We start from the raw sequence: 53,124 nt of genomic DNA, 5'->3' as shown, positions 1-53,124 counted from the left end.
CCGCCGAGGCGGACAAGGTTCTCGCCGACCACTTCGCCCCCTGGGTGCAGGCCCTGGGCCTGTCGACCGCCGAGACCGGCGAGCGCCACGCCGTCCTGCGCCTGCCCTGGTCCGACCGGCTCGCCCGCGAGGGCGGCGCCCTGTCCGGCCAGGCGCTGATGGCCGCCGCCGACACGGCCTGCGTGATCGCCGTCGCCTCCGCCCGCGGCGGGTTCGGCCCGATGACCACCGTCCAGCAGTCCACCAGCTTCCAGCGCGCGGTCCTCGACCGGGACGTCCTGGTGCACGCCCGGATCACCAAGCTCGGCCGCCGGATCGCCTTCCTCGACGTCGTCCTCGCCCCCGAGGGCGCCGAGGACCCCGCCGCCCACGCCACCGCCGTCTACGCGCTGGGGTGACCCGGCCGGCCCCCGGCCTCCCCGTCCCGCCCCGGCCGACCGGCGCGGCCGCGGCCCCCGCCCGGTGCGGTGCCGGGGGCGGGGGCCGCGTGGGCACGGCGGGTTCAGCCCTGGGCCGCCCCCGCGGGCGCCTCCTCCGCACAGACCGCCGAGACGAACTCGGCCACCCGCGCCTGCGGCAGGCCGCGCGCGATGTCCGCCTCGCTGATCATGCCGACCAGCTTGTGCTCCGGGTGGTTGATCACCGGCAGCCGGCGCACCTGGTACTGCTCCATCACCCGCAGCACCTGCTCGCAGTCCTCGTCCGCCTCCACCGTCATCGGCCGCCCCTGCGCCAGGTCGCCCGCCGTCACCGACGCCGGGTCACGGCCCTCGGCGACGCAGCGCAGCACGATGTCGCGGTCGGTCACGATGCCCACCAGCTTGTCGCCCGGCCCGCAGATGGGCAGCGCGCCCACATGCCGTTCCCGCATGATCCGGGCTGCGGCCGCGAGCGTCTCGTGCTCGCGGACGCACTCCGCGCCCGGGTGCATGATGTCGCTGGCTCTGGTCATGGTCCGCCTCCTGACCTGGCTTCCCTTCCCCTCGTCCATCCTGGTCCGGGCGGGTGGCCGACGCCACCGGGGCCCGGTCCGCTCACTCCTCCCCGACCGGTCCGGTCCGGCCGTCGCGCTCGGGCCGGCCGTCCGGCGACTCCGGACGGTCCACCGGCAAGTGCTCCAACACCTCCTCCAGGGCTGGCAGTTCGTGCTTGGTATGGTCCGGTTCGAGCTCCTCCTCCGGGACCTCGCCGCTCTCCACCGCCTCCTCCGCGGCCTTCGCCCCGGCCGCGGCCGCCGCGGCCGTCAGCAGGTTCCGCTGCTGGACCTCCGTCGCGCTGTCCAGGAAGCGCAGCAGCTCCACCGGGAAGGGCAGCACCAGCGTCGAGTTCTTCTCCGCGGCCACCTCCACCACGGTCTGCAGCAGCCGCAGTTGGAGCGCGGCCGGGGTCGCGCTCATCACCGCCGCGGCCTCCGACAGCCGCTCCGATGCCTGGTACTCGCCGTCCGCCGTGATGATCCGGGCCCGCCGCTCCCGCTCGGCCTCCGCCTGCCGGGCGATCGAGCGCTTCATCGACTCCGGCAGTGCGACGTCCTTGATCTCCACCCGGTCGATCTCGATGCCCCAGCCCAGCGCCGGGCTGTCGATCATCAACTCCAGCCCCTGGTTGATCGGTTCCCGGTTGGCCAGCAGGTCGTCCAGCTCGCTCTTGCCGATGATCGAGCGCAGCGAGGTCTGCGCGACCTGGGAGATCGCGAAATTGTAGTCCTGCACGTTGACGGTGGCCTTCACCGGGTCCAGCACCCGGAAGTAGACCACCGCGTCCACCCGCACGGTCACGTTGTCCCGGGTGATGCCCTCCTGCGCCGGGATCGGCATCGTCACGATCTGCACGTTCACCTTGCGCAGCCGGTCCGCGATCGGCAGCAGCGCCACCAGCCCGGGATCGCGCACCTCGTCGCGCACCTTCCCGAAGCGGAACACCACGCCCTTCTGGAACTGCTGGACGACCCTGATGCTCAAGCCCGCCCAGATCGCCCCCAGGCCGACGAGCCCTCCGACGGCACCCAGCACCGCATCGACGATCATCGCGGCCTCCTCGCGGCCTGCGCGCACACCGGCGCGTCCGGCCGCCGCCGACCCGGACCGGCCGGGGACCGCCGGAGCAACTGGTTCCACGCTACGCCTGCCCGGCCCGCCCCGGAACGACCCCCGGCCCCCCGGGGCCCCGGCTGGTTAGGATCGTGGCCATGCCGACCGTGGCCGTGCCCTCCCCTTCCGACGAGCCCGCCGACGAACCCGCGGACGCACCCGCGGACACAGCCGCTTACGGGCCCGCTTACGATCCCGCCGACGACCCCGAGGACCCCCGCCACCCCGCCGAGGCCGCCGCCCGGGCCGGCGGAATCACCGCGCTGGACCGCGTGGTCACCGGCTGCCGCGCCTGCCCCCGCCTGGTCGAGTGGCGCGAGGAGACCGCCCGGACCAAGCGCCGCGCCTACCTGGACTGGGACTACTGGGCCCGCCCCATCCCCGGCTTCGGCCCGCCGGACGCCCCGCTCGTCCTGGTCGGCCTCGCCCCCGCCGCCCACGGCGCCAACCGCACCGGCCGGATCTTCACCGGCGACCCCTCCGGCGACCTGCTCTACGCCTCCCTGTACGAGCTCGGGCTCGCCAACCGCCCCGAGTCCGTCCGCCACGGCGACGGCCTGGAGCTGTTCGGCGTGCGGATCACCGACCCGGTCCGCTGCGCCCCGCCCGACAACCGGCCCAGCACCGCCGAGCGCGACACCTGCCGGCCCTGGATCACCCGCGAGCTGGAGCTGATGCGCCCCACGGTCCGCACCGTCGTCGCCCTCGGCGGCTTCGCCTGGCAGGCGATGCTGCCGGTGATCGCGGACGCCGGCTGGCAGGTCCCCCGCCCCCGCCCCGCCTTCGGCCACGCCGCCCTGGCCGCCTTCCCGGCCCGCGACGGCGGCCCGGAGCTGCGGATGTACGGCTGCTACCACGTGAGCCCGCGCAACACGAACACCGGCCGGCTGACCACCGCGATGCTCCGGGAGCTGCTGCGCGAGGCGGCCCGCTCGGCGGGGCTCGACCCCCGCTGAGGCCCCGGTCAGTCGAACCGGGCCAGCTTCCGTCCCGCCGCCCGCCGCCAGACGTCCGGCAGCCGTCGCCGGGTGGCCTCCGCGACGGCCAGCCGGCCGCCGTACAGGACGCCGTAGCCGAACGGCTCGCCGCCGTCGGCCGCGTGGGCGGCGAGGGTGCCCGCGGCGACCACGGCGTCCTGGTGCTCGCCCAGCACCTCCTGGACGGCCTTCATCCGCCGGACGTAGCGCTCGGCCCGGGCGCCGACCGCCGGGACGGCGGTCTCACCGGCGTAGCGGGCGCGCTTGGCCGCCTTGCGTGCCCGGTGGAGGGCGTGGTCCCGCTGCTCGGGGCCGGCGGCGAGGGCGGTGCGGACGCGTTCGGCGGTGCGGCGCTGCTCGCGGGCGGCGATCCGGGAGAGCTCCGGGCCGGCGGCGCGGGCGGCGCGCGGGCGCAGCGGCGGGTCGGCGAGCAGGACGGCGAGGGCCTCGCCGAGCGCCCGGCGGCGGGGGCTGTCGACGGCGGCGACCACCTCGGACCGGACCTCCCGGTACTCGGCCCCGCCCCACCGCTCCAGCGCGGCGGCGACCCGCCCCGGCTCGCACGCGGCGGGCAGCCGGCGGGCCTCGGCGGCCAGCCGTTCGGCCAGCACCTCGTGGTCGCGGGCCCTGCCGAGCGCGCCGGCGAGCCAGCGCAGCTCGACGACCAGGTCCTCGGTGGCGCCGGGCACGAACAGCCGCCGGAAGGACCGCAGGGCGCTGCGCAGCCGCCGGCAGGCGACCCGCATCCGGTGCACGGCGTCCGGCTCGTCCGCCCGGACGGCGTCGTCCAGGCCGGCCAGCAGCGCGGCCTGCGCCTCGATGCGGGCCATCAGCACCTGCCCGACCGTGGTCCCGGGTTTCGCCATCGGCGCCCGCTCCCCTCGTCGCGTCAGCGGGAACGCCTTCCAGGCTAGTCCGCGCACCGCCGCTGCCGCCCCCGCAGCGCTCGTCGGAAGCGGCCGGGCCTGCGGGCTCGCGGGCGGCCCCGCAGGCTACTGAACGCGCGTCAGCCGGGCCAGGGGCCTACGGGCCCTCGTGCCGGACGCGGGCGCCATGGCATACTCCGGAGCGTGACGACCTCCTCCCGTGCGACCAGGGCCCTGCGGGCCGCGGTGTTCACCGCGCTCGCCGTGCCGATGGCCGCGTTGGGCCAGGTGGTCATCACCGGCCGCCCGCTGCCGCTGTCGCTGGTGGCCACGGCCGGTGCCGTCGTCTTCCTGGTCGCGGCCGTGCTGGCCGGCGGGGAGCGGCGGCTGCTGCACATCTCCGGCGTGATGGTGCCGGTCGAGCTGCTGCTCAACACCACCTTCAACCTGGGCCAGGCCGGCTGTTCGCCGGTGCTGGCCGGTCAGGTGCCCGCCCGCGGCGTGAACCTGCTGGTCTGTGGCGGCGGTTCGGTGGACGGCTCGCTGCTGAGCGGCCCGCTGGGCCACGCCGGGCAGTTGGCCCCCGCCGCGACCCAGCTGCTGCTCCTGCTGGTGCACCTGGTGATCGCCCTGGCCGCCTCGGCCTGGCTGCGGATGGGCGACGCCGCCCTGTCCTCCCTGGCCCGGGCGCTGCGCGCGCTGCGCGAGTCGCTGGCCGGCCCGCTGCGCGCCCTGGTCGTCCTGCTGGTCCCGGCTCCGGTGCGCCCGGTGCTGCGGGTGCCGCTGCCGGTGTCGGACCGTCCGCGGCCGCGCCGCGAGGACGTGGCGCTGAGCCCGGCGCCCCGGCGCGGCCCGCCCGCCCTCGCGCCTGCCTGCTGATCGTCCTTCCCGCTCGATCCTCCCCCGTGCCCGGCCGGACGGCCCGGTGCGCCCGCAGGCAGTGCGCACGACTCCCGCGTTCCCCGAACCCGCCGCACCAGCGGCTTCCCGCGCGCACCCGCGCGCCGCGTACAGGAGTTGACTTCCCCATGGCTCAGGCCCCCAGCAAGCAGCAGGCCAAGCGCATCAGTGCCCGTGAGCGGATCCAGGAGGCGCAGCGCCGCGAACAGCAGGCCGCCAAGCGCCGGCAGCGGATCGTGGTGACGGTCTCGGCCGTCGTCGTCCTGGCCCTCGCGGGCGGCGTCGCCCTCGCGGTCAACTCGGCCTCGGACAAGGACGACAAGGCCTCCGCCGCCGCCTCGGCGCCGCTGGTCGTGCCGGCCAACGCCTCCGGCCCGGACGGCACGGTGGTCACCTACGGCAAGGCCGACGCGCCGCACACCATGGCGATCTACGAGGACTTCCGCTGCCCGGTCTGCAAGCACTTCGAGGCGGCGAACGGCGAGACCGTCAAGAAGCTCACCGAGGACGGCCGGATCAAGGTGGAGTTCCACCTGGCGGCGTTCCTGGACAAGAACCTCGGCGGCAAGGGCTCGCGCACCGCGCTGGCCGCCGCCGGCGCCGCGCTGAACGAGGGCGTGGACAAGTTCAAGGCCTTCCACGACGTGCTGTACGCCAACCAGCCGGACGAGCGCGAGGACGGCTTCGGCGACGTCGACCACCTCCTGGACCTGGCGGGCCAGGTGCCCGGTCTGAAGACGGACGCCTTCGTGAAGGCGGTGACCGACCGGACCTACGCCCCGTGGGCGGCCAAGGTCTCCGACGCGTTCAACGACAGCGGGGTGACCGGCACCCCGACCGTCAAGGTGGACGGCAAGCAGATCACCCTGTTCGCCGGCAACGCCGTGGTCCCGCCGGAGCAGTTCACCGCGCAGGTGAAGCAGGCGGCCGGCCTCCAGTAGGCCGCGTCCCCGCACCCGTACCGGCACCACCCGGCCCGGCCGATTCCCGGCCGGGCCGGCTCCTCCAAGCCAGCCACCGGAGTGTGCTGCCATGACCGCCGCTACCCCCGTGCACCTGTCCCGCTCCGCCCCCGACGACGCCCCCGACGACGGCACCGGCCGGGCCCCGGTCGGCGCGAGCCGCGCCCTCGCCCTCCTGCTGTTCCTCGGCGGGCTGGTCGGGCTGGCCGCCTCGGCCGTCCTGACCTTCGACAAGCTCCGCATCCTGGAGAACCCCTCCTACGTCCCCAGCTGCAACATCAACCCGGTGATCAGCTGCGGCTCGGTGATGCGCACCGAGCAGGCGGAGGTCTTCGGCTTCCCGAACCCGCTGCTCGGGCTGGCCGCCTTCGGCGCGCTGACGGCGATCGGCGCGGGGCTGCTCGCCGGGGCCGCCTACCGGCGCTGGTTCTGGCTGGGGCTGAACGCGGGCACCGCGCTGGGCGTGGTGTTCGCGCACTGGCTGGTCTACCAGGCGCTGTACGACATCGGCGCGCTCTGCCCGTACTGCATGGTGGTGTGGGCGACGGTGGTGGCGCTGTTCTGGTACACCACGCTGCACAACCTGCGCTCGGGCGTCGTGCCGGTGGGCCCGCGGCTGCGGGTGGTCGTCCGGGAGGCGGCGCGGTACCACTGGGCGCTGCCGGTGCTGTGGGCCGCGGTGATCGCGCTGATGGTCCTCAACCGGTTCTGGTACTACTGGAGCACCCTCCTCTGACCTCCCGTCATCCGACGTACCCGGGCGAGTGCAGCAGTGCGGCGGCGCCGGTCCGCCGGGCCTCCAGGGCCCCGGTGAGCCGGCGCGCCGCACCGGGCTGCAGCAGGGCGGCCGCCTGGGCCGGGGTGAAGTACCCGTGGTCGGCGACCTCCTCGGCCTGCGCCCGGACCACCGCCCCGGCCGCGACCGTCCCGCCGTCGAACATGAACTGCACGGCGGGGTGGGCGTGTTCGCCCTGATCGGGGATCGCGTCGCGCCACTCCACCACCAGCAGCCGCAGCGGCCCGGCCGACAGGCCGGTCTCCTCGTACAGTTCGCGGGCCGCGCACTCGGCGGGCCCCTCCCCCGGGTCCATCCCGCCGCCGGGGAACTGCCACTGGTCGCGGTAACTGGCCTTCAGCAGCAGGATCCTGCCCGCCTCGTCGGTCAGCAGCACGCTGCACCCGACGTAGGCGCGCACCATGCCGGCGAGCCACTCCTCCTCCGAGAGTGCCCAGGTGTCCGTCATCGCGCCTCCTCCGCCGACCGCCGCCTCGGGGACAATCTGCCGCGGTCGCGGCCCGGGAAACGGCGGTTCGCGCCGAATCCACCCGAAGGAGTGCCGGGGCCCTATCCGAAGACGGCCCGCCGGAAGGCGTTGCGCAGCTCGGTCAGCTGCTGGACGCCCCGGTCGTAGTGCACCGCGTTGGTGAGCAGCAGCGCCCAGCGGCCGAGCCGCCGGGAGACCCAGAAGCCGGTGCCGGTGAAGCCGTAGTGGACGAAGGTGCCCTCGGCCGGGTCGGTGCCGGGGGCGCACAGCCAGGACAGGCCGCGGGCGGGGGTGAGGCCGCCGGTCTGCTCGCGCAGCGACTCCCCGATCCACGTGCCGCCCCAGGGCAGTCCGGGCGGCGGGGCGAGCAGCGCGGTGAGGAAGCGGGCGAGGTCGCGGGCGGTGGAGAAGGCCCCGGCGTTGCCGGAGACGCCGCCGAGCAGCCGGGCGGACGGGTCGTGGACGACGCCGCGCAGGTGGCCGCCGGCACCCTCGTCGTACTCGGTGGGCGCGGCCCGGCCGGCGGACGCGGCGTCGAGCGGGCCGTACCGGGTGTCGGCCATGCCGAGCGGCCGCCAGGCCCAGCGCGCGGCGAGCTCGTCCAGCGGGGCGCCGCCGAGGTCCTCGACCAGGTGGGTGAGCAGCACGGCGGCCCGGTCGGTGTACTCGACGGCCGTGCCCGGCGGGCGGTGCAGCGGGGCGGCGAGGACCCCGGCCCGGATCGCCGCGGGGTCGCGCCCGTAGAGCTCCTCGAAGCGGGTGTAGGGGAGCATCCCGGCGGTGTGGGCGAGGAGTTGACGGGCCGTCACCACTGCGGCCGGGCGGTCGGCGGCCGGTCCCCACCAGTGGCCGAGCGGCTCGTCCAGGGGCAGCCGGCCGGTCTGCCGCAGCACCCCGGCGCAGGGCCAGAGCGCGACGACCTTGGTGAGGCTGGCGAGGTCGTACGGGGTGTCCGGCCCGGGCCGCAGCCGCGCGTACGGCCCCTGCCCGAGCACGCCGTGGCTGCCGCCGCCGAGCGTGCCGCCGGCCTCGCCGACGGCCCAGACGGCGCCCGCCCCGAGGGTGCGCGCGCCGTCCCCGACCAGCCGGTCCAGCTCCCCGCCGGGCGCGGCCAGGCCGGGGAGCCGGTCGGCTCCGGGTGCGCCGGGTCCGGCTTGCCGGTGACTCATCCGTCTCCCCCTTCGGGCCGACGGGAGCCTTCCCCGCGCGAGCGCGGGTCAGACCGCCGGAGCCAGTTCCTTGCCGAGGCAGATGCTCTGCGGGTGGTCCTTGTAGATGCCGAACTTCCGGATCGCGGCGTAGCCCTCGGACCGGTACAGCGCGACGGCCTCGGGCTGCTCGGTGCCGGTCTCCAGGACGACGCGGGTGCGCCCGGCCTCGGCCGCGGTCCGCTCCAGGCGGCCCAGCACCGCCCGGGCCAGGCCGCGGCCGCGGGCCTCGGGGACCACGAACATCCGCTTCAGCTCGACGTCACCGTCGCGCAGGCCGTCCGGGTCGGCCTGCTTGGCCCGCCAGCCGCCGCAGGCGACCGGTCGGCCGTCCAGGTAGGCGATCATGAACAGGCCGGCCGGCGCCTCGAAGTCCTCCGGGTGCATGACGGTCTCGTCCGGGTCGCCGTAGCGGCGCACGTACTCCTGCTGCACCTCCGCCGAGAGCGCCTGGGCGTCGGGGTGGGCGTAGCCGGTGATGCGGAACTCGACGGTGCCGGTGTCCTGGGCGGTGCTGGTGCTCATGTCGGAAGAGCCTACGGTCCCCGCTCAGCGGGCCTCGAACCGGGCGACCAGGTCGTCCTTGCCGAACATCCGGGCGGTGTCCACGGCGCTCGGGGCGCCGGCCCGCGGGTCGGCGCCGCCGGCCAGCAGCACGTCGAGCACGTCCGTGGCGCCCTTGAAGACGGCGCCGGCCAGCGGGGTCTGGCCGTGGTCGTTGACGAGGTTCGGGTCGGCACCGTGCCGGAGCAGCTCCGCCACGGTGGCAGCGTGGCCGTGGTAGGCGGCGAGCATGATCAGGGTGTCGCCGCGGCCGTTGGTGAGGTCGGCCGGGGCGCCGGCGTCCAGGTAGCCGGACAGGGTGTCGGTCTCCCCGGCCCGGGCGGCGTCGAAGAGCTTCCCGGCGAGCGCGACCACCTCGGCGTCGGGGGCGTCGGCGGGCTGCTGGCTGGCGGCGTCGGTCATGGTGGGCGGCCTTTCCGGTCGGTCGTCGGGCGGTCTCGGGGCTGCGCCCAGGGCACGGTAGCGGCCGGTGCCGGAACGGGCCAGCGGGCCTCCGGAATCCGGATGACGGCCCGCGCCCGCGACGACACGCGGCCGCGCACGTCGCGCAGCCATTCGAGGGAACTTCCCGGACCCCCCGGAAACTTCCCACCCGCCGAGCGGGAATGCCTCGGCACACCGGATCCCCGCGACGCCAGGCCCCCACCCCCGGCCGGCTCGCCGACGCCACCCGGCCGACGGAACGGTCCCGAACGGCAGAACCACCCATTTGCGCCGTTCCATCATCTATTACTTTTTGTCACGATTAATGCGCTTACCGTAACACCCCTGCTTGTCCCCACCTTCCTGAGGAGCGGAACATGATCCTCTCGATTTCCGGCATCGTCCTGTTCGGCACCATCGCCTTTCTCTTCTTCCGCCGGGACGGACTAAAGGTCTCCCACGCCATCGTCTGCGCCCTGCTGGGCTTCTACATCGCCGGCTCCTCGATCGCACCGAGCATCACCGCGGGCGGCGCCAGCCTCGCCAGCCTGCTCAGCGGCATCAGGTTCTAGGTCCTGACTCCCACCCCCACCCCTCCCCGTACCGGCCCGGGCGCGGATCCCACCGCCCCCGGGCCCCGTCGTACCCCACCACCACCCCCCTCCCGTCCCACCGCCCGGGGAGTCAAGGAATGCCGCTCCACCGCCACCTCAGCAAGGGCCGCGCGATCGCCCGGACCGCCGGGGACCACGCCTCCGACATGTTCGCCCCGCTCTCCGTCATCGGCCGCGGCCTGCGCCACCACGTCGACTGGGCCAGGTCCCGCTGGCAGGACACCCCGAAGGAGCGCCGCGGCCCGACACTGTTCCTCACCGCCGCCCTGCTGATCGGCGTCTACCTGCTGCCGCACGGGCTGCTGTTCGCGCTGATCACCCTGATGGCCAGCGCCGCCTGGGCCGGCCGGGCCCCCAGGGCGGCGCCCGCGCAGCCCGCCCCGGACGTCGCCGACGTCAAGCTCGGCGCCCTCTACGCGGCACTCACCCCCTACCTGTGCGGGCCCGAGGACGCCAACCCGCTGTACCACTTCGAGGGCAGCTACAGGAACGCCTTCAGCGACTGGGAGTTCGACGGCGAGGGCCGGCTGTCCCGGCTGGAACTGACCTACCCCGCCTACTTCACCGACACCGAGCCGGCCGCCCGGGCCCGGATCGAGCAGGTGGTGCAGGGCAAGGCCGGCCGGGCCCGCGAGTACCGCTTCGACTGGGACGAGGAGTCCAACCGGCTGCGGATCGCCGCGCTCGCCCCGCTGCCCACCGACATCGCCGCCCAGCGCTTCGTGGCGGCCCCCGGCGAGGTCGTGCTGGGCTTCACCGACGAGGGCGGCACCGCCCGGACCATCCCGGTCACCCGGGGCGGCACGACCGTCCAGCAGCCGCCGGTGGTCTGGCGCACCGGCCCGCGCTCCGCCGAGCCGCACCTGCTGGTGCTCGGCGTCACCGGCTACGGCACCTCCAGCCTGCTGCGCTCGATCGCGCTCCAGGCCCTGCCGTACGGCGACCTGGTGGTGGTCGACGGCGCGGGCACCGGGGAGCACGCCTGCCTGGTCAACCGGCCCGGTGTGCACACCGTGGAGACCAGCCTGCACGGCGCGCTGGACGCGCTGGAGTGGGCCGTCGGCGAGACCGAGCGCCGGCTCGCCGCGCTCAACGCCGCCCGGCACGCGGGCAGCGCCCCGCCGGAGGACGTCACCCGGCCGCTGTGGCTGCTGCTGGACCACCCGACCGAGCTGAGCGAGCTCGCCCAGGCCGAGGGCCGCCCGGACCCGCAGGACCTGCTGGAGCTCCCGCTGCGGCACGGCCGGGCCGCCCGCGTCACCGTGGTGGTCGCCGACGACCTGCAGGCCCGGCACCGGCTCACCGCCACCGTCCGCGCCACCACCCGGGCCCGCGTGGTGCTCGGCCCGGCCGGCTTGGACGAGGGGCACGACGCGCTCGGCGCACCGCTGGACATCGTGCCCGCCGTCCACGCCCCGGTCGGCCGCGGCTACGCCCGGATCGGCAACGGCACCCCGGTGCGGCTCCAGGTGCCCACCACCGTCGACCCGCTGGACGACGAGGCCCCGGCCCCGCTGCGGGACGCGGTGATCGCCCTGCTGCCGCACCGGGACACCCGCACCGAGGCGGCCGCCCCCGCCGTGCCGCCCCGACCGGACTGCCCGCCGGCCGTGCCCGCTGCCGATCCGGCCGTGCCGGCCCGCCCGGTCGACCTGGCCAAGGGCGAGCCGATGATCCGCTCACGTCCGATCTCCTGACGGCCGGACCGGCCCCGGCCGGGGGCCGGTTCCGCCGCCCTCGGCCGGGGTCGGCCCCCGCTTCGGAATCCCCTCCCGGTACGCTCGTCACAGAAAGCCCGCGCGATCACCAGATGTGAAATAGGTGACACCTGGGGTGATATCACCGGCCAGATGTGACAAATCGGGCGCAGGTGGGTACAAACAGGGGCGGCACTACAGACGACGCATGTCCCGGGACGGGAATCTTCGTCGGAAGCCGAGCGTTGACCGAACGACGAAGAACAGCGACCACTAGTCCTGTGGGCCATAAGCCCGGGAGGCACGATTCATGAGCGAGCGAGCTCTCCGCGGCACGCGACTCGGGGCCACTAGCTACGAGACCGACCGTGGTATCGATCTGGCTCCCCGCCAGACCGTCGAGTACGCATGTCAGAACGGACACCGTTTCGAGGTTCCTTTCTCGGTCGAGGCGGAGATCCCCGCGACCTGGGAATGCCGCTTCTGCGGCCAGGAGGCGGCACTTCTCGACGGCGACGAGCCGGAGGAGAAGAAGATCAAGCCGACGCGCACCCATTGGGACATGCTGATGGAGCGCCGGACGCGCGAGGAGCTGGAGGAGGTGCTGGCCGAGCGGCTGGCCGTGCTCCGCTCCGGTGGGATGAACCTCGCGGTGCACCCGCGGGACACCCGTAAGAGCGCCTGACACCTCGCTCCCGCCACGAGCGGGAGGACGCGAAAAGGGACCCTGGTCACCAGGGTCCCTTTCGCGTTCTCCGAGCTGTCCGTCGAAACCGCCCCGGTACGCCGGAGCGGACGCGCCGCCGACATGCCGGACCGCCCGGGACGGATGCGCCCCGGGCGGCCGGTGGAACGGTCGGGTCAGCCCCCGATCGGCGGCCGGTGGGTGGTGTCCGGCCCCTGCGGGCCGCGCGGGCCGGACTCCGGGTCCAGGACCTCGCCCTGGATCACCTTGCCGTCCGGGCGGTGGATGCGCAGCTGCTCCTGGAGCCGCATCGCGTCCGCGAGCGGATCGGTGCCGGCCACGGTGGCGCTGCGCAGCGCCTTGTCCGCGACCCGGCGCCCGACCGCCCGCCACAGCGCCCGGGTGGGCGGGAAGAGCAGGGTCAGGGCGACCAGGTCCGACAGGAAGCCGGGGACGATCAGCAGCAGGCCGGCCAGCACCGTCATGCTGGTGCCGGTCTGGGGCTGCTCGGACTGCGGGTTCCTGCTCTGCTCGATCGCCGCCGACAGGGCCTTCGCCCCGGCCCGCTTGATCAGCGAGCCGCCGATCAGGCCGCCCGCGACGAGCAGCAGCACGACGGTGAGACCGCCCAGCCACGAGCCGACCTGGACCAGCAGCCAGATCTCCAGCACCAGCCAGGCGGTCATCAGCAGCGGCAGCACCCGGCGGAGCCTGCTACGCGGGGCCGGACGGGTGGGGGTAGCTTGCTGGGTCACGGTACGAATCCACTCCATGCGGTGCTCTGCGCGCCGCACGGGAGGTCCGGGCCGGCTACGGCACCACCTGGTCCAACGATTCCGGCCCGGCCGGTGTTCCGGCCGGTGCCTTCCGGCGGCGTCCGACCAGCACCGCCGCGCCGCAGGCCAGCAGGCCGCCGACGGCCAGCGTCCACTCCGGGGCGGCGCCGACCCGGTCGGCCACCGTGGTGCCGTCGCGCAGCGGGACGGTGGCCGACAGCTCGGCCGCGGTCAGCTCCTCGGTGCGCTGCTGGACGCCGCCGTCCGGGCCGATCACCGCGCTGATGCCGCTGGTGGCGGCGATCAGCACCGCCCGGCCGTGCTCGACGGCCCGCAGCCGGCTCATCGCCAGCTGCTGCTCGGGCTGGCCGGTCCGGGCGTAGGTCGCGTTGTTGGTCTGGACGACCAGGACCCTCGCGCCGCTGTCCACGGTGTCGCGGACGATCTCGTCGTACGCGACCTCGAAGCAGATCACGTCGCCGATCCTGGCCGGGCCGAGCTGCATCACGCCGTTGTGGTCGCCGGGGTAGAAGTCCCGGGCGACCCGCTGCAGGCGGGTGATCACCTTCATCAGCTGGGCGCGGAAGGGGACGTACTCGCCGAACGGGACGGGGTGCTGCTTGGTGTAGGAGGCGCCGGGGCCGGTGGCCGGGTCCCAGACGATGCCCTCGTTCTGGACGTGCTGCGCGTCCGGGCCGTCCACCAGGGTGCCGACCAGGGTGGGCACGCCGATCGCCTTGACCGCCTGGTCGATCCGCCGGCGGGCCAGTGGGTCGCTGAACGGGTCCAGGTCGGAGGAGTTCTCCGGCCAGATCACGATGTCGGGGCGCTCGGCCCTGCCCGCCCTGATGTCGGCGGCGAGCCGCTCGGTGGCCGAGGCGTGGTTGTTGAGGACCATCATCGGACGGCCCAGGAAGTCCATGCCCGGGTTGGGCACGTTGCCCTGGACGATGGCGACCTTGACGGTGTCGGCGGCGGCCGTGGGCACCGGGACGAGGTAGCCCGCCAGCAGGGCGGCCACCGCGCCGAGCGCCGCCAGCGCGGCCGCGACCGGGGCCCTGCCGGGCCCGCGCAGCCGCAGCGCGGCCCAGGCCAGCAGGGTGCCGGAGAGGGCGACCGCGAAGGTCACCAGCGGCGCGCCGCCGAGCGCGGCCAGCGGGGTGTACGGGGTGGCGGTGTTGGCGAAGGCGAGCCGGCCCCAGGGGAAGCCGCCGAGCGGCAGCCGGTCGCGGGCCCACTCCTGGGTGATCCACAGGCAGGCCGCCCAGAGCGGCCAGCCGGGCAGCCGGGAGGTGACGGCCAGGGCGCCGCCGAGCACGGCCAGGAACAGCGCCTCCACGACGGACAGGCCGATCGTGGCGTCCCAGCCGACCACCCGCAGCCAGCTGAGCAGCATCAGGAAGAACGGCAGGCCGAAGGCGAAGCCCGTCCACAGGCCCTGGCGGAAGGTGCGGCCCCGGGTGAGCAGCGAGAGCGCGGCGACGCCGAGCAGCGACAGCGGCCACAGGTCGTACGGCGGGAAGGCGAGGGCGAGCAGCAGGCCGGCCAGGGCGGCGAGGCCGGTGCGGGGAAGCCCGGCGCGGACCTTGGCGAGCGCCCGGGCTCCGCGGCTCGGTCGGGGCGCCGGGTCCGGCGGCTCGGGGACGGCCTCGGACCGTTCCTGGGTGACGGGAGTGGCCACCGGCGCACCATCTTCCTGGGGCTTGCTGTTCGGACGCTGTGCGAAGAAGGTACCCCGGAACGTCGGCGGCCCGTGAGGTCAGGGTGGTAGCGGGTCAGCGCGGGGCGTAGCGGACCTCCCGCAGCGGCCAGTGCCGGGCGAGCCAGTCGGAGACGGCGCGGTGCAGCGGGGCGTCCAGGTGGGCGCGGTCGGCCCGGACCCAGGAGCTGACCGAGACCGCGGACGGGTCCTCGCGGTCCGGATAGATGTAGACGCAGCCGATCACCTCGTCGCGGTCCGGCTCCAGGACGGTGTAGGTGAAGCCGGTACGGGCCTCGAAGTCGGCGGCGTGGCGGCGCAGGTCGTCGCGGTTGCGCTCCAGGGGCATCCCGTCGAGGGGCGGCCAGTGGCGGCCGGCCCAGCCGGGGGTGGAGCGGATGTGGGCGATGCTGTTGGACCAAGCGGTGTGGTCGGACGTGTTGTGCTGCTCGCCCAGGGGTTCCAGGCGGAACTCCGGGGCGAGCAGCTCGCGCGGGACGGTGAAGTCGGCGGGCACCAGTTCGGTCATGGTGGAGACCCTAGGGCCCGGCGGCCCGCCGTTCCACGGGGTTTCAGCGCTGGTAGACGGTGCGGCCGCGGACCACGGTGCGCAGGCAGGTCGGCAGCGGGTGGCCGGGGGTGAGGTCGGGCAGCCCGGGGGTGCCGGAGCGCGGGTCGGTGGACCAGCCGGCCACCCGGGAGTCGGGGGCCTGGACGACCAGGTCGCCGGCCGCCCAGATCGCGTAGCTGGCGACCGCGCCGGGGACCAGCACGCCGTCCTGGTCCCGGCCGACGGCCCGCCAGCCGCCGCGGGTGTGGGCGGTGAAGGCGGCCCGCACCGAGATCCGGTGGTCCAGGGTCCGGTGGAAGGCGGCCGCGCGGACGGTGCCCCAGGGGTCGAGCGGGGTGACCGGGGCGTCCGAGCCGAAGGCCAGCGGGACGCCGGCCCGCAGCAGCGCGGCGAAGGGGTTGAGGGCGGCCGCCCGCTCGGCGCCCAGGCGCTGGACGTACATGCCGTCCGGGCCGCCCCAGGCGGCGTCGAAGGCGGGCTGGACGGAGGCGGTCAGGCCGAGTTCGGCGAAGGCGGCGACGGCCTTGTCGTCCAGGGCCTCGGCGTGTTCGACGCGGTGGCGCAGGGCCTTGACCCGGCCGGCGCCGACCCGGGCGCCGGCCGCCCGGACACCGTCGAGGACCGCGGCGACGGCCGCGTCGCCGATGGCGTGGAACCCCGCCTGGAGCCCGGCCTCGGTGCAGGCGGCGACGTGGTCGGCGACCTGCTCGGCGGTCAGGTAGGCGGTGCCGGTGTGCTCGGCGTCGTCGTACGGGGCGTGCAGGCAGGCGGTGCGCGAGCCGAGCGCGCCGTCCACGAAGAGGTCCCCGCCGGCGCCCACCGCACCGAGCCTGCGGGCGGTCTCGACACCGCCCAACTCGCCCCAGTAGCCGAAGACTTCGGGCCCCTCGCCGTCAGCGGCCAGGGCCAGCAGGGCGGCCAGGTCGGCCTCCGAGGAGATCTCCGGGCCGGCGCACTCGTGCAGGGCGCCGATGCCGAGCTCGGCGGCGCGGGCGAGGGTGGCGCGCTGGGCGCGGCGGCGCTGCTCGGGGGTGAGCCGGGCCAGCGCGGTCTGCCGGACGGCGTGGTGGGCGTCCTTGGTGAGCGGGCCCTCGGGGTCGAAGCCGGGCGCCTCGGCCAGGCCCTCGGTGAGGGCGCGCAGCGCGGTGGTGGCGAGCGCGGAGTGCACGTCGGTGCGGGAGAGGTAGAGCGCGGCGCCGCGGGCGGCGGCGTCGAGTTCGGCGAGCGTGGGCGGGCGGCCCTCGGGCCAGCCGGTCTCGTCCCAGCCGTGGCCGATCAGCACCCCGCCGGGCTCGGGCCGGGCGTCGACGAAGGCGGTGACGGCGGCCAGGGCGGCGGCCAGCGAGGGGCTGCCGGTGAGGTCGAGGCCGGTGAGCGCCAGGCCGGTGGCGGTGGCGTGCACGTGGGCGTCCACGAAGGCGGGGGTGACCAGGGCGCCGTCCAGCTCGACGACCTCGTCGGCGGTCGCGGCGTACGCCTCGGCGGCGCCGTCGCTGCCGACCCAGGCGACGTGGCCGCCTTCCACGAGCATCGCGGTGGCGAAGGGGTCGGCGGGGCTGTAGACGGCGCCGCCGCGCAGCAGGACGGTCCGTGGGGTGCGTTCGGTCATGCCGCCAAGTCTGCACGTCACCGGTCGCCCCGCGGCGACCGGCCCGCGGTTCAGAGCTTCGGCGGACGCGCCTCGTAGGGGGTGGACAGGACGACGGTGGTGCGGGTGGAGACGCCGGCGGCGCTGCGGATGCGGGCGAGCAGGTCCTCCAGGTCGCCGGGGGCGCCGACCCGGACCTTGAGTATGTAGTTCTCGTCTCCGGCGACGCTGTGGCAGGCCTCGATCTCGGGCAGGCCGGCCAGCCGCTCCGGGGTGTCGTCCGGGGCGCTCGGGTCGAAGGGTTTGACCGAGATGAACGCGGTCAGCGCCAGGTCGACGGCGTCGGGGTCGATGATCGCGGTGTAGCCGCGGATCACCCCGCGCTGTTCGAGGCGGCGCACCCGCTGGTGCACCGCCGAGGTGGACAGGCCGGTGGCCTTGCCCAGGTCCGTGTAGCTCATCCGGCCGTCCTCGAGGAGCAGCTGGACGATGCGTTGGTCGAGATCCTCCACAGTGCGCAAACCTACCCGGTCGGGAGCACGGGGGGCGCACGCGGTGTCACGGTGAGGGTCCGCAGGTGCCGGGCGGGCACATGCCGGGTGAATGTGGCATCCGGTGTGGCCAAGGACACACCCGGTGCATCACGGTGCACGTGACCGCAGGATTATGAGTCCGGATCGCAGGGAAGTGCTGGTTGTGGCCCTGGACGACCACGCCGGGCCCGATCCTAGGGGGATCCTCATGCCTGCTACTGACCAGCGCGTGCTGGGCGCCGACGAGACCGACGATCCGACCGGCCGCGAGGGCCTCGCGGTCGACCTCGTGCCGGGCACCGATCCCGGCGAGGCGGAGAACTGGGACGTCTTCCGGGTCAACTGCCCCGAGTGCCGCCGTCCGATCGCCCTGGTGGCGGACGAGGAGCGGCTGCCGCAGCACGCACTGCTGCCGACCGCCTGGAACCCCTTCGCCCCCGCGGTCTGCCCGGGTTCGGGCGCGCCGACGGACGACCTGGCCGAGGTCGAGGCCCCGGAGGACGCCGAACCGGCCGGGTTCGCCGCGCTGTTCAAGCTCCCGAGCGGGCTGGACTGGCGCACCCAGCCGTTCTCGCACGCCGTCGCGCACCGGCCGGTGCGGCTCGCCGCGGTCGCCGGGGCCGCCCCGGTGGCGCCCGCCGTGCCGACGGTCACCGCGCTGCGGGGCGCCATCCCGGAGCAGCGCCGCCGTCGTGCGGCGCTGGCCACGCGTACCGCCAAGGCGAGCTGACAGCCCGCCGGGAACGCCTCCGGCCGTCACTCCGCACCCTGGAGTGACGGCCGGAGGCCGTGTGGGAGGAAGGCGTCAGGCCTTCGTGAGGTGGCGGCCGATCACCAGCCGCTGGATCTGGTTGGTGCCCTCGACGATCTGCAGGACCTTGGCCTCGCGCATGAAGCGCTCGGCCGGGAAGTCCTGGGTGTAGCCGTAGCCGCCGAGCACCTGGACGGCGTCGGTGGCCACCCGCATCACCGTGTCGGTGCAGAACAGCTTGGCCATCGCCGCCTCCTTGGAGAACGGCCGGCCGGCGTCCTTCAGGCGCGCGGCGGACAGGTAGAGCGCGCGGCCGGCCTCGATCTGGGTGGCCATGTCGGCGAGCATGAAGGACAGGCCCTGGAACTCGGCGATCGGGCGGCCGAACTGGCGCCGGGTGCGCGCGTAGTCGACCGCGAGGTCGAGCGCGGCCTGGGCGACGCCGATCGCGCAGGCGGCGATCCCGAGGCGGCCGGAGTCCAGCGCGGCGAGCGCGATCTGGAAGCCCTGCCCCTCCTCGCCGATCAGCCGCTCGCGGGGCACCCGGGCGCCGTCGAAGTGCAGCTGGGCGGTCGGCGAGGAGCGCATGCCCATCTTGTGCTCCGGCGGGGCCGCGGACAGGCCCTGCTGGGTGCCGGGGACCAGCAGGCAGCTGATGCCCTTGGGGCCGTCGACGCCGGTGCGCACCAGGGCGCTGTAGAAGTCGGCCTGACCGCCGTGGGTGATCCAGGCCTTGGTGCCGTTCACCACGTAGGCCTCGCCGTCGAGGTCGGCGCGGGTGCGCAGCGCGGCCGCGTCGGAGCCGGACTGCGGCTCGGACAGGCAGTAGGCGCCGAGCTGCTCGCCGGAGAGCATGGCGGGCAGCCACTTGGCGCGCTGCTCGTCGGTGCCGAAGGTGGCCAGCGCGTGGCAGGACAGGGTGTGCACGCTGACGCCGAGGCCGACGGCCAGCCAGCCGGCCGCGAGCTCCTCCAGGACCTGGAGGTACACCTCGTAGGGCTGTTCGCCGCCGCCGTACTCCTCGTCGTACGGGAGGGAGAGCAGGCCGGCCTCGCCGAGGGTGCGGAAGACCTCCCGCGGGAAGCGGTCGGCGGCCTCGTCCTCCGCCGCCCTCGGCTGGAGCTCGCGCTGCACCAGGTCGCGGGTGAGGCTCAGCAGCTCGCGGGCCTCCTCGCTGGGCAACTGGCGCTCCACGGCTTTCACAGGGGAGGGGGTCATGGCGGTGGTCGCCTCCTCGATCGGGCGCCGGGCCGAGGTGTCGGCCGGTCCGGCGGGGTGTGGCTGGTCGGACCGACCGGCACCGGGTTGCGGTGAACGGCCGTTCACAGTCGTGGCGAAGGCGAGTATGCCCGAAACCCGGGCTGCCGTCACGACCTGCACAGATGAACTGTCCGCAGTGGCGGGCTACGGCACCGTAGGGTTGACGTTGTGGCTGCATCCGAACCTTTCCCGCCCCCGTTCCGGCCCGTTCCGGACGACCGGTTGACCGCGCTCGCGGCGGAACTGCGCGCGCTGCCGCCGTCCTGCGGGCCGGTGCGGCTGGTCGCGGTGGACGGGCACGCCGGCTCCGGCAAGACCACCTTCGCCGGACGGCTGGCGGCGGCGCTCGGCGGCGCCCCGGTGGTCCACCTCGACGACCTGGCCACCCACCGCGAGCCGTTCGGCTGGACCGGACGGCTGCGCGAGCAGGTGCTGGAGCCGCTGGCGGCCGGCCGGGACGCGGAGTACCGGGTGTACGACTGGACGCTGCGCCGCTTCGCGGGGACGGCCGCGGTGCCGGCCGCCCCGGTGGTGCTGGTGGAGGGGGTCGGCTCCGGTCGGCGGGCGGTGCGGCCGTGGCTGGCCCGGGTGATCTGGATGGAGCTGGACGCCGCCTCGGCCCGGCGGCGCGGGGAGGAGCGGGACGGTCCGGAACTGGCCGAGTTCTGGGCGGGCTGGGCCCGGGCCGAATCGGCGCATTTCGCCGCCGATCCGAGCCGTCCGCACGCCGCGACGCTGGTCGACGGGGTGACCGGACGGATCGCTCCGGGCACCGTGGGTGAACGTTCAACCATCGCCTTGACCTGCGACATCGCCAGGATCTAGGTTCTCCTCAGCCGCCGGAACGAAAGCTTCCGGTCGCCTCGGACCCGGCGCCCCCGGCTTGTTCCCCCGTGAGCCGGGGGCGCCGCCCGGTCCCCTTCCGAAAGTCGCTCCCCGCCGCCCGTTTCGTCCGCCCGGACGCTCAACGGCCGCTCGCGCGATCGCATTTGACCCCGTACGGCACCCTTCCGGATCAGCTCCGCGCCGGTACGATTCCTGGCAGGCGCAGACGCGCCGCAGGGGGTCGACGACCACAGGCCCTAGGCGCAGGCGACTCGCCGGCCGAGTCCCGGGCCGCACCGCGGGGGGCGTGAGTGACGACGGTGGACAGTTCCGACAGCACGGCGGGCGGGCCGGACCGGCACGCCGACCGCGCCTGGCTGCGCGCCATGGACGCCTACACGGCTGGTGCGTACAGCCGGGCCGAGGAGGAGTTCCGGGCCGCCGTCCGGCTGGATCCCGGCATGGCCGACGCCTGGCTCGGACTGCACGCGCTGCGCAGCGACACCTCGGCCGCGCTGCTCGCCATGTACCGCCACCAGAAGCGGTTCGGCGAGCAGCGGCGGCTGCACCGACGTCCGCTCAGTTCCTGGTACTGGCTGGGCTGGTGGGTGCAGCCGGTGCTGGAGGACGCCCGCGACCTCGCGCTGGCGCACGCCTCGCACTGGCTGGACGGCCGGCACCTGGCCGAGCTGGACCGGGCGCTGGAGCAGTGCCCGGCGCCCAGCGAGGACCCGTCCGCCCGCTTCCTGTACGCCTGCCGGTCCTACCTGCTCAAGGACTGGGAGCAGCTGATCCGGGACACCGACCGGCTGCTGGACGACCCGCTGCTCGGCATCGAGGCCGGGCTGTTCGCCGGCATGGCGCGGGTGCGCCTCGACATGTGCGCCCAGGCGCAGGGCCCGCTGGCCGCCTCCCTGGCCCGCTGCCGCTCCGAGCAGCCCCAGCGCAAGGAGCTGCGGTACTGGCTGGCCCGGGCGTACGACGGGGCCGGGCGCAGCGCCGCGGCGCTGCCGCTCTACCGGGCGGTGCACCGGGCGGACCCGGCGTTCATGGACACCGCGGCCCGGCTGGCGGCCATCTCGGCCGAGGACGCGCTCGCGGACGGACTCGCGGACGGCTTCTCGGACGGCCTCGCGGACGGGCTCGCGGACGGGCTGCCGGCGGGCGGGCTCGCGGACGGGCTGCCGGCGGGCGGGCGTCCGGGGGCGGTCGACACCGCCGCACCGGGCGGGCCCGGTGACGACGCCGGGTACCCGGACGAGGCCGGGTTCACCGCAGTTCCCGGGTACGACGAGGAGTTCGGGGACGCGGGCGGGCCCGGCGGCGCGACCGTCGCCGGTGACGGGGTCGCGAGCGGCGGGCTGCTCAACGGCGGGGTGCCCTCGGGCGGCGGGCCCTCGGTGGACGCCGGGCTGGTGGACGGCCCCCCGGTGGACGGGGTCCTGACCGGCGGCTCCCTCCTGGACGGAACCGCGGCCGGCGGCGCCCTGCTGGACGGCGCCCGGCCCGACGGCGCGCCGCAGGCCGCCGGGGAGCGCTCCGGCTCGGGCGCCCCGCCCGGCCCCGCCGTACCGCCGCCGCTGCCCGCCCTCGGCCGGGCCCAGCCCCGGACCGCCGCCGGGCCGGAGCCCCGCTCCGGCGGCGACGAGCGGGAGCTGGACGCGGCCCTGGCCGAACTGTCGCTGATGGTCGGCCTGGAGCCGGTCAAGCGCCAGGTGCGGGCGCTGTCCGCCCAGTTGAGGATGTCACGGCTGCGGGCCGCCCAGGGCCTGCCCGTCCAGCCGCCGAAGCGCCACTTCGTCTTCTCCGGCCCCTCGGGCACCGGCAAGACCACCGTGGCCCGCATCCTCGGCCGGGTCTTCCACGCCCTCGGCCTGCTCTCCGGCGACCACCTGGTGGAGGCCCAACGCGCCGACCTGGTGGGCGAGTTCCTGGGCCAGACCGCCGTGAAGGCGAACGAGCTGATCGACTCCGCGCTGGACGGCGTGCTGTTCATCGACGAGGCGTACAGCCTCTCCAACTCCGGCTACACCAAGGGCGACGCGTACGGCGACGAGGCGCTGCAGGTGCTGCTCAAGCGCGCCGAGGACAACCGGGACCGGCTGGTGGTGATCCTGGCCGGCTACCCCGAGGGCATGAACCGGCTGCTCGCCACCAACCCCGGCCTCAACTCCCGCTTCACCACCAGGGTCGACTTCCCGAGCTACCGCCCCGGCGAGCTGACCGCGATCGGCGCCGCGCTGGCCGGCCGGGACGGCGACGGCTGGGACGAGGACGCCGCCGAGGAGCTGGCCAGCATCTGCACCCACGTGGTGCGCGAGGGCTGGATCGACGAGCTGGGCAACGGCCGGTTCATCCGCACCCTGTACGAGAAGTCCTGCGCCTACCGGGACCTGCGGCTGTCGCTGCTGCGCGAGCCGCCGGGCCGGGAGGACCTGGCCACCCTGCGGCTGCCGGACCTCGTGCAGGCGTACGGGGAGCTGATCGACGGCCGGGGCTGACCCCCGTGCATCCCCGCGACCAGCTCCCCGGGTCCGTTCCGGCCGGTGACCGGGTCAGCCGTTCAGGACCGCGGCCTCCCGCTCCCGGTCCAGCCCGACGGTGACCCGGTCGGCCCGCTGCGGCGCGCTGCCGCCGATCGACCGCAGCCAGGCCCAGGTGTCCTCGACGGTCTCGGCGACCGGGCGGCAGCGCAGCCCGGCGCCGAGCGCGCGCTCGACCAGGCCGGTGTGCAGGAAGTCGTAGAGGTCTCCGGGCGCCAGCCAGATCGGCAGCTCGGTCCACGGCTCGATGCCCGCCGCGAGGACCCGCTCCGGGGCCGTCCAGCGCAGCTCGGCGTCCGAGCCGGTGGCCCGTACGCAGGCCTCCAGCAGCTCGCCCATGGTGGCGTGGCCGGACGGGCTGACCAGGTTGTACGGGCCGCCGAGGCGGGCCACCACGGCGTCCAGGGTCCAGGCCGCGAGGTCGCGCGCGTCGATGTACTGCAGCGGGAGGTCGCGCGGCCCGGGGGCGAGCACCGGGCCGCCCTCGGCGATCCGGTTGAGCCACCAGGGCAGTCGGCCGATGTTCTCGTGCGGGCCGATGATCAGCCCGGCCCGGGCCAGCAGCGCCTGCCCGCCGTACTCGGCCTCCAGCGCCAGTTCCGCACCGCGCTTGGCCTCGGCGTAGGGCACCTCGCCGGTGAGGTCCGGGGAGGAGTCGACCACCGGCGCGCTCTCGCCGGCCCCGGCCTCCAGCGGGTAGTCGTACACCGACCGGCTGGAGACGTACGCGTAGTGGCCGACCCGGCCGTTGAGGAACCGGGCGCTGTCGCGCACCGCCGCGGGGGCCCAGGACCAGGTGTCCACCACCGCGTCCCACTCCCCCGAGCCGAGTGCCGCCAGGCCGCCCTCGGCGGTGCGGTCGCCCTTCAGCACCCGGACGCCCTCGGGCGCGGGCTGCGTGCCGCGGTTGAGGGCGGTCACCTCCCATCCCCTGGCCAGCGCCTCCTCGGCGACGACCCGCCCGACGAACTTGGTTCCACCCAGCACGAGAAGTCTCATGCCGACCACCCTGCTCCCCGGGTGGCCGGCATGGAACAGCAGCATGCTCTGGGCAGAATCGCCGGGAGCGAACACGCCGTCAGCGGAGGCCGGAGCCTCCGGACGGGCCCCGACGAACCCGGCGCCGGCGGACCGGGGTCAGGCCGTGGCCGGGTGGACCGGCGTCAGGCCGTGGCGCGGTGGTCCGGGTCGTGCATCTCGCCGACCAGCTCCTCCAGCACGTCCTCCAGCATGACCACGCCGAGCGTGCGCCCGTCCTGGTCCAGCACGGCGGCCAGGTGGCAGGTCGCCCGGCGCATCGCCCCGAGCGCGTCGTCCAGCGGGAGGCCCCCGCGCAGCACCGTGATCGGCCGCCACAGGCGGGCCGGGACGGGCGCCGACGGGTCCTCCACGTCGAGGACGTCCTTGAGGTGGACGTAGCCGAGGTAGCCGTGGCCGGCCGGGTCTCCGTCGGTGACCGGGAAGCGCGAGAAGCCGGTGCGCAGCGCCAGCTCCTCGACCTCGGCGGCGGTCGCCTTGGTGTCCACGGTGACCAGCTGGTCGGGTTCCAGCAGCACCTCGGTGACCGGCCGGCGGCCGAGCTCCAGGGCGTCCTCCAGACGCTCCTGGCGGCTCTCGTCGAGCAGCCCGGCGTCCCGGGAGTCCGCCAGCAGGTACATCAGCTGCTCGGTGGTGAAGACCGACTCCACCTCGTCCTTGGCGTCCACCCGGAACAGCTTCAGCACGCCGTTGGCGAAGGCGTTCAGCACCCGGATCACCGGGGCGAGCCAGCGGGCCAGCCGGTCCAGCGGCGGGCCGAGCCAGAGCGCGGCCCGCTCCGGGCCAGCCATGGCCATGTTCTTCGGCACCATCTCGCCCATCACCATGTGCAGGAAGACCACGACGGCGAGCGAGATCCCGTACGAGAGCGGGTGCATCAGGCCTGACGGGACGCCGATCGCGTGGAACGGGCCCTCCAGCAGGGAGGCGATGGTCGGCTCGGCGAGGGCACCGAGGCCCAGCGAGCAGACCGTGATGCCGAGCTGGGCGGCGGCGAGCATCGCGGAGACGTTGGACAGCGCGTGCAGCACGGTGCGGGCGCGCTTGTGCCCGGCCTCGGCGAGCGGCTCGATCTGGCTGCGGCGCACCGACACCACGGCGAACTCGGCACCGACGAAGAAGGCGTTGCCGAGCAGGAGCAGCAGCGCGACGGCCAGTTGCAGGGCGGTCATCGGCCGTCCTCCCGGTCCTCGTCGAACTGCGCGGGCGCGGTGGTGCGCTCCACCCGGACCCCGGTGGTGCGGTGGCGGTCGACACCGGTCACGGTGAAGCGCCAGCCGGGCAGCTCGGCCTGCTCCCCCACCTCGGGGAGCTTGCCGAGCAGGTCGGAGACCAGCCCGGCGAGGGTCTCGTACGGGCCGTCCGGGGCGTTCAGGCCGATCCGCTCCAGCTGGTCGATCCGGGCGCGGCCGTCGGCCTCCCAGACCGGCAGGCCGTCGACCGGCGGCAGCGGGAGCAGCTCGGGGTGGTCGTCGGGGTCGTGCTCGTCCTGCACCTCGCCGACGATCTCCTCGACGATGTCCTCGACGGTGACGACGCCGGCGGTGCCGCCGTACTCGTCGACCACGATGGCCATCGGCTGGAGGCGGCGCAGCCGGTCGAGCAGCCGCTCGGCGGGCAGCGTCTCGGGCACCAGCAGCGGCGGCGAGGCCAGCTCGCCCACCCGCACCAGGCCGCGCCGGACGGCCGGGACGGCCAGGGCGTCCTTGAGCGTGACGATGCCGGTGACCTCGTCCAGGCTGTCGGTGTAGACCGGGAAGCGGGACAGGCCGGTGGCCCGGGTCAGGTTGATGACGTCGGTGGCGGTGGCGTCGCGCTGGAGCGCGGCCACGTCTATCCGCGGGGTCATCACGGACTCGGCGGTCAGCTCGCTCAGGCCCAGGGTGCGGACGAACAGGGTCGCCGACTCCTCGTCTATCGCGCCGGCCCGGGCCGAGTGGCGGGCCAGCGAGACCAGCTCGTCCGGGGTGCGGGCGTGGCCCAGCTCCTCCTGCGGCTCGATGCCGAAGGCCCGGACGGTCCGGTCGGCGGCTCCGTTCAGGAAGCTGATCAGCGGGCGGCAGGCGAAGGAGAACGCCATGTGCGGCGCGGCGACCGCGCGGGCCACCTGGAGCGGGCGGGAGATCGCCCAGTTCTTCGGCACCAGCTCGCCGATCACCATCTGGACGACGGTGGCCAGCACCATGCCGACGATCACGGCGACGCCGCGGGCGGCCGAGTCGGGCACGCCGATGCCGGACATGACGGGCGCGAGCAGCGTGGACAGCGCCGGCTCGGCGAGCATGCCGACCACCAGCGAGGTGACGGTGATGCCGAGCTGGGCGCCGGACAGCTCGAAGGAGAGGTGCCGCAGGGCCCCGGCGACGCGGCGGGACTTGGCGTCGCCCGCCTCGGCGGCGCGCTCCACCTCCCCGCGCTCGACGGTCACGAAGGCGAACTCGGCGGCCACGAACAGGCCGTTGGCGAGGATCAGGAGAACGGCCGCGAACAACAGCAGCCAGGCGGTGATCACAGTGCCGCCTGCCTTCCGGGGGTCGGAAGCGAGGCGGCGCAGGTACTACCGGACGGATCGTCCATCGAGGGGGAGTGTCACTCCTCAGGTCGTTCGGGCACTCGATCGGGGGCAGGGCTGACTTTGCCCCGCTTTTACCAGCGTAGACCATACCCGGACGGCGGTACGAGGCCCGGTCGGCCCGCCGGGAGCGGGGAACCCCAGGTGGGAGCGGGTCCGGACTCAGGCCCGGGCGTGCTGCTCGACCAGGTCGCGCAGCGCGCGGGCGTCCGCGATCGCCCGGTCCTTGCCGACGCCGGACTGGATGCCGACCGCGGCGAGCGAGGTGCCGTCGGCGAGGTCGAGGGTGGCCCACGGGTCGCCCTGGCGGAAGTTGACCCGGACGATCTCGGCCCAGGCGAGCCGGCGGCGGCGGACGAAGTTGACCACCGTCACGCCCTCCGCGTCGGCGCTCACCCGGGGGCGGGCCAGCATCAGGCCGACGGCGGCGAACAGGACCCCGCTGGCGACCATCATGATCCGGTCGTTGAGCTGCCAGTTCTCCGGGAGCAGCACCGCCATCGCGGAGAACAGCGCCACCAGCAGCACGCAGACCGGCAGCAGCACGGCGCGGGTGCGGCGCGGCGCCCAGGTGACGGGGAACTGGACGGGCGGCGTGGACACGTGGGGTCTCCGGGGTGGTTCTGGTGGCGGCAGCACGACGGGGCGGGGACGCGGTCGGCGTCCCCGCCCCATTGAACCGTTCCTTACTCGTGGACCGGTGCGCAGGTCACCCGGGCGCGCCGGTCAGTCCGGGCGGCCGGGCCGGCCGGGCGGCCGAGTCGGCCGGCCGGTCGCGCGGGTCAGAGGCGGCAGGCGTGGATGTTGGTGACCAGGATGGCCCGGGCGCCGATGCCCCACAGGTCGTCCATGATCTGCTGGGCCTCCTTGCGGAGCACCATCGAACGCACCGCGACCCAGCCCTCGGTGTGCAGCGGCGAGACGGTCGGCGACTCCAGGCCCGGGGTGAGCGCGACGGCCGCGCCGACCTTCTCGGCGCGGATGTCGTAGTCCATCAGCACGTAGCGGCGGGCCACCAGCACGCCCTGGAGGCGGCGCAGGAACTGCTCCACCCGCGCGTCCTCGCCCGAGCTCTTCGGCCGGATCACCACGGCGTCGGAGACCAGGATCGGCTCGCCGAACACCTCCAGGCCGGCGTTGCGCAGGCTGGTGCCGGTCTCCACCACGTCGGCGATCACGTCGGCGACGCCCAGCTGCACCGCGGTCTCGACCGCGCCGTCCAGCTTGGTGACCGTCGCCTTCACACCGTGGTCGGCCAGGTGCTGCTCGACCAGGCCGGTGTACGAGGTGGCGATCCGCAGGCCCTCCAGGCCCTTGACGTCCTCGACGTCCACGCCCTCGGGGCGGGCGAAGCGGAAGGTCGACCCGGCGAAGCCGAGGGCGAGCACCTCCTCGGCGTTGGAGTGCGAGTCCAGCAGCAGGTCGCGGCCGGTGATGCCGACGTCGAGGCGGCCGGAGCCGACGTACACGGCGATGTCCCGCGGGCGGAGGAAGAAGAACTCCACCTCGTTGTTCGGGTCGACGAGGACGAGCTCCTTGGGGTCCTTCCGCTGGCGGTAGCCGGCCTCATGGAGCATCTCCGCCGCGGGACCCGAGAGAGAACCCTTGTTGGGGACGGCGATGCGCAGCATGGGAGGTTGCTTCCTTACCTGTTGGGAGGATGGGGGTGCTCGGCGGAGCGGGGGTCTAGAGGTACTTGTAGACGTCGTCGAGCGTCAGTCCACGGGCGATCATCATCACCTGGAGGTGGTAGAGGAGCTGCGAGATCTCCTCCGCCGTCTGCTCGTCCGACTGGAACTCGGCGGCCATCCAGACCTCGGCGGCCTCCTCGACGACCTTCTTGCCGATCGCATGGACGCCCTGCTGGACGAGCTGCGCGGTACGGGAGGACGAGGGGTCGCCGGTGGCGGCCTTCTGCTGGAGCTCGGCGTAGAGCTCCTCGAATGTCTTCGAAGCCATGATGGGCCCACCTTACGGCGTACCGGCGGACGGACGGTAAACGGTCCCGGAGCGTGGACAGTCCGGTGGACGTCCGCGCTCCGGGACCGGGCGGGCCGTGCTCAGAGCGCGGCGCGCAGCACCGCGGCGGTGGCGACGGCCGCGGTGACGGCCTCGTGGCCCTTGTCCTCGGCGGAGCCGGGAAGACCCGCGCGGTCGAGCGCCTGCTCCTCGTTGTCGCAGGTCAGCACGCCGAAGCCGACCGGGACGCCGGTGTCGACGCTGACCTGGGTGAGGCCGGCGGTGGCGGCCTGGCAGACGTAGTCGAAGTGCGGGGTGCCACCTCGGATCACCACGCCGAGGGCCACCACGGCGTCGTAGCCGCGCTCGGCGAGGCGCTTGGCGGCGACCGGCAGCTCGAAGGTGCCGGGCACCCGCAGCACGGTCGGCCCGGTGACGCCCAGCTCCTTGAGCGCGCGGTGGGCGCCGTCCAGCAGGCCGTTCATCACCTGGTCGTGCCACTGGGCGGCGACGACGGCGACCTTGAGGTCGGCGGCGCCGTCGATGGTCAGCTCGGGGGCTCCGTGGCCGCTCATGTTCGTTCTCTTCCGTTCGCTGGGGTGGGACGTGCGGGGGTCGCGCGGGTTCAGGAGCCGAGGCCGGGCAGGTGGTGGCCCATCCGGTCGCGCTTGGTGCGCAGGTAGCCCAGGTTGTGCTCGCCGGGCGCGATCTCGACCGCTTCGCGCCCCTTGACCTTGAGCCCGTGCTCGGTGAGCGCGGTCAGCTTCCGCGGGTTGTTGGTGAGCAGGGTGAGCGAGCGGACGCCGAGGTCCACCAGCATCTGGGCCGCGATGCTGTAGTCGCGGGCGTCGGCGGGCAGGCCGAGGTCCAGGTTGGCGTCGACGGTGTCCCGCCCCCGCTCCTGGAGCTCGTACGCGCGCAGCTTGTGGGCCAGGCCGATGCCCCGCCCCTCGTGGCCGCGCAGGTACAGCACCACGCCGCGCCCGGCCTCGGCGACCCGTCGCAGTGAGGCCTCCAGCTGCGGGCCGCAGTCGCAGCGCAGCGAGCCGAAGACGTCGCCGGTCAGGCACTCGGAGTGGACCCGCACCAGGACGTCCTCGCTGTCCGGCAGCCGGCCCTCCGCGTCGAGGCCGCCGGCCACCAGCGCGAGGTGCTCGACGCCGTCGATGGTGCCCCGGTAGCCGACGGCGGTGAACTCCCCGTGCGCGGTGGGCAGGGCGGTGACGGCGGCCCGGTCGACGTGCAGCTCGGTGCGGCGGCGGTAGGCGATCAGGTCCTCGATGGAGATGATCGCCAGGCCGTGCTCGCGGGCGAAGGCGACCAGCTCGGGCAGCCGGGCCATGCTGCCGTCGTCGTTGACCACCTCGGCGATCGCGCCGGCCGGCGGCAGCCCGGCGAGCCGGGCCAGGTCGACGGCGGCCTCGGTGTGGCCGGGGCGGACCAGCACGCCGCCCTCGACGGCGCGCAGCGGGAAGACGTGCCCCGGGCGGGTGAGGTCGCCGGGCTCGGTGCCGGGCGAGGAGAGCAGCCGTACGGTGCGGGCGCGGTCGGCGGCGGAGATGCCGGTGTCGACCCCCTCCCGGGCGTCCACCGAGACGGTGTACGCGGTGCCCTTGCGGTCCTCGTTGACCTGGGTCATCGGCGGGAGCTTGAGGCGGTCCAGCTCCTCGCCGGTCATCGGGGCGCAGATCACGCCGGAGCTGTAGCGGATGGTGAAGGCCATCAGTTCGGGGGTCGCGGCGGACGCCGCGAAGACGATGTCGCCCTCGTTCTCGCGGTCCTCGTCGTCGACCACGACCACGGCGCGGCCGAGGGCGATGTCGGCGATCGCCCGCTCGACCGGGTCGAGGACGAGCTCGGGCTCGGGTGCGGACCCGGTGGCGCCGGTGCTGGACTGGTTCTCGCTCATCTCGGTCATGCCGTGGCTCCCTGCGGGACGGTGGCGGACTTGGCGCGCGGCTCACGGGTGCTCAGCCACCAGGACCGCAGGCCGAGCAGCACCAGGACGAAGTAGACGGAGTAGGTGAGACCGGAGAAGGTGTAGCCGCTGTTGAAGGCGAACGGCACGCCGACCGCGTCGACCGCGATCCAGGCGAACCAGAACTCCACCCAGCCGCGGGCCTGGGCGATCATCGCGGCCAGCGTGCCGACGAAGATGTAGGCGTCCGACCAGGGGCTCCAGGACAGGCTGGGGAAGGACGTGAACAGCAGGGCGAGCGCCACGGTGACGGCCGCGGTGCCCGCCGCCAGCACGATCCGCTCGGGCCAGCTGGCGAACCGGACGGCGATCGCGCCGCCGTCGCGGCGGCCCCGCCGCCACTGCGCCCAGCCCCAGGAGGCGGTGGCGATCACGATCAGCTGCTTGCCGATCAGCCCGGGGACGTGGCCGCCCAGGTAGGCGGCGATCAGCACCGCGCCGGACAGCAGCTGGACCGGCCAGCTCCAGACCGAGCGGCGCCAGCCGAGCGCGAGCCCGCCGAAGCCGAGGATGTTGCCGATCATGTCGGCCCACTTGACGTGTTCGCCGAGGACGGTGAACGCCTCGCCGCTGAGCCAGCTCACTTGGACTCCCCCGGGGTTCCGTCGACCGGCAGGTCGGACGGGTCGGAAACGTTGGAAAGGCTGGAAGGGCTGGAAGGATCCGACAGGCCCGGGAGGTTCGGGAGGGTGCGGGACTCCAGGAGCCGCTCGACGTACTTCGCCAGCACGTCCACCTCCAGGTTGACGCCCTCCCCGACGGACTTGGCGCCCAGCGTGGTCAGCGCGAGGGTGGTCGGGATGAGGCTGACGGTGAAGCTGTCCCGGGCGGCCTCCACCACGGTGAGGCTGACGCCGTCGACCGTGATCGAGCCCTTCTCCACCAGGTAGCGGGAGACGGTGTCGGGCAGCGAGAACCGCAGCACCTCCCAGCGCAGCTCGCCGGCCGCGTCGCGCTCGCCGGGCTCGCGGCTCAACAGCCGCCCGGTGGCGTCGACATGACCCTGGACGAGGTGGCCGCCCAGCCGGGCGCCGAGCGCCATGGCGCGCTCCAGGTTGACCCGGGAGCCGGGCTTCAACTCGCCGAGGCTGGAACGGTGCAGCGTCTCGGCCATCACGTCGGCGCTGAACTCACCGGTGCCGGCGGCCAGTTCCGCCGGGCTGTCGACGACGGTCAGGCACACGCCGTTGACCGCGATGGAGTCGCCGTGCCGGGCACCCGTACAGACCACCGGGCCGCGCAGGCGGATCCGCGAGGAGTCGCCGATCTCCTCGATCGACACGACCTCGCCGAGTTCTTCGATGATGCCGGTGAACACCCGGGTTCTCCTCGCGCTTGGGGCGCGGACTCCGGGGCGGCATGGGAGATGACACGGACGGGCACCGGTGCACGGGCCCGGGGCAGACCCTTCTCCGGGGTTGCCGAGGCCACCGGGAGATCGCTCGCCCGGCCCGGGAGACACCGCTCCCGTCGTTCACCTGACCGGGGTCCGGAGGCCGGCTGTCGCCTGCCGATGGACCACGGGCACTGCTCTTCGTCCGCCCGCGCACGCCTCCCATCCGGACTTTAACCGTCGGTCCAGGAATTTCACCTGGTCAACCGGCCGCTGGCTGCGGACGGGTCGCGGACTGTAACCGCCGGTTCGGATTTTCACCGACCCCGGAGTGCGCTGAACGTCACTGCTTTGATGCCGTCATTGTGCCACGGACGGCGCAACGGCAGGGAGACCCCTGCGCTGTGGTCTGTTTCACGGGCTGGCGGGGAATGCGCGGTGCGCTGCCGTCGGTGGCGGTATGGCGGCGTCCCGCTGCGGGCGCGGCGGCGTCCCGGCGGCGGCACGGTGGCGGAGCCGGACGGCGGGGGCGAGGCTGGTAGACGGGGCCCTGCCGGTGACGCACCGAAGCTACGGAGGCGAGGGCGATGGCGAAGTTCATGGACGTCCACCACGGGATGGCCGGGATCACGGTCGAACAGCTCAGGCAGGCCCACGCGGCCGACCTGGCGATCGAGGGCGAGGAGGGCGTCCACTTCGAGCAGGCGTGGGCGGACCCGGAGTCGGGCACGGTGTACTGCCTCTCCGACGCGCCGTCCAGGGAGGCCGTGCAGCGGGTCCACAGCCGCACCGGGCACCCGGCGGACGAGATACACCCGGTGCCGCTGTCGGTCTGAGGGCCGCCTCGGTCCTCGGGCCGTCGTGGCCTGACGCCGCTGCCGGTCCTCGGGCCGTCGTCGGCCTGGCGGCCGCTGCCGGTGCGAGGCCGGTGGTTCAGAGCGTGGCGGGTGCGCTGACCTGCAGGAAGTGGGTGACCTCCGGAGGGTGGGCGAGGTAGCTCAGCTCGCCCTCCGACCAGACCGGCCGGATCCGCCACATCGGCCCCGCGTACCCGCGCAGGGCCTCCTCGTCGCGCCAGCGGCTCAGCACCAGCACCCGGTGCCCGTCCTCGGACACCGAGCGCAGCAGCTCGCCGCCGAGGCAGCCGTCGGTCCGCCCGAGTTCCGGGATCACCTGGGCGGCCAGGTGCGCGCAGAACTCCTCGCAGCGACCGGCCAGGACCTGCCCGGCCCAGATTCTGACGATCACGACCACCACCTCCGGCTGGAGTCCCTGGCCCCATTATCAGCGGAAAACCGCTGGTCGCCAGGGGTACGGCCGGTCCGGCACCGGGGGCTTCGAGGCCATCGGCCGGGGGGTGCGCCGAGCGGCCTCGGCTACATTCCCGGTATGACGACCACACCGGAAACTGTCGCTTCGTCAACCGCCGCGCCGAACCGGCCGGGCAGTCTGTTCGACGCCCTCCACGCGGGCGCGCTCAGCGACCCCGCCCAGCTGCGCGAGGTCTACGAGCAGCCCGGCGACCACGCCCGCCGCAAGCAGGTCGACCACCTGCACGAGGTCGCCCAGCGCCTGATCGCCTGCTCCCCGCTGGTGTTCGTGGCCAGCGCGGACGCCGCCGGGCGCTGCGACGTCTCCCCGCGCGGCGGGCCGGCCGGGCTGGTCTCGGTGCTCGACGAGCACACCCTGGCCGTTCCGGACGCCACCGGCAACAAGCGCCTGGACACCCTGCACAACGTCCTGGAGACCGGCCGGGTCGGGCTGCTCTTCGTCGTCCCGGGCCGGGAGACCACGCTGCGGGTCAACGGGCGGGCCTGCGTCTCGACCGACCCTGAGCTGCTGCGGCAGCTGACCGCCGTCGGCAAGCCGCCGCGCAGCGCGATCGTGGTCGCCGTCGAGGAGGTGTACGGGCACTGCCCGAAGGCCTTCCTGCGCTCCTCGGCGTGGAAGCCGGAGGACTGGCTCGCCGCGGACGCGCAGCCGAGCTCGGCGGAGGTCACGCTCTCGCACCTGCGGGACGAGTCGCTGACGGTGGAGGTCATCGAGCAGCACGAGCGGGAGTCGCTGCTGTACCGGTACGAGTGAGGGGGCGGGCGCGGGCGCCCGGCACCCGGGCCGCCGCACCCGGACGGCGGCCGGTCGGGTGACGGCGGGTCCGCCGGGGGTGCCGGGGCGGCCGCCGGTGGTTTGAATGGACGGATGGACTGCGTCTTCTGTGCGGTGGTGGCGGGCGAGGAGCCGGCGCACCGGGTGCTGGACGACGAGGAGGCGGTGGCCTTCCTGGACCGTCGGCCGCTGTTCCCCGGGCACGTGCTGGTCGTGCCGCGCGCCCACCACCCGACCCTGGCCGACCTGCCGGCCGGCTCGGTGGGGCCGTTCTTCCTGCGGGTGCAGCGGGTGGCGAAGGCCGTCGAGCACGGGATGGGCGCGGCGGGCAGCTTCGTGGCGGCGAACAACCGGGTCAGCCAGTCGGTGCCGCACCTGCACGTCCACGTGGTGCCGCGCAATCCGAAGGACGGGCTGCGCGGGTTCTTCTGGCCGCGGCGGCGGTACCCGGACGACGCGGAGGCGGCGCAGGTCGCGGTCCGGCTGCGGGAGGCGCTGGAGGGCTGAGCGAGGCGCCTACTGCTCCGCATCTGCCGTTGTACCGCTCAGGGCGCAGCGGACCGTACCTCCGTGGGAGCATCGGCGGGGGTCGATCTCCTTTTCCGGACGGACGTTCCCGTCGGTAGGGGCGCCTAGGCTCGCGAGCATGAACGAACTCGCCTGCCTCGTGCAGCAGACGGCCGACCGGCTCGCGGGCCGACACGTCGGAGCGGTGGTCGCCGGGCTGGCCGGCGGCGCCGTGGAGATCCGCGGTGCCGGGCGGACCGGTCCGGGCGGCGGGGTGCCCGGGCCCCGCACCCTGTTCGACATAGGCTCCGTCACCAAGGTGTTCACCTCGCTCGCGCTCGCGCGGCTGGCCCTCGGCGGCACGGTCCGGCTGGACGAGCCGCTCGCCGAGGTGCTCACCGGGGCCTCGGGCGGTCCTGCGGCCGTCCCGGCCAGGGGTCCGGAGCCGGTCACCCTGCGGCACCTCGCCACCCACACCTCGGGGCTCCCCCGGCTGCCCCGGGGCATGGCGGTGCAGGCCCTGCTGTCCCCCAACAAGCCCGATCCGTACGCCGACTGCACCGCCGAGCGGGTGCTCGACGGGCTCGCCCGGACGCGGCTGCGGGCCGTGCCCGGGCGGAGCTTCCGCTACTCCAACCTGGGCGCGGGGCTGCTCGGTCTGGCCCTCGCGCAGCGCTCCGGCGTCGGCTACGAGGAGTTGGTGGCGCGCGAGGTCTGCGCGCCGCTGGGTCTGGTGGACACCTGCGTGCGGCCGGACGACGAGCAGTCCGCGCGGCTGGCGCACGGGCACACGCCGGGCGGCCGGCCGGTGCCCTACTGGAGCTTCGCGGCGCTGCCCGGGATGGGCGGGCTCCGGTCGACCGCCGCCGACCTGGTGGTGTTCCTGCGGGCCCAACTGGCCGCCGGGCGGGAGCCGGACGCGGCGCTGTCGCCGGCGATCGCCCTCACCCGGGAGACCCGGCACCGGGTCAATCCGTTCGCCTGGGTGCACCTGGGCTGGCTCGGGCACCGGCTGCACACCCAGCAGGGCGGGCACCTCCAGATCTGGCACAACGGGGGCACCGGCGGGTTCAGCTCCTTCGTGGCCTTCGACCCGGAGAAGCAGGTGGGCGTGGTGGTGCTGGCCAACACCCGCCGGTCGGCCGATCCGGCGGGCACGGCGCTGCTGCGCGGCCTGCAGAACGGGTTCGCGACGGTGGCGTGAGGGCGGGTACCCCCTGGCCCGGGAGGCGGCAGTCCTGTTCGTACCCACCCCCCGGTGCGGGCGGCCCCGGCCGGGGCGCGATGATGGCGAGGGCGTTTCGGGCCAAATGGTGCCGATCGGCACTGTCGCCGGGAGCGGCGAGCAGATGATGCTGGGGATCGAGCGGTCGCGGTTCCGATGGGAAGTCCGCCGAGTGGAAGGGGGCCGACATGGCGGTGACGTGGTCGCCGACCCGGGTGCGGTCGACCGGTTCTACCGGCTCGGCCGGTCCGGTCGGTTCGGTGGGTCCGGCCGGTGCGGCCTGCCCGGGCGGTCGGCTCGGCGCGGTGGTGCGGGTGTACCGGCGGTACCGGCCGCTGTCCTGGTCGGCGCGGGTGTGGTTGCACCTCTGCGGGGTGGCCGTCTCCGTGGCGGTCTGCCTGGTGCTCGGCGGGTGGTGGCCGGCGCCCGTGCTGGCGGCCGCCGCGGTGGTGGCGGTGAGCGGGTACGAGCGGCTGCGGTCGGCGCCCGGGCTGCGGTCCGTCCGGGTCCACGAGGGCGGGCTGGTGCTGGTCGCGGCGGACGGTGGCGAGGAGCCGCTGCCCTGGAGCTCCGTGGAGGCCACCGAGTACTCCCCCGGCGGGCCGCGCGGGGAGCACGAGCACGGGCGAATATGGCCGGCGGGCGCGGACGAGCCGCTGGTGCTGGCGCACCTTCGCGGGCTGGGAGGGCTGTTCCGGGAGCTGGAGGAGCGCCTCTCCCCCGGGCTCCGGGCCGCGCTGCACGAGACGCTGCGCACCGAGGGGAGCGTCCGCTTCGCGCGGGGGCGGCTCACGGTGACGGCCTGCGGGCTGGTGCACCGGCCGGCGCACCCGCTCGCCGCGACGGAGGCCCACCGCTGGACGGAGGTGCTCTCGGCCCGGGCGTCCGCCCTCGGCGAGTTGGAGATCCGGACGCACTCGGCCGGCCTCCCGCTCACCCTCCCGGTGCCCAACGCCCGTGCGGCCGCGGGCTTCCTGGAGGACCTCCGGACGGCTGCCGCCGGGTGACCATCGCCGGGCGGCCGCCCGGTGCGTGGGCCCGGGGCCGACCCCTAAGGGGCGGCGCGCGCTCTTCCCGGAAGGGATTCAGTACCCATCGACGGGCCCGGCGTCCCCAGGGGCCCGTACACCACCATCGGGAGCCTGCGCGCCGCCGCCCTCACCCGGCAGTACGTCGGGGCCTTCTTCGACCTCCACCTGAAGGGCGTCCCGCAACCGCTGCTCGACGGACCGAGCGCCGCCAACCCGGAGGTGCACTTCACCTCCTGAGGGCCGCCTGAGGCCCGCCCCCGGGTCGGGCCGTCGGCAGCCCGCCCCGGGGCGGAACGGGCGGCCCGACCGGGCTGAGCAGGGCGGCTGCGCCGGTTGGGGGTGCGTGCGAAGATGGCAGGGCTGGTGGGAACGATCTCCGGACGGTTTCTGGGACGGTTCTCTGGCCATGGTGGACGAATACGCGCAGCGCCCGGGGCAGCCGCGGCAGGACGCCCTGCTGATGGTGCCGATCGCCACGGCGCTGATCGACGCCGACGGGCGGATCCTGCACTGGAGCAGTGACGCGGAGGCGTTGCTCGGACACCCCGCGCGGGAGGCGCTGGGCGCGCGGGCCGCGACGCTGCTGACCTCCGACGAACTCCGGCCGGAGGTGCTCCAGCTGTTCCGGCAGATCCTGGCGGGCCGGCCCTGGTCCGGGGTGTTCCCGGTCCGGCACCGGGACGGGCACCTGGTGGACCTGGAGTTCCGCACCCATCCGGTCCGCGGCCCCGGCGGCGCCCCGATGGTGCTGGCGGTGGCCTCCGAGGTGACCACGCTGCACCGGCTCCAGGCGGACCTGGCCCTCCTCGACGGGTTCTTCACCCAGTCCCCGGTCGGCATGGCGGTCTTCGACACCGACCTGCGCTTCGTCCGGCTGAACGAGGCGCTGGCGAACGCGAACGGCCTGGCCGTCGGGGATCCGCTGGGCCGGCGGCTCACCGAGGTGCTGCCCAGGATCAACAGCGCCGAGGAGGAGGCGGTGATGCGCCGGGTCCTGGCGAGCGGCGAACCGGTGGTGGACGACCTCGCGCACGGCCGCACCCCGGGCGACCCGAACCACGACCACGCCTGGTCGACCTCCTACTTCCGGCTGACGGACCGCGCCGGCCGGGTGCTCGGGGTGTGCGCCACGGTCATCGACGTCACCGAACGGTTCCACGCCGACGCCCGGGCGGCCCGCGCCCAGGAGCGGCTGTCCCTGCTGGTCGACGCGACCGCCTCGATCGGCACCACGCTGGACCTGCGGCAGACCGCCCGGGAGCTGGTCGACGCGATGGTGCCCAGGGTCGCCGACATCAGCGCGGTGTTCGGGCTGGAGGAGCTGGTGGCAGGCCGGAACGTGGAGCCGCCCGCGCCGGACGCCCCGCTGCTGGTGCGCCGCCTCGCGATCTCCACGACGGACTCGCTCTACCCGGCCGAGGCGCTGCCGGTGGACGCCGTGCACGAGCTGCCGCCGGACTCCCCCTACGCCCGGGCGCTGACCAGCGGGCGCACCGTGGTGGTGCCGTCCTGGGAGCTGCCGATGCTGAGCGAGGGCATCAACGAGAGCCGCCGCCAGGCCTACCTCGGCGACCGGCCGCGCTCGGTGCGGATCACTCCGCTGGTGGCGCGCGGCACGACGCTCGGCATGGTGGTGTACTCGCGGCGCGGTGCCCGGGAGTCCTTCGCGGCGGCCGACATCACGCTCGGCGACGAGCTGGCCTCGCGGGCGGCCGTCGCGCTCGACAACGCCCGGCTGTACCTGCGCCAGCACCAGACCGTGCTGGCCCGGCAGCAGGCGCTGCGCGAGGCGAAGGCCGCGCAGGAGCGTCTCGCGCTGGTCAACGCGGCCTCCGCCCGGATCGGCACCACGCTCGATCTCGCCCAGACCGCCCAGGAGTTGGCCGAGGTGGCGACGCCCCGGCTGGCCGACACGGTGGTGGTGGAGGTGCTGGAGGAGCTGGTCCGCGGCGAGCGCGCGGCGACCGCCCCGGTGGACGGCTCGGCGCTGCTGCGGCGGATGGCCTTCCACTCGGTGCGCGGCTCGACCCTGGCCCCGATCTCCCGCACCGGCAACCTGCACCGCTTCGTGCCCGGTTCGCCGTACGCGTGGAGCCTGGCGCACCGCGAACCGGTGCTGGTGCCGCGGATGGACGAGGAGGGCATGGCCTGGTTCGCCGACGACCCGGTGCGCCAGGCCGCCGTACGGGAGCAGCACGTGCTGTCGTTCATGGTGGTGCCGCTGATCGCGCGCGGCACCCCGGTCGGTGTGGCGGGCTTCTACCGCACCCTGGTCGAGCGCCCGTACGACGAGGACGACGTGGCGCTGGCCGGGGAGCTGGCGGTGCGGGCCGCCGTCTCGATCGACAACGCGCTGCTGTTCACCCGCGAGCGCGACGCGGCCGCCGCCCGGCAGCGGGCGCTGGACGAGGCCTGGGCCGCCCAGCAGCGGCTGTCGCTGCTGAACGAGGCCAGCAACCGCATCGGCACCACGCTCGATCTGCACCGCACGGCACGGGAGTTGGTGGAGGTGGTGATCCCGCGGTTCGCCGACTTCGTCACCGTGGACCTGCGCGAGGCGGTGCTCAGCGGCGAGGAGCCCGGGGCGGTGCCGCCGGAGGGGCCGGTGCTGATGCGGGCGGTGGCGGTGGGCGAGGCCGGCCCGGACGGCCGCATGCACGAGGCGGCCGACCAGGTGGGCGAGACCTCGCAGTCGGCCAGGCTGTACGCGCAGAGCCTGCGCACCCGGCGCTCGATCCTGGTCGCCGAGGTGACCGAGGAGGAGCTGCGCCGGATCGTCGCCTCGCCCGACCGGGTGCAGCCCAGCCTGGACGCCGGGGTGCACTCGTACCTGATGGTGCCGCTGATGGCGCGCGGGCACGTGCTGGGCGGCGCGGAGTTCGTCCGCACCGGCAACCCCGCGCCGTTCGGCCCGGCGGACCGTTCGCTGGCCGAGGAGCTGGCCGCCCGCACCGCGCTGGCGATCGACAACGGCCGGCTCTACCGCCGCGAGCGGGACACCGCGCTCACCCTCCAGCGCAGCCTGCTCCCCCAGGAGGTGCACCGCGCCCTCGGCCTGGACCTGGCGTACCGCTACCTGCCCAGCAGCGTGGTCAGCGAGGTCGGCGGCGACTGGTTCGACGTGGTGCCGCTGTCCTCCGGGCGGGTCGCGCTGATCGTCGGCGACGTGATGGGCCACGGCATCCGAGCCGCCGCGACCATGGGGCAACTCCGCACGGTCGCACGGACGTTGATCACCCTTGAGCTGGATCCGGCGCGGGTGCTGTACCGGCTGGACGAGGCGACCGCGACGGTCGGCGAGGGCCAGTTCGCCACCTGCGTCTGCGTCGTGTACGACCCGGTGGACCGCCGCTGCACCGCGGCCAGCGCCGGGCACCTGCCACCGGTGGTCGCCGACGCCGAGGGGCGGGCGCACCTGGTCGAGCTGCCGTCCGGCATTCCGCTGGGCGTCGGCGGAGTCGCCTTCGAGAGCGCCGAGTTCACCCTCCCCGAGGAGGGCATCCTGACGCTCTACACGGACGGGCTGGTCGAGCGCCGGGGCCAGGACCTGGACGAGGGGCTGCGGTTGCTGTGCCGGACCGTCGCCGACCGGCGCGGCTCGCTGGAGCAGACCTGCGACGCCGTGCTGAGCCGGCTCACCGAGCGCACCAGTGAGGACGACATCGCCGTCATCATGGCGCAGGTCCGCCCCCGGGGCACGGACCGGATCGCCACCCTGCCGCTCACCGGCGACCGCGCGATGGTCGCCCACTCACGCCGCTTCACCCGCGGGACGCTGGCCGCCTGGGGGCTCGGCGCGCTCGCCGACTGGGCCGAACTGCTCACCAGCGAGCTGATCACCAACGCCCTGGTGCACGCCGGTTCGCCCACCCAGCTGCGGCTGTACTGCGACCGGGTGCTCACCGTCGAGGTCGCCGACCGGGAGCCCGAGGTGCCGCGGATCCGCCGCGCCCGCGGCGAGGACGAGGGCGGCCGGGGCATCCACCTGGTCAACGAGCTCGCGCACCGCTGGGGCAGCCGCCGCACCCAGGACGGCAAGGTGGTCTGGTTCGAGCTGGAACTGCCCCCGGGGGCCTCGCCACCTGAGTGAACAACGGACGGTTGTCGGTCCGGCCGCACGGTTGTTGGCCCGGCGGCCCGCCGCGGCGGTTGTCTGGTGCCACGGCGGGACGGCCCCGCCCGGACGGACCCCAGGAGCCCACCGTGCAGCACCCCGACGCCCGCACCGTCGTCACCGACTACGTCACCCTCATCGCGGCGGGCGAACGCGAGGCCGCGATCGCCCTGTTCGCCGAGGACGCCACCTGGAGCTACCCGGGCAGCCTCGCGCTCTCCCGCACCTGGCGGGGCAGGCAGGAGATCTTCGGCGACTTCCTCGGCCAGGTCGGCACCCTCTTCGCCCCCGACGGCCTGCCGGACATCACCCTCACCCACGTCCTCGCCGACGGCCCGCGGGCGGTGGCCGAGTGGACCACCGTCGGCACCGCCGCCAACGGCGCCGCGTACGAGAACCACTGCCTGGGGGTGTTCACGGTGACGGACGGCCTGATCACCTCCGTCCGCGAGTACCTGGACACCGACCACGTGGCGCGGACCCTGCTGGCCTGAACGGCGCCCGCGAGGAGCGCCGACCGCCCGCCGCCGACCGGCCGGGGTCAGTCCGGCAGCAGCAGGTTGACGTCGCCGAACTCGTGCCACAGGTAGCGGTGCCGCACCGCCTCCCGGTAGCAGGCCGCCAGCAGCGGCCGGCCCGCGACGGCGGCGAGCATCAGCAGGTGGGAGGCGCGGGGCTCGTGCCAGCCGGTGAGCAGCCCGTCCACGGTCCGCACCCCGCGCTCCGGGGTGACGACCAGCTCCGTCCAGCCGTCGGCCTCCTGGACGGTGCCGTCCGCGGCGGCGGCCGACTCCAGGGCGCGGACCACGGTGGTGCCGACGGCGATCACCCGGCCGCCCCCGGCCCGGACGTGGCCGACCAGCCGGGCGGTGGCGGCCGGGACGTGGAAGCGCTCCGCGTACGGGGCCTCGTGGACCTCGGGCGAGGCCACCCCGGTGTGCAGGGTGACCGGCGCGAGGAGCACCCCGCGGCCGGCCAGCCGCGCCACCACCTCGGGGCTGAACGGACGGGCCGCGCTGGGCATCTCGCTGCTGCCGGGGACGGTCGCGAAGACCGTCCGGTAGGCCTCGATCGGCCAGTCGCGGTCCACGTAGCCGTACCGGATCGCCCGGCCGTGCCGCTCCAGGTACGGCAACAGCGGCTCCGGAAGGGCGAGTTCGGCGTACCAGAGGCGGGCGGTCAGGGGCCGGGTCAGCACCGCCGCGCCGGCCGCGGGCAGCGAGACGCCCAGGCCCGGGCGGGCCGGGGACTCCTCCGGCGGGTAGTGGGCGGCCGCCGCCCGGCCCGGCACCACCCGGCGCAACTCGACCAGGTGGGCACCCGATCCGTCCGGCTGGGCGGAGGAGAGGTGCAGTGCGACCGGCGTGCCGTCCGGCAGTCGGCCGGGCAGCGCGGCGGGGACGGTGGCCGAGTTGTTGACCACCAGCAGGTCCCCCGGGCGCAGTACCTCGGGCAGGTCGGTGAAGCGGCGGTGCTCGACCGCGCCCGTGGCGCGCCGGCCGACCAGCATCCGGACGCCGTCCCGGGCCGTGCCGCGCGCCTCCGCCGGTGCGCGGGCCGAGAGTTCGGGCGGGACGGTGACGTCGAGGCCGAGGGGTTCGGGGCCGAGGGGTTCGGGGCCGAGGGGCGCCGCCCCGACGGGGTCGGGGCCGGTGACACGGGAGGCGGTGCGGTCGGGGCCGGTCAGATCGGGGTCGGTGCGGTCGGGGCCGGTCAGATCGGGGCCGGTCAGATCGGGGCCGGTGGATGCCGTCATCGCCCGCCCCGGTCGGCGGCCGCGACGGCCATGTCCTCGGCGCGGTAGCGCCCGGAGGGCCGGCGCTCACGGAGCAGGCCGAGCAGGACCGGCGCCACCTGCTCGGGCAGCGGCTCGCCGGAGATGTCCTCGCCGGGGCTGGCCTCCTGGAGCATCCGGGTGCGCATGCTGCCCGGGTCCACCGCCCAGACCCGCAACCGCGGCTCCTCCCGGGCGAGTACGCCGCTGGCGAGGTCCAGGGCGGCCTTGCTGGCGCCGTAGCCGCCCCAGCCGTGGTACGGCACCACGGCGGCGTCGGAGCTCACGTTGAGGACGGCGCCGGCGTGGGCGCGCAGCTGGGGCAGCACCAGCTGGGTGAGGGCGATCGGGGCGAGCACGTTGACCTCGAAGGTCTCCAGCAGGTCCGGCAGCGGGAAGTCGGCCAGCCGGGGCAGCGGCTCCCCGCCGGGGCCGGGCGCACCGTTGAGCGTTCCGGCGTTGTTGACCAGCAGACTCGCGCCGCCGAGGCGCTCGGCGGCCTCGGCCAGGTGGGCGCGGTGGTCGTCGTCGACGACGGAGCCGGCCAGGGCGACGACCCGGGTGACGGCGGCCAGGTCGGCCGCGGCGGCGGCGAGCTCGGCCGCGCCCCGGGCGGTGACCACCAGGTGCCAGCCCTCGGCGGCGAGGGCGTGCGCGAGGGCCAGGCCGAGGCCGCGGGAGGCTCCGGTGACCAGCGCGACGGGGGCGGGGTGCGGGGCGCCGGTGGGCGATGCGCCGGTGGGTGATGCGGCGGTGCGCTGCGCGGCGGTGCGCTGGGCCGCGTCGTCGCCCGCGTCCATGCCCGCGCCGGTGCCCGCGTTGCTGCCTGCGTTGTTGTCTGCGTCGATGCCTGCGTTCATGCCGCAACCATCCCGCCGGCGGGCCCGGCGGCGGATCGGCCGCCGGGACCGGGACCGGCCGGACGTTGGCCCTAGACCGTCCGGAGGGCCGTCCTAGACCGTCCGGAGGGGCTTCCTAGGACCTGCTCCCGACTCCGTCGGCCCAGCCCCGCGGGTCGGTCCAGGCGGCCAGCGTGCGGCGGGTCTCGAAGCGGCGCTCGTGGCCGGACAGCGGATCGGTGAACTCGACCGTCGAGGCGAGCAGCTGCAGCGGGCGGCGGAAGTCGTCCGGGGCCGGTTCGGGCAGCACCACCGGGTAGACCGGGTCCCCGAGGATCGGCAGCCCGAGGCCGCTCATGTGCAGCCGCAGCTGGTGGGTGCGCCCGCTCAGCGGCCGCAGCCGGTAGCGCGCCAGGCCGTCGCGGCGTTCCAGCAGGTCGATCCGGCTCTCGCTGTTCGGCGGCGCGTCGATCTCCTGGGCGGCGATCACCCCGCGCTCCTTGACGATGTGGCTGCGCACGGTGCGCGGCAGGCTCAGCTCCGGGTCGTACCCGGCGACCGCCTGGTACTCCTTGCGCACCAGGCGGTCCCGGAACAGCGTCTGGTAGGCGCCGCGGTCCTCCGGGCGGACGACGAACATGGCCAGGCCGGCGGTGAGTCGGTCCAGGCGGTGCGCGGGGCTGAGCGCGGGCAGGCCGAGGGTGTGCCGCAGCCGGGACAGCGCGGTCTCGGTGACGTGCCGGCCGCGCGGCGTGGTGGCCAGGAAGTGCGGCTTGTCGACCACCACCAGGTGCTCGTCGCGGTGCAGCACGACCAGCTCGAACGGGACGGGCACCTCCTCGGGCAGGTCCCGGTAGAACCACAGGTGCGCGCCGGGGCGGAACGGTTCCGCCGGGGCGACCGGGCCGTGCTCGCCGACGATCTCGCCCTCCCGCAGCGCCGCGTCGATCCGTTCGGCCGGGACGGCGGGCAGCCGGTCCACCAGGTGGTCCCGCACCGTCGGCCAGGGGCCTTCGAGCGGCAGCCGGAGGTGCACCGGGTCCACGCCGCGGCGCTGCGGGAGGGGGGAGGTCGGGCGGCGGCTCTTGCGTCTCATCTCCCGGCCCAGCGTAGTGCGCGCCGGCGCACGACCCGCCGCCGAGGTGCTGACCCGGGGCCGGGCGGGGAGAGTGGACCGGAGGCCCTCGTTCCGCCGGGGGCCTCCCGGCCGTCCGCCGGGCGACCCGGCGGGCCGGTGTCCGACCCGACCGGCCAGGCCCACCGGCCAGGCCCACCGGCCGGGTTCACCGGCCGGGTTCACCGACCAGGCCGACCCGACAACCGACAACCGATCGACCCGCCGGACCGCCCGGCAGCACTGGAGGACGCGTGACCGCCGACGGCCCGGACGGGGTGCCGCCGCTGCACCTGCCGAGGCGGACCCGGCTGCTGCTCTACGGCGCGCTCCTGCTGCTGGTCGCCGCCGTGGTGGCCGCGCTGGCGATCGGCCCCGGAACCACCCTGGCCCCGCTGCTGGCGGTGGCCCCGGTGCTGGCCGGCGCGACCACCCGGCAGGCCCGGGTGCCGCTGCTGGTCGGCGCGGCGGCGCTGCTCGCCGTCGGGATGCTGGAGTCGGCCAACGCGCAGCTGCCGCTCTCGGTGCGGATCAGCGTGCCGGTCACCGTCCTGGCCTCGACCCTGGCCAGCGCCGCCAGCGTCGTCCTGGTGGCGGCCCGCGAGCGGGAGCTGTTCCAGGTCCGGACGGTCGCCGAGGCGGCCCAGCGGGCCCTGCTGCGGCCGCCGCCGGAGCGGATCGGGCCGCTGCGCGTGGCGGTGCGGTACGTGGCGGCGGCCGCCGAGGCCCGGATCGGCGGCGACCTGTACGCCGTGGTGGAGACCCGCTTCGGGGTGCGGATCCTGCTCGGGGACGTCCAGGGGCACGGCCTCCCGGCGGTGGAGACGGCGGCGGACGTCCTCGGGGTGTTCCGGGAGGCCGCGCGGACCGAGCCCGACCCGGGGCGGCTCGCCGAACGGCTGGACGCGGCGCTCGCCGCCCGGCAGTCGGACGAGGGCCGGTTCGCCACCGCGCTGCTGCTCGACGTGGCGCCGGACCGGGGGCCGGTGCGGCTGGTGAACTGCGGCCACCCGCCGCCGCTGCTGCGCCGGGCGGGCCGGGTGAGCGAGCTGGAGCCGCCGGTCCCGGCGCCGCCGCTGGGGCTGCTCGGGCTCACCGGCGACTCGTACCGGGACCGGCGGTTCGACCCGGAGCCGGGCGACGTGCTGCTCCTGCACACCGACGGCGTGTCGGAGGCCCGGGACGCCGGGGGCCGGTTCTACCCGATCGCGGAGCGGCTGCCCGGCCTGCACGGCGGCACCCCGGCGGATCTGCTGGACGACGTGCTGACGGACGTCGGCGGCTGGGTCGGGGACGCCGGGCTGGCCGACGACGCGGCGGTGCTGGCGATCCGCTGGGAGCCGTGACCGGGCCGCGGGCGGCCGGCTCGGACGCGGTTGTCAGTGGCGTGTGCAAGGCTCGGTCCGCGGTCGGCGGGGAGCCGGCCGCCGGGTGGTCGACGATCGACCGCCGACGAGGGGACGGTGCCATGGGGAGCAGGGCCGGCGGGTCGTTCGAGCTCACCGCGTTCGAACCGGTGGAGACGCTGGACGGGCGCAGGGGCTCGTTCGTGCTCCAGCACGCGGCCTGGGACACCAGCGGCACGACGATACGCGTGGTGCCGGGCACCGGGACGAGCGCGCTGGCCGGGATCACCGGGGAGTTCCAGCTGACCGTCGACGCGTCCGGCACCCACACCTACGTGTTGGAGTACGAGCTGGGCTGACGTCGGCCGCGGCGCGCGCGGGGTTCAGGCCGCCCGAGCGGTCAGTGGACGGTCGGCCCGGCCTCCGGCCGCTCGATCGCCGTCCGGACGGCGGTCGGGTAGCTCCGGAACGGCGGCAGGGCGTCGATCGCCCGCTCGGCCCGGGCGTTCCTGCCGGGGCGGAGGCACCCGTTCGAGATCACCTGCCGTGCACCCCGTCGCCGGTCTCCGTGGCAAGGGCACCGGGCCGGGCCGGCGGCAGCAGGCCGCTGCGAGCGGCGATGACGCCGGCCTGGAAGCGGCTGCGCGCGCCGAGCCGCTCCAGCAGCTCGGCGATGTGCTGGCGGCAGGATCGGACGGAGAGCCCGGCACGCTTGGCGATCACGTCGTCCTTGAGGCCGGCCCCGAGCAGGGTGGTGATCAGCCGTTTGATGTCCTCGGCGCTCTCGTGGGCCGCCAGCGGACCGGTGCGGTACTCCGAGGCATTGGCCCAGGCCTGCTCGAAGCTCTGGCAGAGGTGGGCCACGATCGACTCCTCGCGGACGATGACCGCACCGCCGGGCTGGCGGAGATGAGGCAGGAAGGCCACCTGACGGTCGAAGACGATCATCCGGCCGGGGAGTTCGACGAGTGTGCGGATCTCCGACCCGGCTTCGACGACCGCCTCCACATAGGCTTGGGTGGGGGCGTGGAAGCGCGCGGTGTGCTGGTAGAGGCTGCGGATCCGGACCCCGCGTTCGAGCATCGCCAGGTCCCTGGGCAGTGCGTCCGCCAGGGCGGCGGGCGGACGGCCGCCACCGGGCTGACACGCCATCAGTTCGACACGACAGTTGGCGCCGAGCTCGGCGAGCAGGGCCCGGACCGCGAACTTGTCGGCGAGGCTGTCCACCGCCTCGTCGTGGTTGCGCTGCCGACGGGCCTCGAAGTAGACGGCGGAAAGCGCGGACAGCGCACTGCGGACCTGTTCGGTGTTGCGCCGCCGTCGACTCAACTCCGTTTCGGCCCTGCGTAATTCGTCTTCGGTGGGGCCGAGCAGTGCCGCTATCGCCGCGTCGGGGCCGTTCGGCAGCAGCACGGAGCTGCCGGCCATCGGAGTCAGCAGGTGGAGTGCGTTCAGAGTGTCGATGGCTGCGGTCAACTCATCGGCTCTCACGCCGAGTTCATCGGCGCAGCGGTCCGGGTCCGCGGCGTCCAGTCCGCCGTTCCGCACCGCCCACTGGTAGGCGGCGACCCCGATCTCGTCGAGAACAGGCGAGTCCGCAGCGCCGATGTGCGCGGATTTGTCCATGAGTGTCATCCCTCATTTCGTTCCCGCGGAGCAGATGACCCATCCAATACATGTCACGTGTCGGGTGTCCACCGGCACTCTGGAGTCAGCCGAGGGGGCGGCCCCCGCGGCGGAGAGAAGTCCCGACCACAAGGGGGATGGCTCGATGCGAAGGAAGCTCCTGAAGTCCTGTCTGGGCGTCGCCTCGGCAGCCGCGGTGTTCGCGGCGGTGCCGGCGGTGGCCGAGACCGTGGCGAGCCGGCAGCCGGTCACCGTGCTGCGGGCGGACAGCGGGTGGGGCGACGGTCCCCACACGGGGAGTCACATCGGCCCGTCCTCCAGGCCGCCCGGTCAGGCCGGGTGAGGTGAGACGGCAGCCGCCTGCTGCCGCCGGGTGGGAGGCGGGACCTTTCACCCGAACCGACCGGAAGGCGGTCGAACCGCCTGCGCGTCCGTCCATCGGCACACCCTGGAGAACAGTCACCACCGGAGAAGAAGGAGATCGAGATGTTCAGGAAGCTTGAGCGACTCGGCGGAAGCCTGCTGGAGCGTTTCGTGCCCAAGGCCGATGCCCAGGCCTGCGGCTGGTACAGCTGGTCGCAGTGCTGGCAGTGCGCCGGCTCGCCGTGCAGCGTCAACACCTGCACGGGCCAGCTGGTCTGCAAGTAGCCCTTCCCGGGCGGCGTCCGAGGTCTACGCGAGCAGGGCGGGGGCGCCGGTGGTCGAGTCTGGCCCGACCACCGGCGCCCCCGCCGCGCCCGGATCCGGTACACCCGCCGCGCTGCGCGCCCGGTCGCGCCCCGCGCCGGTCACACCTCAGAACCCCCGCGAGGAGGGTGTGATGCACAGTCTCGTCGTCTGCGTCCGGGCACTGCTCGGCGCGGTCTTCCTGGCCTCGTCCATCGGCAAGCTCGTCGGCCGCGACCGGCTCACCTCCTTCGCGCAGTCGGTCGAGGGCTTGGGGCTGCTGCCCGCGTGGCTGGTCCGTCCGGTCGCCCTGGCCGTTCCCGTGGTCGAACTGGCCGCTGCGGCCCTGCTCGCGCTGCCGGTCCGCGTCCTCTGGTCGGCCGGGCTGTCGGTGGCGACCGGGCTGCTGCTGATCTTCGCCATCGGCATCGTGCTGGCCCTGCGGCACGGTGCCCGGGTGCCCTGCCGCTGCTTCGGCAGGTCCACCGCCCCGCTCGGGGCCCGGCAGCTGGCCCGCAACCTGCTGCTGTCGGCGGCCGCGCTGGCGGCCGCCGCCGCGTCCCGCCCCGGGGCGTCGACCACGGGCACCGTCGGGACCGCTCTCGCGGTGGCCGCCGGCCTGCTGCTCGGTGTGCTGGTCGTCGTGCTCGACGACCTGATCGAACTCTTCCGAACCACCCGACCCGAGGAGGTCGTCGATGTCCGTCCTGATTCCGCTCCTGCTCCTCGTCGGGGCGCTCTGCGTCCTGGACCTGCTGCTCACTCTCGGAGTGATCAGGCGGCTGCGTGAGCACTCCGACCTGCTGGCAGCCCCCGGCGGTCCGGGCACGGTGCCCGTGGCACCCGAAGTGGGGACGCCGATCGGCGAGTTCAGCGTCGAGACGACCACCGGCGAGCGGTTGACGGACGCGGATCTGGCGGAGGGCGCCCTGGTGGCCTTCTTCTCACCGACCTGCGGTCCGTGCCGGACGAAGCTGCCGAAGTTCGTCGAGCACGTCGCCGCGCTGCCGCGGGGGAGGAACGGCGCACTGGCCGTGGTGGTCGGCGAACCCGAGGAGTCCGCGGACTTCGTCCGCCGGCTCTCGGCGGTGACCCGTACGGTACGCGAGAGCAGCGGCGGCGCGCTGGCAGGGGCCTTCCAGGCGCAGGCCTTCCCCACCCTGCTCACGGTGGGCCGGCCCGCGGGCCGACTGGCGGTCACCGCCAACGACGTGGCGCTGGCCCCCTCGGTTCCGGTGGCGGTGTGAACGGCGCCGGATCCGGCCCGGCGCGACGCCCGGCCCGGGGCGGTCCGGCGAAGCACCCGGCCGGTGACGGTTGCGTCCAGGCCTCCCCTGTGGCGGACCGGCCGGACGGGAAGCAGGGCCACCCGACCGGGAAACGGGACCACCCGAACGCGAAACAGGGCCGGCCGCACGGGAAGCAGGAGGCGCCGCCCGGGAAGCACGACCGGCTGAGCTGGGGGCTCGTACGCTCCTGCCTGCGGCTCGCCGCCGAAGCGGCGCCCGGTGCACTGGCGGGCTACGCCGCCTGCTCGCTGGCCGCGGCCGCACTGCCGGTCGTTCTCGCCTGGCTCACCAGGTCACTGCTGGACGCCCTGACCGGTCACGGCGGCCCCGCCATGCCGGCCGTCCTCGGCGGCGGGCTGGTCGCCGCCGGTGTGGTCACCACCCTGCTGCCGCAGCTCACCCGCTATCTCGCGGCGCAGGTCCAGCGCCGCACCGGCCTGCTGGCACAGGAGCAGCTGTTCACCGCCGTCGACGGCTTCACCGGCCTGGCCCGGTTCGAGGATCCGCGCTTCCTGGACCGGCTCAGGCTCGCCCAGCAGGCCGGCCGGACCGCCGTCGGCCAGGCGCTGGAGGGGCTGCTGGGCACCGTGCGGTCCGTGCTGGTCGTGGCCGGCTTCCTGGGCTCCCTGCTGGTGGTCGGTCCCGCGCTGGCCGCTGTGGTGCTGCTCGCCGGAGCTCCCGTGCTGGCGGCCGAGTTGACGCTCGGACGGCGCCGGGTCCGGCTGCTCTGGGACATCGGACCGACGGAGCGGCGCGAGTTGTTCTACAGCGAGCTGCTGACCAGCGTCGCGGCGGCCAAGGAGGTCCGGTTGTTCGGCACCGGCGCCTTCCTGCGCGGCCGGATGCTGGCCGAGCGGCGGACGGCCGACACCGCCCGCCGGCTGCTGGACCGGCGCGAGGTGAGGGTGCAGTCCGCGCTGGGAGTCCTCGCGGCCCTGGTCTCCGGCTGCGGACTGCTCTGGGCGGTGGAGCTGGCCCGTACCGGCGCCATCACCCCGGGCGGGGTCACCATGTTCGTCGCCGCGGTGGCCGGCGTGCAGGGCGCGCTCGCCGGGCTGGCGGCCACGACAGCCGTCGCCCAGCAGGCCCTGCTGCTCTTCGCCCACCACCTTGCCGTACTGGACTCCAGACCGGACGTGCGGCTCCCGCGGACGTTCCGCACCCTGCCGCCACTGCGCGAGGGCATCGAGCTGCGGGACGTCTGGTTCCGCTACTCTCCCGACCACCCCTGGGTGCTGCGGGGTGTCGACCTCTTCATCCCCTGCGGTGCTTCGGTGGCCCTGGTGGGACTGAACGGTGCGGGGAAATCCACCCTGGTGAAGCTGCTCTGCCGGTTGTACGACCCGACCTGCGGCGTCATCCTCTGGGACGGGGTCGACCTGCGGGAGATCGAACCGGCTCGGCTGCGGGCCAGGATCGGCGCGGTCTTCCAGGACTTCATGCACTACGACCTGACGGCCGCCGAGAACATCGCCTTGGGCGACCTGGCGGCGCTGGACGACCGGCCGAGGATCGAGGCCGCCGCCGAACGCGCCGGGGTGCACCGGGCCCTCGCCGCACTGCCCGGCGGCTACGACACCCTGCTCTCCCGGACGTTCCTGCCGCCCGGTGCCCGGGCGGACCGGGCCACCGGCCTCGTGCTCTCCGGGGGGCAGTGGCAGCGCCTGGCCCTGGCACGGGCGCTGCTGCGCGAGCGGCGGGACCTGATGATCCTCGACGAACCCTCGGCCGGCCTGGACGCCGAGGCCGAGTACGAGGTGCACCAGTCGCTGCGCCGGGCCCGGTCCGGGCGGACCAGTCTGCTGATCTCGCACCGGCTCGGCGCGGTCCGGGAGGCGGACCGGATCGTGGTGCTGCGCGAGGGCCGGGTGGTCGAGTCCGGCGGACACGACCAGCTGATGGCCGCGGCCGGCGCCTACCAGCGGCTGTTCGCGCTGCAGAGCCGGGGCTACCGGAAGGCGGAGGCGGCCTCGTGAAGCTGCCGTGGATCGCAGCGGTCCCGGCGGTGGTGACGGCGCTGGTGGCCGTCCGACTGGTGCGCCTGGCGCTGGTGGTGGTGACGGTCCGGGGGGAGAGCATGCTCCCGGCGCTCCGCGACGGTGACCGGGTACTCGTGCTGCGAGCCTCCGGCCCGGCGGTCGGTCAGGTCGTCGTGATCGAGCACGCGGACGCACACGGGCGTTGGCCGGACGGTCCGCTGCGGCGCCTGCGGCCCGTCGGCGCGGGCGGAGGCCCGGCCGGACGGCGGTGGGCGATCAAGCGCGTGGCGGCACTCCCCGGGGATCCCGTACCGGCCGTGGCCCGCTCGGGACCGGCGGGTGACGGCCCGGTCCCGCCGGGCGCACTGGTACTGCTGGGCGACAATCCGGCGGCCAGCGTCGACTCCCGGCAGGCCGGCTGCTTCCCCCTCGACCGCGTCCTCGGCCGCGTGCTCCGGCGCCTCCCGGCCTCCCGCGCTGCCGGCCGAGGGGGCGGCGCGGCGGCGCCTGCGCACCGTCAGCTCCAGGGGCACCGCGGGTAGCGGCGGCCGTAGTCCACGCCCTCGACCACGGTCGAGCTGGCGTAGAGGGCCGTGTTGGAGGGAACAGGTCCCCGGCGGCGCTCGCGGGGGTGCTTCCCACGACGGCGCCGAGGGTACCGAGCGCCGGGGCCGCGGCGAGCGCGGTGATGAGGGTTCGTCGATTGATCACGGTCACGGATGATGACAGGAGGTGGAGATCGGCGACAGCCCCCGCAGGGCCACGACGGGGTCGAGGCCGCCCCCGCCGGGACCGGTCCGATCGTGTGACACCGGCTGGGCGGACGCGTGCGGCGCCCACCGGCGCGGACCCGCGCTGTCACGATGATGCGATCAGCGCATGATCGGCATCGGAGGGTGGCACATGCCCGGCACAGCGGTGGCCCGTTCGACGGCACGGATCAGGGGCGCGAGGACGGTCGGACAGGTGGTCGGCCGGCTGCGGGCGATCGGGGCCGCACTGCCCCCGGCCGACGGGGTGGCGGTCTTCAACCGGATCTACCTCACCGTCACGGAGGCGGTCCGCGACCGGCTGGGCGACGGGTACTTCGGCGACTCGCCGGCGGTGGCCGAGCTGGACACGGTGTTCGCCGGGCGGTACCTGCGGGCCGTGGCCGCCGACGCGGCCGGGCGGGAGCCGCCCGCCTGCTGGCGGCCGCTGTTCGCGCTGCGCGCCCACCCGGGGGTGCACCCGCTCCAGTTCGCGCTGGCCGGGATGGCCGCCCACATCCAGCACGACCTGCCGCTGGCCGTCCTGGACACCTGCCGCCGCCGGGGCTGCGAGCCGGCCGTCATCGAGGAGGACTACCGCCGGATCAACCGGCTGCTGGCGGAGGAGGAGGCGGCCGTCCGGGAGCAGCTGATGCCCGGGCCCGACCTGCTGGAGCTCGCCGAGCCGCTCACCCACCTGCTCGGCGTCTGGTCGGTCGCGGCCGCCCGGGAGGGTGCCTGGAGCGCCGCCGACGCGCTGTGGGAACTGCGCCACCTGCCGGACGCGGCCCGGGCGTTCACCATCGCACTGGACGCCTCGGTCGGGCTGCTCGGCCGCGCCCTGCTGCTCCCGCTCGGAGCGCTGCTCCCCTCCGGGCCGGACGACGGGCCCGCCGCTCCCCCGGAGAGCCGCCCGGACGACGGCCCGGACGATCGCCCCGGCACCGGGCCGCACGCCCCCGCGACGGCCGCGGCCGCCCGGCTCCCCGAGGCGAGGAACCGGACGGCCGGCGGTACGGACGCGGGCGGCGCGACGGCCGCCGGTGATCAGGCCCAGCTGGAGTGCAGCGGCTTGCCCTCGG

57 protein-coding genes and 1 riboswitch (3 of these 58 running past the window's edge) are annotated in these 53,124 nt (G+C 75.0%); of the genes, 27 read left to right on the top strand and 30 right to left on the bottom strand.

Annotated elements, in window-relative coordinates; translation table 11 throughout:
* Positions 1-398, top strand: the 3' portion of a protein-coding gene (locus tag ACIQI7_RS06185; protein WP_401105624.1) for a PaaI family thioesterase. 13 nt of this gene lie to the left of the window's left edge; the window shows 398 of its 411 coding nt (coding positions 14-411); its start codon lies off the left edge, out of view; its stop codon occupies positions 396-398.
* Between the two features lie 104 nt (positions 399-502).
* Here the strand turns inward: ACIQI7_RS06185 and ACIQI7_RS06180 are convergent, their stop codons facing one another.
* Entirely contained in the window at positions 503-952 is a 450-nt protein-coding gene (locus tag ACIQI7_RS06180; protein WP_387751838.1) for a CBS domain-containing protein, read from the bottom strand.
* A gap of 82 nt (positions 953-1,034) precedes the next feature.
* Complete coding sequence (locus tag ACIQI7_RS06175; protein ID WP_401105621.1) at positions 1,035-2,027, bottom strand: slipin family protein; 993 nt, start codon at positions 2,025-2,027, stop codon at positions 1,035-1,037.
* Positions 2,028-2,188: 161 nt separating this feature from the next.
* Between ACIQI7_RS06175 and ACIQI7_RS06170 the strand changes: the two genes are divergently transcribed.
* Complete coding sequence (locus tag ACIQI7_RS06170; RefSeq protein ID WP_401105619.1) at positions 2,189-3,046, top strand: uracil-DNA glycosylase; 858 nt, start codon at positions 2,189-2,191, stop codon at positions 3,044-3,046.
* Positions 3,047-3,054: 8 nt separating this feature from the next.
* On the opposite strand, the gene ACIQI7_RS06165 is transcribed toward ACIQI7_RS06170, so the two are convergent.
* Positions 3,055-3,933, bottom strand: a complete 879-nt coding sequence (locus tag ACIQI7_RS06165; protein WP_401105617.1) for a CHAD domain-containing protein — start codon at positions 3,931-3,933, stop codon at positions 3,055-3,057.
* 204 nt (positions 3,934-4,137) lie between these two features.
* Here ACIQI7_RS06165 and ACIQI7_RS06160 point away from each other — a divergent pair, with 204 nt between their 5' ends.
* The 3 genes from ACIQI7_RS06160 to ACIQI7_RS06150 all read left to right on the top strand — a co-directional run bounded on the left by ACIQI7_RS06160 (position 4,138) and on the right by ACIQI7_RS06150 (position 6,531).
* Entirely contained in the window at positions 4,138-4,812 is a 675-nt protein-coding gene (locus ACIQI7_RS06160; RefSeq protein WP_401105615.1) for a hypothetical protein, read from the top strand.
* Positions 4,813-4,961: 149 nt separating this feature from the next.
* Complete coding sequence (locus ACIQI7_RS06155; protein ID WP_401105613.1) at positions 4,962-5,774, top strand: DsbA family protein; 813 nt, start codon at positions 4,962-4,964, stop codon at positions 5,772-5,774.
* Positions 5,775-5,865: 91 nt separating this feature from the next.
* Positions 5,866-6,531, top strand: coding sequence for a vitamin K epoxide reductase family protein (locus ACIQI7_RS06150; protein ID WP_401105610.1), 666 nt, complete (start codon positions 5,866-5,868; stop codon positions 6,529-6,531).
* A 7-nt stretch (positions 6,532-6,538) separates the two neighbouring features.
* On the opposite strand, the gene ACIQI7_RS06145 is transcribed toward ACIQI7_RS06150, so the two are convergent.
* From ACIQI7_RS06145 to ACIQI7_RS06130, 4 genes are all read right to left on the bottom strand, one after another.
* On the bottom strand, positions 6,539-7,039 hold the full coding sequence (locus ACIQI7_RS06145) for an NUDIX domain-containing protein (RefSeq protein WP_401105609.1): 501 nt from the start codon (positions 7,037-7,039) through the stop codon (positions 6,539-6,541).
* Between the two features lie 101 nt (positions 7,040-7,140).
* Positions 7,141-8,229 (bottom strand): serine hydrolase domain-containing protein, encoded by a 1,089-nt coding sequence (locus ACIQI7_RS06140; protein ID WP_401105608.1) that lies wholly within the window; start codon positions 8,227-8,229, stop codon positions 7,141-7,143.
* A 48-nt stretch (positions 8,230-8,277) separates the two neighbouring features.
* Positions 8,278-8,793 (bottom strand): GNAT family N-acetyltransferase, encoded by a 516-nt coding sequence (locus ACIQI7_RS06135; protein WP_401105606.1) that lies wholly within the window; start codon positions 8,791-8,793, stop codon positions 8,278-8,280.
* A 24-nt stretch (positions 8,794-8,817) separates the two neighbouring features.
* The gene (locus tag ACIQI7_RS06130) at positions 8,818-9,234 is read right to left on the bottom strand and encodes an ankyrin repeat domain-containing protein (protein ID WP_387751819.1); all 417 of its coding nucleotides are present in this window, start codon (positions 9,232-9,234) and stop codon (positions 8,818-8,820) included.
* A 398-nt stretch (positions 9,235-9,632) separates the two neighbouring features.
* On the opposite strand from ACIQI7_RS06130, the gene ACIQI7_RS06125 reads away from it, so the two are divergent.
* The 3 genes from ACIQI7_RS06125 to ACIQI7_RS06115 all read left to right on the top strand — a co-directional run bounded on the left by ACIQI7_RS06125 (position 9,633) and on the right by ACIQI7_RS06115 (position 12,251).
* Positions 9,633-9,827, top strand: coding sequence for a hypothetical protein (locus ACIQI7_RS06125; RefSeq protein WP_188300502.1), 195 nt, complete (start codon positions 9,633-9,635; stop codon positions 9,825-9,827).
* A gap of 119 nt (positions 9,828-9,946) precedes the next feature.
* Positions 9,947-11,566 (top strand): hypothetical protein, encoded by a 1,620-nt coding sequence (locus ACIQI7_RS06120; protein ID WP_401105604.1) that lies wholly within the window; start codon positions 9,947-9,949, stop codon positions 11,564-11,566.
* Between the two features lie 310 nt (positions 11,567-11,876).
* On the top strand, positions 11,877-12,251 hold the full coding sequence (locus tag ACIQI7_RS06115; RefSeq protein WP_049655293.1) for an RNA polymerase-binding protein RbpA: 375 nt from the start codon (positions 11,877-11,879) through the stop codon (positions 12,249-12,251).
* Positions 12,252-12,427: 176 nt separating this feature from the next.
* On the opposite strand, the gene fxsA is transcribed toward ACIQI7_RS06115, so the two are convergent.
* The 5 genes from fxsA to ACIQI7_RS06090 all read right to left on the bottom strand — a co-directional run bounded on the left by fxsA (position 12,428) and on the right by ACIQI7_RS06090 (position 17,397).
* Complete coding sequence (gene fxsA, locus ACIQI7_RS06110; protein ID WP_387751813.1) at positions 12,428-13,006, bottom strand: FxsA family membrane protein; 579 nt, start codon at positions 13,004-13,006, stop codon at positions 12,428-12,430.
* A 55-nt stretch (positions 13,007-13,061) separates the two neighbouring features.
* On the bottom strand, positions 13,062-14,708 hold the full coding sequence (lnt, locus tag ACIQI7_RS06105) for an apolipoprotein N-acyltransferase (protein WP_401105601.1): 1,647 nt from the start codon (positions 14,706-14,708) through the stop codon (positions 13,062-13,064).
* A gap of 94 nt (positions 14,709-14,802) precedes the next feature.
* On the bottom strand, positions 14,803-15,255 hold the full coding sequence (locus ACIQI7_RS06100; protein ID WP_401105599.1) for an N-acetyltransferase: 453 nt from the start codon (positions 15,253-15,255) through the stop codon (positions 14,803-14,805).
* A gap of 43 nt (positions 15,256-15,298) precedes the next feature.
* The gene (locus ACIQI7_RS06095) at positions 15,299-16,906 is read right to left on the bottom strand and encodes an amidohydrolase (protein WP_401105597.1); all 1,608 of its coding nucleotides are present in this window, start codon (positions 16,904-16,906) and stop codon (positions 15,299-15,301) included.
* 50 nt (positions 16,907-16,956) lie between these two features.
* Positions 16,957-17,397, bottom strand: coding sequence for an Lrp/AsnC family transcriptional regulator (locus ACIQI7_RS06090; RefSeq protein WP_045694655.1), 441 nt, complete (start codon positions 17,395-17,397; stop codon positions 16,957-16,959).
* Between the two features lie 229 nt (positions 17,398-17,626).
* Between ACIQI7_RS06090 and ACIQI7_RS06085 the strand changes: the two genes are divergently transcribed.
* Positions 17,627-18,148, top strand: a complete 522-nt coding sequence (locus tag ACIQI7_RS06085) for a hypothetical protein (RefSeq protein WP_401105595.1) — start codon at positions 17,627-17,629, stop codon at positions 18,146-18,148.
* Positions 18,149-18,223: 75 nt separating this feature from the next.
* Here ACIQI7_RS06085 and ACIQI7_RS06080 read toward each other — a convergent pair whose 3' ends face one another.
* Positions 18,224-19,387: an acyl-CoA dehydrogenase family protein gene (locus ACIQI7_RS06080; RefSeq protein ID WP_401105593.1), complete on the bottom strand. Its 1,164-nt coding sequence runs from the start codon at positions 19,385-19,387 to the stop codon at positions 18,224-18,226.
* Between the two features lie 210 nt (positions 19,388-19,597).
* Between ACIQI7_RS06080 and ACIQI7_RS06075 the strand changes: the two genes are divergently transcribed.
* Both ACIQI7_RS06075 and ACIQI7_RS06070 read left to right on the top strand, forming a co-directional pair.
* Positions 19,598-20,254 carry a uridine kinase gene (locus ACIQI7_RS06075; protein ID WP_401105591.1) on the top strand — a complete coding sequence of 219 codons (657 nt, stop codon included), beginning with the start codon at positions 19,598-19,600 and terminating at the stop codon, positions 20,252-20,254.
* A gap of 386 nt (positions 20,255-20,640) precedes the next feature.
* Positions 20,641-22,755 carry an AAA family ATPase gene (locus tag ACIQI7_RS06070; RefSeq protein WP_401105696.1) on the top strand — a complete coding sequence of 705 codons (2,115 nt, stop codon included), beginning with the start codon at positions 20,641-20,643 and terminating at the stop codon, positions 22,753-22,755.
* 54 nt (positions 22,756-22,809) lie between these two features.
* Here ACIQI7_RS06070 and ACIQI7_RS06065 read toward each other — a convergent pair whose 3' ends face one another.
* The 10 genes from ACIQI7_RS06065 to ACIQI7_RS06020 all read right to left on the bottom strand — a co-directional run bounded on the left by ACIQI7_RS06065 (position 22,810) and on the right by ACIQI7_RS06020 (position 31,662).
* Entirely contained in the window at positions 22,810-23,796 is a 987-nt protein-coding gene (locus ACIQI7_RS06065) for an NAD-dependent epimerase/dehydratase family protein (RefSeq protein ID WP_401105589.1), read from the bottom strand.
* 164 nt (positions 23,797-23,960) lie between these two features.
* On the bottom strand, positions 23,961-25,007 hold the full coding sequence (locus ACIQI7_RS06060; RefSeq protein ID WP_401105587.1) for a hemolysin family protein: 1,047 nt from the start codon (positions 25,005-25,007) through the stop codon (positions 23,961-23,963).
* Positions 25,004-26,347, bottom strand: a complete 1,344-nt coding sequence (locus tag ACIQI7_RS06055) for a hemolysin family protein (protein WP_401105585.1) — start codon at positions 26,345-26,347, stop codon at positions 25,004-25,006. The genes ACIQI7_RS06060 and ACIQI7_RS06055 overlap by 4 nt, the downstream gene beginning before the upstream one ends.
* A gap of 222 nt (positions 26,348-26,569) precedes the next feature.
* Entirely contained in the window at positions 26,570-27,010 is a 441-nt protein-coding gene (locus ACIQI7_RS06050; protein ID WP_387751787.1) for a PH domain-containing protein, read from the bottom strand.
* Between the two features lie 179 nt (positions 27,011-27,189).
* Entirely contained in the window at positions 27,190-28,038 is an 849-nt protein-coding gene (gene hisG / locus ACIQI7_RS06045) for an ATP phosphoribosyltransferase (RefSeq protein ID WP_401105583.1), read from the bottom strand.
* 55 nt (positions 28,039-28,093) lie between these two features.
* Entirely contained in the window at positions 28,094-28,366 is a 273-nt protein-coding gene (locus tag ACIQI7_RS06040; protein WP_387751781.1) for a phosphoribosyl-ATP diphosphatase, read from the bottom strand.
* A gap of 101 nt (positions 28,367-28,467) precedes the next feature.
* Complete coding sequence (gene ribH / locus ACIQI7_RS06035) at positions 28,468-28,941, bottom strand: 6,7-dimethyl-8-ribityllumazine synthase (RefSeq protein WP_401105580.1); 474 nt, start codon at positions 28,939-28,941, stop codon at positions 28,468-28,470.
* 50 nt (positions 28,942-28,991) lie between these two features.
* On the bottom strand, positions 28,992-30,275 hold the full coding sequence (locus tag ACIQI7_RS06030) for a bifunctional 3,4-dihydroxy-2-butanone-4-phosphate synthase/GTP cyclohydrolase II (protein WP_401105694.1): 1,284 nt from the start codon (positions 30,273-30,275) through the stop codon (positions 28,992-28,994).
* Between the two features lie 5 nt (positions 30,276-30,280).
* Positions 30,281-30,868 carry a nicotinamide riboside transporter PnuC gene (locus tag ACIQI7_RS06025; RefSeq protein WP_401105692.1) on the bottom strand — a complete coding sequence of 196 codons (588 nt, stop codon included), beginning with the start codon at positions 30,866-30,868 and terminating at the stop codon, positions 30,281-30,283.
* A 56-nt stretch (positions 30,869-30,924) separates the two neighbouring features.
* Positions 30,925-31,662 (bottom strand): riboflavin synthase, encoded by a 738-nt coding sequence (locus tag ACIQI7_RS06020; RefSeq protein WP_401105578.1) that lies wholly within the window; start codon positions 31,660-31,662, stop codon positions 30,925-30,927.
* Positions 31,663-31,887: 225 nt separating this feature from the next.
* Positions 31,888-32,015, bottom strand: a riboswitch (FMN riboswitch).
* A gap of 249 nt (positions 32,016-32,264) precedes the next feature.
* Between ACIQI7_RS06020 and ACIQI7_RS06015 the strand changes: the two genes are divergently transcribed.
* Complete coding sequence (locus ACIQI7_RS06015; protein WP_387751769.1) at positions 32,265-32,513, top strand: SCO4226 family nickel-binding protein; 249 nt, start codon at positions 32,265-32,267, stop codon at positions 32,511-32,513.
* Between the two features lie 97 nt (positions 32,514-32,610).
* On the opposite strand, the gene ACIQI7_RS06010 is transcribed toward ACIQI7_RS06015, so the two are convergent.
* Entirely contained in the window at positions 32,611-32,925 is a 315-nt protein-coding gene (locus tag ACIQI7_RS06010) for an antibiotic biosynthesis monooxygenase family protein (protein ID WP_387751766.1), read from the bottom strand.
* Positions 32,926-33,066: 141 nt separating this feature from the next.
* On the opposite strand from ACIQI7_RS06010, the gene ACIQI7_RS06005 reads away from it, so the two are divergent.
* The 6 genes from ACIQI7_RS06005 to ACIQI7_RS05980 all read left to right on the top strand — a co-directional run bounded on the left by ACIQI7_RS06005 (position 33,067) and on the right by ACIQI7_RS05980 (position 41,154).
* Complete coding sequence (locus tag ACIQI7_RS06005) at positions 33,067-33,762, top strand: MSMEG_1061 family FMN-dependent PPOX-type flavoprotein (RefSeq protein ID WP_401105575.1); 696 nt, start codon at positions 33,067-33,069, stop codon at positions 33,760-33,762.
* A 114-nt stretch (positions 33,763-33,876) separates the two neighbouring features.
* Complete coding sequence (locus tag ACIQI7_RS06000) at positions 33,877-34,290, top strand: HIT family protein (protein ID WP_401105574.1); 414 nt, start codon at positions 33,877-33,879, stop codon at positions 34,288-34,290.
* Between the two features lie 139 nt (positions 34,291-34,429).
* Positions 34,430-35,494: a serine hydrolase domain-containing protein gene (locus ACIQI7_RS05995; RefSeq protein WP_401105572.1), complete on the top strand. Its 1,065-nt coding sequence runs from the start codon at positions 34,430-34,432 to the stop codon at positions 35,492-35,494.
* 209 nt (positions 35,495-35,703) lie between these two features.
* Positions 35,704-36,522 (top strand): hypothetical protein, encoded by an 819-nt coding sequence (locus ACIQI7_RS05990; RefSeq protein WP_401105570.1) that lies wholly within the window; start codon positions 35,704-35,706, stop codon positions 36,520-36,522.
* Between the two features lie 430 nt (positions 36,523-36,952).
* Positions 36,953-40,636: a SpoIIE family protein phosphatase gene (locus ACIQI7_RS05985; RefSeq protein WP_401105568.1), complete on the top strand. Its 3,684-nt coding sequence runs from the start codon at positions 36,953-36,955 to the stop codon at positions 40,634-40,636.
* A gap of 113 nt (positions 40,637-40,749) precedes the next feature.
* Complete coding sequence (locus ACIQI7_RS05980; protein WP_401105566.1) at positions 40,750-41,154, top strand: nuclear transport factor 2 family protein; 405 nt, start codon at positions 40,750-40,752, stop codon at positions 41,152-41,154.
* Between the two features lie 47 nt (positions 41,155-41,201).
* Here the strand turns inward: ACIQI7_RS05980 and ACIQI7_RS05975 are convergent, their stop codons facing one another.
* The 3 genes from ACIQI7_RS05975 to ACIQI7_RS05965 form a co-directional block, all read right to left on the bottom strand.
* The gene (locus ACIQI7_RS05975) at positions 41,202-42,416 is read right to left on the bottom strand and encodes an S-adenosylmethionine:tRNA ribosyltransferase-isomerase (RefSeq protein WP_401105564.1); all 1,215 of its coding nucleotides are present in this window, start codon (positions 42,414-42,416) and stop codon (positions 41,202-41,204) included.
* A complete protein-coding gene (locus ACIQI7_RS05970) occupies positions 42,413-43,294 on the bottom strand; it encodes an SDR family NAD(P)-dependent oxidoreductase (protein WP_401105562.1) in 882 nt (293 codons plus the stop codon). Before ACIQI7_RS05970 ends, ACIQI7_RS05975 begins: the two co-directional genes overlap by 4 nt.
* A 115-nt stretch (positions 43,295-43,409) precedes the next feature.
* Positions 43,410-44,369, bottom strand: a complete 960-nt coding sequence (locus tag ACIQI7_RS05965) for a pseudouridine synthase (RefSeq protein ID WP_401105560.1) — start codon at positions 44,367-44,369, stop codon at positions 43,410-43,412.
* Positions 44,370-44,641: 272 nt separating this feature from the next.
* On the opposite strand from ACIQI7_RS05965, the gene ACIQI7_RS05960 reads away from it, so the two are divergent.
* Positions 44,642-45,733, top strand: a complete 1,092-nt coding sequence (locus ACIQI7_RS05960; protein WP_401105558.1) for a PP2C family protein-serine/threonine phosphatase — start codon at positions 44,642-44,644, stop codon at positions 45,731-45,733.
* 122 nt (positions 45,734-45,855) lie between these two features.
* The gene (locus tag ACIQI7_RS05955; protein ID WP_401105556.1) at positions 45,856-46,092 is read left to right on the top strand and encodes a DUF3224 domain-containing protein; all 237 of its coding nucleotides are present in this window, start codon (positions 45,856-45,858) and stop codon (positions 46,090-46,092) included.
* Between the two features lie 41 nt (positions 46,093-46,133).
* Here ACIQI7_RS05955 and ACIQI7_RS05950 read toward each other — a convergent pair whose 3' ends face one another.
* A complete protein-coding gene (locus tag ACIQI7_RS05950) occupies positions 46,134-46,274 on the bottom strand; it encodes a hypothetical protein (RefSeq protein ID WP_401105554.1) in 141 nt (46 codons plus the stop codon).
* A complete protein-coding gene (locus tag ACIQI7_RS05945) occupies positions 46,271-47,359 on the bottom strand; it encodes a hypothetical protein (RefSeq protein ID WP_401105552.1) in 1,089 nt (362 codons plus the stop codon). The genes ACIQI7_RS05950 and ACIQI7_RS05945 overlap by 4 nt, the downstream gene beginning before the upstream one ends.
* 145 nt (positions 47,360-47,504) lie before the next feature.
* On the opposite strand from ACIQI7_RS05945, the gene ACIQI7_RS05940 reads away from it, so the two are divergent.
* The 7 genes from ACIQI7_RS05940 to ACIQI7_RS05910 form a co-directional block, all read left to right on the top strand.
* Positions 47,505-47,702 (top strand): hypothetical protein, encoded by a 198-nt coding sequence (locus ACIQI7_RS05940; protein WP_387751723.1) that lies wholly within the window; start codon positions 47,505-47,507, stop codon positions 47,700-47,702.
* 143 nt (positions 47,703-47,845) lie between these two features.
* Positions 47,846-48,007 (top strand): hypothetical protein, encoded by a 162-nt coding sequence (locus tag ACIQI7_RS05935; protein ID WP_387751721.1) that lies wholly within the window; start codon positions 47,846-47,848, stop codon positions 48,005-48,007.
* 172 nt (positions 48,008-48,179) lie between these two features.
* Complete coding sequence (locus tag ACIQI7_RS05930; RefSeq protein WP_401105549.1) at positions 48,180-48,815, top strand: MauE/DoxX family redox-associated membrane protein; 636 nt, start codon at positions 48,180-48,182, stop codon at positions 48,813-48,815.
* Positions 48,724-49,272 carry a TlpA family protein disulfide reductase gene (locus ACIQI7_RS05925; protein ID WP_401105547.1) on the top strand — a complete coding sequence of 183 codons (549 nt, stop codon included), beginning with the start codon at positions 48,724-48,726 and terminating at the stop codon, positions 49,270-49,272. Before ACIQI7_RS05930 ends, ACIQI7_RS05925 begins: the two co-directional genes overlap by 92 nt.
* An 89-nt stretch (positions 49,273-49,361) precedes the next feature.
* A complete protein-coding gene (locus tag ACIQI7_RS05920; protein ID WP_401105545.1) occupies positions 49,362-51,290 on the top strand; it encodes an ABC transporter ATP-binding protein in 1,929 nt (642 codons plus the stop codon).
* On the top strand, positions 51,287-51,835 hold the full coding sequence (locus ACIQI7_RS05915; protein ID WP_401105543.1) for a S26 family signal peptidase: 549 nt from the start codon (positions 51,287-51,289) through the stop codon (positions 51,833-51,835). The genes ACIQI7_RS05920 and ACIQI7_RS05915 overlap by 4 nt, the downstream gene beginning before the upstream one ends.
* A gap of 337 nt (positions 51,836-52,172) precedes the next feature.
* Positions 52,173-53,124, top strand: partial view of a DUF5995 family protein gene (locus tag ACIQI7_RS05910; protein WP_401105542.1) — the 5' portion only. Its footprint extends 5 nt past the window's final position; only the first 952 of its 957 coding nucleotides appear in the window; it begins with the start codon at positions 52,173-52,175; the stop codon falls past the right edge of the window.
* Positions 53,090-53,124: the end of a GuaB1 family IMP dehydrogenase-related protein gene (locus ACIQI7_RS05905; RefSeq protein ID WP_401105540.1), read on the bottom strand. Its footprint extends 1,405 nt past the window's final position; the window shows 35 of its 1,440 coding nt (coding positions 1,406-1,440); its start codon lies off the right edge, out of view; it ends in the stop codon at positions 53,090-53,092. The two genes, ACIQI7_RS05910 and ACIQI7_RS05905, sit on opposite strands and share 40 nt — an antisense overlap.

It is taken from the genome of Kitasatospora sp. NPDC092039, assembly GCF_044756065.1.
Taxonomy (GTDB): domain Bacteria; phylum Actinomycetota; class Actinomycetes; order Streptomycetales; family Streptomycetaceae; genus Kitasatospora.
The sequence above is the reverse complement of the archived record's forward strand: the minus strand, read 5'-3'. Positions and strand labels throughout refer to the sequence as shown.

What these genes read in the sequence shown, in the direction of transcription:
- ACIQI7_RS06180 (WP_387751838.1), bottom strand. Translation starts at nt 952, where the DNA reads ATGACCAGAGCCAGCGACATCATGCACCCGGGCGCGGAGTGCGTCCGC.
- ACIQI7_RS06175 (WP_401105621.1), bottom strand. Translation starts at nt 2,027, where the DNA reads ATGATCGTCGATGCGGTGCTGGGTGCCGTCGGAGGGCTCGTCGGCCTG.
- ACIQI7_RS06170 (WP_401105619.1), top strand. Translation starts at nt 2,189, where the DNA reads ATGCCGACCGTGGCCGTGCCCTCCCCTTCCGACGAGCCCGCCGACGAA.
- ACIQI7_RS06165 (WP_401105617.1), bottom strand. Translation starts at nt 3,933, where the DNA reads ATGGCGAAACCCGGGACCACGGTCGGGCAGGTGCTGATGGCCCGCATC.
- ACIQI7_RS06155 (WP_401105613.1), top strand. Translation starts at nt 4,962, where the DNA reads ATGGCTCAGGCCCCCAGCAAGCAGCAGGCCAAGCGCATCAGTGCCCGT.
- ACIQI7_RS06150 (WP_401105610.1), top strand. Translation starts at nt 5,866, where the DNA reads ATGACCGCCGCTACCCCCGTGCACCTGTCCCGCTCCGCCCCCGACGAC.
- ACIQI7_RS06145 (WP_401105609.1), bottom strand. Translation starts at nt 7,039, where the DNA reads ATGACGGACACCTGGGCACTCTCGGAGGAGGAGTGGCTCGCCGGCATG.
- ACIQI7_RS06140 (WP_401105608.1), bottom strand. Translation starts at nt 8,229, where the DNA reads ATGAGTCACCGGCAAGCCGGACCCGGCGCACCCGGAGCCGACCGGCTC.
- ACIQI7_RS06135 (WP_401105606.1), bottom strand. Translation starts at nt 8,793, where the DNA reads ATGAGCACCAGCACCGCCCAGGACACCGGCACCGTCGAGTTCCGCATC.
- ACIQI7_RS06130 (WP_387751819.1), bottom strand. Translation starts at nt 9,234, where the DNA reads ATGACCGACGCCGCCAGCCAGCAGCCCGCCGACGCCCCCGACGCCGAG.
- ACIQI7_RS06125 (WP_188300502.1), top strand. Translation starts at nt 9,633, where the DNA reads ATGATCCTCTCGATTTCCGGCATCGTCCTGTTCGGCACCATCGCCTTT.
- ACIQI7_RS06120 (WP_401105604.1), top strand. Translation starts at nt 9,947, where the DNA reads ATGCCGCTCCACCGCCACCTCAGCAAGGGCCGCGCGATCGCCCGGACC.
- ACIQI7_RS06115 (WP_049655293.1), top strand. Translation starts at nt 11,877, where the DNA reads ATGAGCGAGCGAGCTCTCCGCGGCACGCGACTCGGGGCCACTAGCTAC.
- ACIQI7_RS06100 (WP_401105599.1), bottom strand. Translation starts at nt 15,255, where the DNA reads ATGACCGAACTGGTGCCCGCCGACTTCACCGTCCCGCGCGAGCTGCTC.
- ACIQI7_RS06095 (WP_401105597.1), bottom strand. Translation starts at nt 16,906, where the DNA reads ATGACCGAACGCACCCCACGGACCGTCCTGCTGCGCGGCGGCGCCGTC.
- ACIQI7_RS06085 (WP_401105595.1), top strand. Translation starts at nt 17,627, where the DNA reads ATGCCTGCTACTGACCAGCGCGTGCTGGGCGCCGACGAGACCGACGAT.
- ACIQI7_RS06080 (WP_401105593.1), bottom strand. Translation starts at nt 19,387, where the DNA reads ATGACCCCCTCCCCTGTGAAAGCCGTGGAGCGCCAGTTGCCCAGCGAG.
- ACIQI7_RS06070 (WP_401105696.1), top strand. Translation starts at nt 20,641, where the DNA reads ATGGACGCCTACACGGCTGGTGCGTACAGCCGGGCCGAGGAGGAGTTC.
- ACIQI7_RS06065 (WP_401105589.1), bottom strand. Translation starts at nt 23,796, where the DNA reads ATGAGACTTCTCGTGCTGGGTGGAACCAAGTTCGTCGGGCGGGTCGTC.
- ACIQI7_RS06060 (WP_401105587.1), bottom strand. Translation starts at nt 25,007, where the DNA reads ATGACCGCCCTGCAACTGGCCGTCGCGCTGCTGCTCCTGCTCGGCAAC.
- hisG (WP_401105583.1), bottom strand. Translation starts at nt 28,038, where the DNA reads ATGCTGCGCATCGCCGTCCCCAACAAGGGTTCTCTCTCGGGTCCCGCG.
- ACIQI7_RS06040 (WP_387751781.1), bottom strand. Translation starts at nt 28,366, where the DNA reads ATGGCTTCGAAGACATTCGAGGAGCTCTACGCCGAGCTCCAGCAGAAG.
- ribH (WP_401105580.1), bottom strand. Translation starts at nt 28,941, where the DNA reads ATGAGCGGCCACGGAGCCCCCGAGCTGACCATCGACGGCGCCGCCGAC.
- ACIQI7_RS06030 (WP_401105694.1), bottom strand. Translation starts at nt 30,275, where the DNA reads ATGAGCGAGAACCAGTCCAGCACCGGCGCCACCGGGTCCGCACCCGAG.
- ACIQI7_RS06025 (WP_401105692.1), bottom strand. Translation starts at nt 30,868, where the DNA reads ATGATCGGCAACATCCTCGGCTTCGGCGGGCTCGCGCTCGGCTGGCGC.
- ACIQI7_RS06015 (WP_387751769.1), top strand. Translation starts at nt 32,265, where the DNA reads ATGGCGAAGTTCATGGACGTCCACCACGGGATGGCCGGGATCACGGTC.
- ACIQI7_RS06005 (WP_401105575.1), top strand. Translation starts at nt 33,067, where the DNA reads ATGACGACCACACCGGAAACTGTCGCTTCGTCAACCGCCGCGCCGAAC.
- ACIQI7_RS06000 (WP_401105574.1), top strand. Translation starts at nt 33,877, where the DNA reads ATGGACTGCGTCTTCTGTGCGGTGGTGGCGGGCGAGGAGCCGGCGCAC.
- ACIQI7_RS05995 (WP_401105572.1), top strand. Translation starts at nt 34,430, where the DNA reads ATGAACGAACTCGCCTGCCTCGTGCAGCAGACGGCCGACCGGCTCGCG.
- ACIQI7_RS05990 (WP_401105570.1), top strand. Translation starts at nt 35,704, where the DNA reads ATGGCGGTGACGTGGTCGCCGACCCGGGTGCGGTCGACCGGTTCTACC.
- ACIQI7_RS05985 (WP_401105568.1), top strand. Translation starts at nt 36,953, where the DNA reads ATGGTGGACGAATACGCGCAGCGCCCGGGGCAGCCGCGGCAGGACGCC.
- ACIQI7_RS05975 (WP_401105564.1), bottom strand. Translation starts at nt 42,416, where the DNA reads ATGACGGCATCCACCGGCCCCGATCTGACCGGCCCCGATCTGACCGGC.
- ACIQI7_RS05970 (WP_401105562.1), bottom strand. Translation starts at nt 43,294, where the DNA reads ATGAACGCAGGCATCGACGCAGACAACAACGCAGGCAGCAACGCGGGC.
- ACIQI7_RS05965 (WP_401105560.1), bottom strand. Translation starts at nt 44,369, where the DNA reads ATGAGACGCAAGAGCCGCCGCCCGACCTCCCCCCTCCCGCAGCGCCGC.
- ACIQI7_RS05955 (WP_401105556.1), top strand. Translation starts at nt 45,856, where the DNA reads ATGGGGAGCAGGGCCGGCGGGTCGTTCGAGCTCACCGCGTTCGAACCG.
- ACIQI7_RS05945 (WP_401105552.1), bottom strand. Translation starts at nt 47,359, where the DNA reads ATGGACAAATCCGCGCACATCGGCGCTGCGGACTCGCCTGTTCTCGAC.
- ACIQI7_RS05940 (WP_387751723.1), top strand. Translation starts at nt 47,505, where the DNA reads ATGCGAAGGAAGCTCCTGAAGTCCTGTCTGGGCGTCGCCTCGGCAGCC.
- ACIQI7_RS05935 (WP_387751721.1), top strand. Translation starts at nt 47,846, where the DNA reads ATGTTCAGGAAGCTTGAGCGACTCGGCGGAAGCCTGCTGGAGCGTTTC.
- ACIQI7_RS05930 (WP_401105549.1), top strand. Translation starts at nt 48,180, where the DNA reads ATGCACAGTCTCGTCGTCTGCGTCCGGGCACTGCTCGGCGCGGTCTTC.
- ACIQI7_RS05925 (WP_401105547.1), top strand. Translation starts at nt 48,724, where the DNA reads ATGTCCGTCCTGATTCCGCTCCTGCTCCTCGTCGGGGCGCTCTGCGTC.